43 protein-coding genes (1 of these 43 only partly in view) are annotated in these 46,246 nt (G+C 61.0%); 24 read left to right on the forward strand and 19 right to left on the reverse strand.

Features of this window, described 5'->3' with window-relative positions:
- From GR197_RS26325 to GR197_RS26360, 8 genes are all read right to left on the reverse strand, one after another.
- Nucleotides 1-937, reverse strand: the 5' portion of a protein-coding gene (locus GR197_RS26325; protein ID WP_164014930.1) for an aldehyde dehydrogenase. The gene continues 509 nt to the left of window position 1, outside the view; 937 of the gene's 1,446 nt are visible here — the first part of the coding sequence; its start codon is at nucleotides 935-937; the stop codon falls past the left edge of the window.
- Between the two features lie 22 nt (nucleotides 938-959).
- Nucleotides 960-1,745, reverse strand: a complete 786-nt coding sequence (locus tag GR197_RS26330) for a coniferyl-alcohol dehydrogenase (RefSeq protein ID WP_164014932.1) — start codon at nucleotides 1,743-1,745, stop codon at nucleotides 960-962.
- Between the two features lie 40 nt (nucleotides 1,746-1,785).
- Nucleotides 1,786-2,811 (reverse strand): branched-chain amino acid ABC transporter permease, encoded by a 1,026-nt coding sequence (locus GR197_RS26335; RefSeq protein WP_164014934.1) that lies wholly within the window; start codon nucleotides 2,809-2,811, stop codon nucleotides 1,786-1,788.
- Nucleotides 2,808-3,722: a branched-chain amino acid ABC transporter permease gene (locus GR197_RS26340; protein WP_164014936.1), complete on the reverse strand. Its 915-nt coding sequence runs from the start codon at nucleotides 3,720-3,722 to the stop codon at nucleotides 2,808-2,810. The genes GR197_RS26335 and GR197_RS26340 overlap by 4 nt, the downstream gene beginning before the upstream one ends.
- Nucleotides 3,719-4,447: an ABC transporter ATP-binding protein gene (locus GR197_RS26345; protein WP_164014938.1), complete on the reverse strand. Its 729-nt coding sequence runs from the start codon at nucleotides 4,445-4,447 to the stop codon at nucleotides 3,719-3,721. Before GR197_RS26345 ends, GR197_RS26340 begins: the two co-directional genes overlap by 4 nt.
- Nucleotides 4,444-5,196, reverse strand: coding sequence for an ABC transporter ATP-binding protein (locus GR197_RS26350; protein ID WP_164014940.1), 753 nt, complete (start codon nucleotides 5,194-5,196; stop codon nucleotides 4,444-4,446). Before GR197_RS26350 ends, GR197_RS26345 begins: the two co-directional genes overlap by 4 nt.
- Nucleotides 5,197-5,202: 6 nt before the next feature.
- A complete protein-coding gene (locus GR197_RS26355; RefSeq protein WP_164014942.1) occupies nucleotides 5,203-6,522 on the reverse strand; it encodes an ABC transporter substrate-binding protein in 1,320 nt (439 codons plus the stop codon).
- A gap of 71 nt (nucleotides 6,523-6,593) precedes the next feature.
- Entirely contained in the window at nucleotides 6,594-8,060 is a 1,467-nt protein-coding gene (locus tag GR197_RS26360; protein ID WP_164015014.1) for an aldehyde dehydrogenase, read from the reverse strand.
- Between the two features lie 199 nt (nucleotides 8,061-8,259).
- Here GR197_RS26360 and GR197_RS26365 point away from each other — a divergent pair, with 199 nt between their 5' ends.
- The 3 genes from GR197_RS26365 to GR197_RS26375 all read left to right on the forward strand — a co-directional run bounded on the left by GR197_RS26365 (nucleotide 8,260) and on the right by GR197_RS26375 (nucleotide 11,496).
- Complete coding sequence (locus GR197_RS26365) at nucleotides 8,260-9,156, forward strand: helix-turn-helix transcriptional regulator (RefSeq protein ID WP_164014944.1); 897 nt, start codon at nucleotides 8,260-8,262, stop codon at nucleotides 9,154-9,156.
- Between the two features lie 350 nt (nucleotides 9,157-9,506).
- Nucleotides 9,507-10,178: a DUF938 domain-containing protein gene (locus GR197_RS26370; protein WP_164014946.1), complete on the forward strand. Its 672-nt coding sequence runs from the start codon at nucleotides 9,507-9,509 to the stop codon at nucleotides 10,176-10,178.
- 208 nt (nucleotides 10,179-10,386) lie between these two features.
- Nucleotides 10,387-11,496 (forward strand): sulfite oxidase, encoded by a 1,110-nt coding sequence (locus tag GR197_RS26375; RefSeq protein ID WP_246724698.1) that lies wholly within the window; start codon nucleotides 10,387-10,389, stop codon nucleotides 11,494-11,496.
- 169 nt (nucleotides 11,497-11,665) lie between these two features.
- On the opposite strand, the gene GR197_RS26380 is transcribed toward GR197_RS26375, so the two are convergent.
- Entirely contained in the window at nucleotides 11,666-12,589 is a 924-nt protein-coding gene (locus GR197_RS26380) for a LysR family transcriptional regulator (protein WP_164014950.1), read from the reverse strand.
- Between the two features lie 178 nt (nucleotides 12,590-12,767).
- Here GR197_RS26380 and GR197_RS26385 point away from each other — a divergent pair, with 178 nt between their 5' ends.
- Complete coding sequence (locus GR197_RS26385) at nucleotides 12,768-13,586, forward strand: alpha/beta fold hydrolase (protein ID WP_164014952.1); 819 nt, start codon at nucleotides 12,768-12,770, stop codon at nucleotides 13,584-13,586.
- Between the two features lie 308 nt (nucleotides 13,587-13,894).
- On the opposite strand, the gene GR197_RS26395 is transcribed toward GR197_RS26385, so the two are convergent.
- On the reverse strand, nucleotides 13,895-14,335 hold the full coding sequence (locus GR197_RS26395) for a hypothetical protein (protein WP_164014954.1): 441 nt from the start codon (nucleotides 14,333-14,335) through the stop codon (nucleotides 13,895-13,897).
- A 367-nt stretch (nucleotides 14,336-14,702) separates the two neighbouring features.
- On the opposite strand from GR197_RS26395, the gene GR197_RS26400 reads away from it, so the two are divergent.
- From GR197_RS26400 to GR197_RS26410, 3 genes are all read left to right on the forward strand, one after another.
- Nucleotides 14,703-15,212, forward strand: coding sequence for a nucleoside kinase (locus GR197_RS26400; protein ID WP_164014956.1), 510 nt, complete (start codon nucleotides 14,703-14,705; stop codon nucleotides 15,210-15,212).
- A 303-nt stretch (nucleotides 15,213-15,515) separates the two neighbouring features.
- The gene (locus GR197_RS26405) at nucleotides 15,516-15,863 is read left to right on the forward strand and encodes an ArsR/SmtB family transcription factor (protein WP_164014958.1); all 348 of its coding nucleotides are present in this window, start codon (nucleotides 15,516-15,518) and stop codon (nucleotides 15,861-15,863) included.
- The gene (locus tag GR197_RS26410) at nucleotides 15,856-16,359 is read left to right on the forward strand and encodes an SRPBCC family protein (protein WP_164014960.1); all 504 of its coding nucleotides are present in this window, start codon (nucleotides 15,856-15,858) and stop codon (nucleotides 16,357-16,359) included. Before GR197_RS26405 ends, GR197_RS26410 begins: the two co-directional genes overlap by 8 nt.
- 61 nt (nucleotides 16,360-16,420) lie before the next feature.
- Here GR197_RS26410 and GR197_RS26415 read toward each other — a convergent pair whose 3' ends face one another.
- A complete protein-coding gene (locus GR197_RS26415) occupies nucleotides 16,421-17,827 on the reverse strand; it encodes an adenylate/guanylate cyclase domain-containing protein (RefSeq protein WP_164014962.1) in 1,407 nt (468 codons plus the stop codon).
- Nucleotides 17,828-17,949: 122 nt separating this feature from the next.
- Complete coding sequence (locus GR197_RS26420) at nucleotides 17,950-18,435, reverse strand: MarR family winged helix-turn-helix transcriptional regulator (RefSeq protein WP_164014964.1); 486 nt, start codon at nucleotides 18,433-18,435, stop codon at nucleotides 17,950-17,952.
- Nucleotides 18,436-18,643: 208 nt separating this feature from the next.
- Here GR197_RS26420 and GR197_RS26425 point away from each other — a divergent pair, with 208 nt between their 5' ends.
- Genes GR197_RS26425 through GR197_RS26440 form a run of 4 tightly spaced genes read left to right on the forward strand, consistent with a single transcriptional unit; the run spans nucleotide 18,644 to nucleotide 23,721 of the window.
- Complete coding sequence (locus GR197_RS26425; RefSeq protein WP_164014966.1) at nucleotides 18,644-20,227, forward strand: AMP-binding protein; 1,584 nt, start codon at nucleotides 18,644-18,646, stop codon at nucleotides 20,225-20,227.
- 45 nt (nucleotides 20,228-20,272) lie between these two features.
- Nucleotides 20,273-21,097, forward strand: coding sequence for a p-hydroxycinnamoyl CoA hydratase/lyase (locus tag GR197_RS26430; RefSeq protein WP_164014968.1), 825 nt, complete (start codon nucleotides 20,273-20,275; stop codon nucleotides 21,095-21,097).
- A gap of 56 nt (nucleotides 21,098-21,153) precedes the next feature.
- Complete coding sequence (locus GR197_RS26435) at nucleotides 21,154-22,260, forward strand: NAD(P)-dependent alcohol dehydrogenase (protein ID WP_164014970.1); 1,107 nt, start codon at nucleotides 21,154-21,156, stop codon at nucleotides 22,258-22,260.
- Nucleotides 22,261-22,281: 21 nt separating this feature from the next.
- Entirely contained in the window at nucleotides 22,282-23,721 is a 1,440-nt protein-coding gene (locus GR197_RS26440) for a coniferyl aldehyde dehydrogenase (protein WP_164014972.1), read from the forward strand.
- Nucleotides 23,722-23,822: 101 nt separating this feature from the next.
- Here GR197_RS26440 and GR197_RS26445 read toward each other — a convergent pair whose 3' ends face one another.
- Entirely contained in the window at nucleotides 23,823-24,890 is a 1,068-nt protein-coding gene (locus GR197_RS26445; protein ID WP_164014974.1) for an ABC transporter ATP-binding protein, read from the reverse strand.
- A gap of 337 nt (nucleotides 24,891-25,227) precedes the next feature.
- On the opposite strand from GR197_RS26445, the gene GR197_RS26450 reads away from it, so the two are divergent.
- From GR197_RS26450 to GR197_RS26480, 7 genes are all read left to right on the forward strand, one after another.
- Complete coding sequence (locus GR197_RS26450; RefSeq protein ID WP_164014976.1) at nucleotides 25,228-26,868, forward strand: extracellular solute-binding protein; 1,641 nt, start codon at nucleotides 25,228-25,230, stop codon at nucleotides 26,866-26,868.
- Nucleotides 26,869-27,046: 178 nt separating this feature from the next.
- A complete protein-coding gene (locus GR197_RS26455) occupies nucleotides 27,047-28,165 on the forward strand; it encodes a carbohydrate ABC transporter permease (protein WP_164014978.1) in 1,119 nt (372 codons plus the stop codon).
- Nucleotides 28,165-29,076: a carbohydrate ABC transporter permease gene (locus GR197_RS26460; RefSeq protein WP_164014980.1), complete on the forward strand. Its 912-nt coding sequence runs from the start codon at nucleotides 28,165-28,167 to the stop codon at nucleotides 29,074-29,076. The genes GR197_RS26455 and GR197_RS26460 overlap by 1 nt, the downstream gene beginning before the upstream one ends.
- A gap of 17 nt (nucleotides 29,077-29,093) precedes the next feature.
- Nucleotides 29,094-30,122, forward strand: coding sequence for a LacI family DNA-binding transcriptional regulator (locus GR197_RS26465; protein WP_164014982.1), 1,029 nt, complete (start codon nucleotides 29,094-29,096; stop codon nucleotides 30,120-30,122).
- A gap of 44 nt (nucleotides 30,123-30,166) precedes the next feature.
- Nucleotides 30,167-30,628, forward strand: coding sequence for an RbsD/FucU family protein (locus tag GR197_RS26470; protein ID WP_164014984.1), 462 nt, complete (start codon nucleotides 30,167-30,169; stop codon nucleotides 30,626-30,628).
- Nucleotides 30,625-31,587 (forward strand): ribokinase, encoded by a 963-nt coding sequence (gene rbsK, locus GR197_RS26475; RefSeq protein WP_164014986.1) that lies wholly within the window; start codon nucleotides 30,625-30,627, stop codon nucleotides 31,585-31,587. Before GR197_RS26470 ends, rbsK begins: the two co-directional genes overlap by 4 nt.
- 29 nt (nucleotides 31,588-31,616) lie before the next feature.
- Nucleotides 31,617-33,545 (forward strand): diguanylate cyclase, encoded by a 1,929-nt coding sequence (locus GR197_RS26480; protein ID WP_204330398.1) that lies wholly within the window; start codon nucleotides 31,617-31,619, stop codon nucleotides 33,543-33,545.
- A gap of 106 nt (nucleotides 33,546-33,651) precedes the next feature.
- Here GR197_RS26480 and GR197_RS26485 read toward each other — a convergent pair whose 3' ends face one another.
- From GR197_RS26485 to GR197_RS26510, 6 genes are all read right to left on the reverse strand, one after another.
- Nucleotides 33,652-34,650: an AraC family transcriptional regulator gene (locus GR197_RS26485; protein WP_164014990.1), complete on the reverse strand. Its 999-nt coding sequence runs from the start codon at nucleotides 34,648-34,650 to the stop codon at nucleotides 33,652-33,654.
- Nucleotides 34,651-35,772: 1,122 nt separating this feature from the next.
- On the reverse strand, nucleotides 35,773-36,852 hold the full coding sequence (locus GR197_RS26490; protein ID WP_164014992.1) for a quaternary amine ABC transporter ATP-binding protein: 1,080 nt from the start codon (nucleotides 36,850-36,852) through the stop codon (nucleotides 35,773-35,775).
- Nucleotides 36,845-37,732 carry an ABC transporter permease gene (locus tag GR197_RS26495; protein WP_164014994.1) on the reverse strand — a complete coding sequence of 296 codons (888 nt, stop codon included), beginning with the start codon at nucleotides 37,730-37,732 and terminating at the stop codon, nucleotides 36,845-36,847. The genes GR197_RS26490 and GR197_RS26495 overlap by 8 nt, the downstream gene beginning before the upstream one ends.
- A gap of 97 nt (nucleotides 37,733-37,829) precedes the next feature.
- Complete coding sequence (locus GR197_RS26500) at nucleotides 37,830-38,831, reverse strand: ABC transporter substrate-binding protein (protein ID WP_164014995.1); 1,002 nt, start codon at nucleotides 38,829-38,831, stop codon at nucleotides 37,830-37,832.
- Between the two features lie 67 nt (nucleotides 38,832-38,898).
- Nucleotides 38,899-39,693: a pyrroline-5-carboxylate reductase family protein gene (locus GR197_RS26505; protein WP_164014997.1), complete on the reverse strand. Its 795-nt coding sequence runs from the start codon at nucleotides 39,691-39,693 to the stop codon at nucleotides 38,899-38,901.
- A gap of 13 nt (nucleotides 39,694-39,706) precedes the next feature.
- Nucleotides 39,707-40,336: a TetR/AcrR family transcriptional regulator gene (locus GR197_RS26510; RefSeq protein WP_164014999.1), complete on the reverse strand. Its 630-nt coding sequence runs from the start codon at nucleotides 40,334-40,336 to the stop codon at nucleotides 39,707-39,709.
- Nucleotides 40,337-40,481: 145 nt separating this feature from the next.
- On the opposite strand from GR197_RS26510, the gene GR197_RS26515 reads away from it, so the two are divergent.
- From GR197_RS26515 to GR197_RS26540, 6 genes are all read left to right on the forward strand, one after another.
- The gene (locus tag GR197_RS26515) at nucleotides 40,482-42,518 is read left to right on the forward strand and encodes an NADH:flavin oxidoreductase (RefSeq protein WP_164015001.1); all 2,037 of its coding nucleotides are present in this window, start codon (nucleotides 40,482-40,484) and stop codon (nucleotides 42,516-42,518) included.
- A 44-nt stretch (nucleotides 42,519-42,562) separates the two neighbouring features.
- Nucleotides 42,563-43,165 (forward strand): dimethylsulfoniopropionate lyase, encoded by a 603-nt coding sequence (locus GR197_RS26520; protein WP_164015003.1) that lies wholly within the window; start codon nucleotides 42,563-42,565, stop codon nucleotides 43,163-43,165.
- Nucleotides 43,166-43,200: 35 nt separating this feature from the next.
- Complete coding sequence (locus GR197_RS26525; protein ID WP_164015005.1) at nucleotides 43,201-43,950, forward strand: electron transfer flavoprotein subunit beta/FixA family protein; 750 nt, start codon at nucleotides 43,201-43,203, stop codon at nucleotides 43,948-43,950.
- 23 nt (nucleotides 43,951-43,973) lie between these two features.
- Complete coding sequence (locus GR197_RS26530; protein WP_164015007.1) at nucleotides 43,974-44,903, forward strand: electron transfer flavoprotein subunit alpha/FixB family protein; 930 nt, start codon at nucleotides 43,974-43,976, stop codon at nucleotides 44,901-44,903.
- Between the two features lie 15 nt (nucleotides 44,904-44,918).
- Entirely contained in the window at nucleotides 44,919-45,620 is a 702-nt protein-coding gene (locus GR197_RS26535) for a dimethylsulfonioproprionate lyase family protein (protein WP_164015009.1), read from the forward strand.
- Between the two features lie 97 nt (nucleotides 45,621-45,717).
- The coding region (locus GR197_RS26540; RefSeq protein ID WP_164014639.1) for an alcohol dehydrogenase catalytic domain-containing protein at nucleotides 45,718-46,246 on the forward strand (529 nt) is incomplete at its 3' end.

Here is a 46,246-nt window from a genome sequence, read left to right on the forward strand (position 1 = left end):
CCGGGAGTTGGCTGGCGCGGGCGGCGAGTTTGGCAACGAACTGATCGGCGATGGTCTCGTCGACGATGATCCGCTCCGTCGACATGCATATCTGCCCCTGATGCATGAAGGCGCCGAATGTCGCGGCATTGACCGCGCCGTCGATATCGGCGTCGTCGAGAATCACTAGCGGGGCCTTGCCGCCGAGTTCGAGGAGGGCAGGCTTGAGGTGCTTGCCGCAGGTCTCGGCGATGATCTTGCCGACTTTGGTCGATCCGGTGAAGTTGACGCGCTTGACGGCAGGATGGGCGATCAGCGCGGCGACGATCTCAGGCGCATCCTCAGGCGCGTTGGTGATGACGTTGAGGACGCCGGCCGGCAGGCCGGCTTCGGTCAGTACCGTGGCGATCAGCCGATGCGTGCCCGGGCATTGTTCGGACGCTTTGAGGATGGCGGTGTTGCCGCAGGCAATCGGCATGGCGATGGCGCGGGTCGCGAGGATGACGGGCGCGTTCCAGGGGGCAATCGCCAGGCAGACGCCGGCCGCCTGACGAACGCCCATGGCGAGCGTGCCGGGTTTGTTGGAGGGAATGATTTCGCCTGAGATCTGCGTCGTCATGGCGCCGGCCTCACGCAGGATGTTGGCGGCGAACATGACATTGAAGCCGGCCCAGGGCGCGGTGGCGCCGGTTTCCTCGATCATCAGCCGGGTGAACTCGTCCACCTTGGAATCCATGATGTCTGCGGCCTTCATCAGGATCGCGCGGCGCTGGCCGGGGCCGGTCTTCGACCAGGTGCCGAAGGCGGCGGAGGCGGCATCGACGGCTGCGGCTGCATCCTCCAGGCTTGCCGCGGCGGCGCGGCTGGCGAGCTTTTCGGTGAAGGGGTCGATGCGGTCATAGGTCCGGCCGTCGGAGGCCGGGCGGTCTGCGCCGTTGATCAGCAGGGAAATATTCATCGTGGGTCTCCTTTGAGAACGACTAGAAGCCGAGGACGTCGGCGTTGATGGATGCTTCGAGGCCACCGTCGGCCGCGAGATTGGCGCCGTTGATCCAGCGCCCGCCGTCTGAGCAAAGGAAGAGCACGGCGGGCGCGATATCGGCGGCGGTGCCGGCGCGGCCGACGCGGGTAATGTCGCTGTCGACCCTGGCGTCGCCGAGCACGGCGCGGAACTGCTTGAGGATCGGCGTTTCCACCGGCCCGGGGCTGACCGCATTGACGCGGATGCCGCGTTGCTTGAACAATGGTTGGTGGGCCGCGCGCATGGTCCAGAGCAGGAGCAGTTCCTTGGAGAGCGGGTAGCCTTGCTCGTCCTTGAGACCGTGTTCGCGGGCGATCGCCGCCACATCGGGAAAACCCTCGATTGACGTCAGCGATTTCGCCCGTTCGAGATTGGCGCGCCAGCCGTAACCGGCGATCGAGGCCACGTTGACGATGGCGCCGCCTTCGCGCAGTCGCGGGGCGACGGCTTCCGACAGGGCGCGCAGCCCGTAGAAATTGACGGCGAGCGTCGAGACGACGCCGGTGTTGCCGGAAAGGCCGGCGACATTGGCGAGCGCATCGAGACGCGCCGGGAGCCGTGCAACGATCTCGGCAACGCCCGATGGCGTGGACAGATCGCCCTTGATGAAGGCGGCACTTCCGCTGGCCGGGTCGCGCACATCGACGCCGATGACCTCTGCGCCCATCTGGCCGGCCAGCTCCGCCGTCCGGGCGCCGATGCCGGAGGCCACGCCGGTCACCAGGATTGTTTTACCAAAAAGCATGAGCATCACCTTTCGCTGGAGAGTCCGGAAGCAAGCCGGCTCATTCCTTCCATTTGATCTTGTTCGGACCGGGCAATTTCAGCCGGTAGCCGACGGGCAGAAGTTGCAGGTCGAAGCGGCGCTCGATTTCGCCCCAAAGGCCGCGCGGCAGATAAAGGGAGAAAATCAGGGCGGTGGCGCCGAGGCCGATCAGGTACCAGACGCCGGCTCCGCCGAAGAAGGTCTCGATCATAAAGAACAGAATTGCGCCGAGGATCGCGCCTTCGAACTTGCCGATCCCGCCGACCAGCACCATGAAGATCATGTAGGCCGTCCATTGGACGCTGAAATAGGTCTTCGGCTGGAAGGTGGTGGCAGTCGCAAGCCACAGGCCTCCGGCGACCGCGATGCCGAAAGCGGCGAGCACGAAGAGCAGCCTCTTGGTGGCGATCACGCGCACGCCGACCGAGGTCGCCGCTTCTTCATTGTCGCGGATCGCCTGCATGGCCGCGCCCGCGCGGCTGCGCATCAGCATGAAGAGCGCACCGAGCAGGGCGGTCATGGCTATCAATGCCAGCCAGTAGATTGTCGCCCGCCGTGTGCCGCTGTCATAGACGTTGAGCGAGATCAGCGAGGTTCCGGTTTCCCCCTGGATCAGCCGGTCGAGATTGACGAGCAGGTGAGCGAGTTCGGCGATGACCCACATGCCGATTGCGAATTCGCCGCCCTTCAGCCGCAGCATGAACAGCGAAAGCGGGATCGACAGCACGCCGGTCACGATCGCGGCCGCAAAGAGGGCGATGAAGGGATCGAGCCCGGCATCGGCGAGCCGAATGGTGAAATAGGCGCCTAGGCCGAAGAACACCTGTTGGCCGACCGAAACCAGCCCGCCGAAGCCGGCGAGCGCATTCCACATGGCCGCAAGGATCACATAGATGAACAGGGCCGTCATCCGGTCGATCGCGCCTGCGCCGAGGACGGCGGGTGCGAAGATCAGCAGGACAAGCACCGCGGCCATGGAGCCAAGCGCCACCCGCGACGATTTTGTCCAGCGCTCTATCGATATTCCGTTGGAGACGAATGTCATGTCGGGCTCCGGAGACGTGCGCGAAGGTTGAAAAACACACCAAGCTTGTCGAGTTGAGGCATGCCGAAGCGGGACAGCCTGACGAAAAGCACCAGCAGGAAGACGGCGTGGCCGCCGATCAGGAAGCCTTGCGGATGCAATTGCGCACCGAGCGATTGGGCAAGGCCGAGAGCGATGCCGCCGGCAAGCGTGCCCCACAGCGATCCCGCTCCGCCGATGACTGCCGTCTCGAAAGCAAAGAGAAGCTGCGGGCCGCCGGCATAGGGGCTGAAAGTTGCCCGCATCCCGAGAAAGGCCCCGGCAATCCCGATGGTGACCATGGTGATTGCGGTGGCGACGGCATTGACCCTGCGTGCATCGATGCCGACCAATCCAGCCGTGTCGGGATCTTCCGCCGTGGCGCGGATGGCGCGGCCGAGCGCAAACCGGCCGAGGAAGAACTGCAGTCCCCCGAGAATGAAGACTGCCGTCACCATCATCATCACCGCAAGCTTGCCGACGAAGATATGGCCCGGCAGCTGCCAGGATGCATAGGAAAGGTTGCCGATGAAGGGCGCGAGCGATCGTGTGTCGGCGCCGAACTGCTCGAACAGCAGATTGTCGATGACGATCGACAGGCCGAAGGTCGTCAGGATCGGCAGCAGCGTGCCGCCGCGAGCACTGCGTTCGAGGATGAAGCGCTGCAGCAGCCAGCCGAGGACAGCCATGACGGGCAGCACGATCAGCAGGCCGGCGAAAGGTGGAATGCCGGCTTTGGCGGCGAGCAGCCACAGCCCATAGGCGGCCGCGATCGCCAGGCTGCCATGGGCGAGATTGATGATCCGCATGACGGAGAACATGAAGGACAGGCCGCAGGCGATGACGGCGTAATAGCCGCCGAGCAAGATGCCTTGGATCAGGGTGTTGATCATGATGCACTCCTTTCGCCGGCGGCCCGGTGCAATCCGAAATAGGCCTGGGTGACGTGCTCGCGGGTGACTGAGGCAGCCGGCCTGTCGAGGACGATGCGTCCTTCCAGCATGCAGATGACACGGCTTGCCACGCTCATGGCGCGGGCAAGATCCTGCTCCACGAGCACGATGGTCGTTCCCGACGTTAGCAATGCCTGCAGCTGGGCGTAGACGCGATCGACGACCAGGGGCGAAAGTCCGAGCGAGACTTCGTCCAGCAGAAGAATATCGGGATTGCTCATCAGCGCCCGGCCGATGGCGGTCGCCTGCTGTTCGCCGCCCGAGAGATGCCCGGTCTTGGCGTGGCGGCGGGGTTTGAGGTTCGGGAAGGCGTCGAGGACGCGGTCGACGCTCCACTCGCCCTTGCGACCGCAGCTCTTTCCGAGAAGCAGGTTCTCTTCCACTGTCATCTGCGAGAAAAGGCGCCGGCCCTCCGGCACCAGGGCGATGCCCTTGGCGATCCGTTTGTGGGAGGGGACGGCGGTCAGATCTTTATCGTTGAGAAGAACTTGGCCGGAGAATGGAAGATGGGCGCCGGCGATTGATCTGAGCAGCGTCGTCTTGCCGGCGCCATTGGCGCCGACCAGTGCCAGTACCTCGCCCTTGGCGATATCGAAACTGACGCCGCGCACCGCCTGAAGCAAGCCGTGGCGGACGTCGAGGTCGCGGATGGAGAGGAGGCTCATGCAGGTGTCCCTCCGAGATAGGCCTTGACCACCTCCGCATTGCTCATGACCATTTTCGGCTCACCGTCGGCGATGATCCTGCCGGCGTCCATGCAGATCAGCCTTTCCGCCACCTGCAGGAGGATATGGACGATATGTTCGATCCAGACGATGCCGATGCCGCGGCGGCGCAATTCGAGGATCGTTTCCACCAGCTCGCTCGCCTCGCCATCGGTCAGTCCTCCGCCGATCTCGTCGAGCAGCAGCAGCCTCGGCTGCGTGGCCAGCGCACGGGCAAGCTCCAGGCGTTTGCGATCGAGAAGGCCGAGCGTGTCGGCCGGGCGGTTGGCGACGTCGAGCATGCCGCAGAGCGTCAGCGAATCCACCACCCGCTGATAGGCCTCGTCGCGGCTTGCGGCATTGCCGTGCGATGCGGCGACGAAGACGTTTTCGAAGGTCGTCATGCCGCTGAAGGGTTTGGGAACCTGATGGGTCCGGACGAGCCCGGAGCGGCAGCGCTCCGCCGCCGTCCGGCTGGTGACATCGGCGCCGTCGAAGGTGATGGTTCCCGCACTTGGCGGGAAGGCGCCGGCAAGCACGCTGAGCAGCGTCGTCTTGCCCGCACCATTCGGCCCGACGATGCCGACCGCATCGCCATCGCCCATGGAAAAATCCAGGTTTTCCAGGACGACGAGCGCGCCGAACTGCTTGTGGATTCCCTTGGCCGAGAGAAAGGCTCCCCCCGGCCGATTTTGAGCTAGCTGCTGCACTATCCGTTATCCGTTATAAGCGATCAGCTTGGCGCCGACCGGAACGTTGGGGTCGGTGGCGTTTTCGGTGACGACATAGTCGAGCGCGAATTTCGAGCCCTCGGCCGCCTTCACCCATTGCGTGCCGATGATCGGCCCGGGAGAGACGTTGGCGACCGGGCCGCTGGTGAAGTCGACCTTGCCGGCGATCGTCGTGGTCTTCAGCGTGCTGATCGCTTTGGCCACTGCTTCTTTACTCTTGACGTCGGTGCTGGCCTTCAGCGCATCGAAGCCGGCATCGATAAGTGCAAGGCTGGCGCCGAGCTGCTGCGTCCACTGTTTGCCGCTTGCGGTTTCGTAACCATCGGCGAGCTCGGTTCCGGACACACCGGTCAGCGTGGATTTGTAGGGGAAGGCCTTATGCCAGTAGGCGGCGCTGCCGATGTTCATCCCGAGGTCGCCGAGCGCCTCGATGTCGGAAGGAAACAGGCCTGTCTTGGCGACCTGGCAGATCTTGATCTGCTGGGTCAGACCCTGTTGCGCGGCCTGACGCCAGAAGGCGGCGAAATCTGGCGGTATCGGGAACGAATTGAAGATCTCGACGCCCTCCTGCCGGAAAAGGGCGATCTGAGCTGTAAAATCGGTGGTTCCGGTTTCATAGGCGCCGGGATCGACGATGGTGAAGCCCGCCTTGGCAAGTGCGGGCGCCAGATGGGTGCGGATCGCATTGCCGTCGGCGTCGTTGGGATACATGACGCCGACCTTCTTGTTGGTCTCGATCAGGTTCCATTGCGAAACATAGGCCTTGTGGAACTCTTCGACGCCAAAGCCGAAATGATAGGTCCACTTGAACGGCGAAGGCGCGCCCGGCTTGGCGCCGCGGCCGAAATACCAGGCCTCCCAGGGCATTACCGTCGACAGGCAGGGAACGCCGGCCGCTTCACAGGCGTCGGCCACCGGGTTGATGGTTTCGGGCGTCGAGACGGCGAGCATCAGGTCGATCGCCTGGTTGTTGATCAGGTCCTTCGCCAATTGACCGGCGCGTGAGGGATCGGACTGGGTGTCCTGGTCGAGGATCTCCACCTTCCAGGTCTTGCCGCCAGCCTGCAGGCCGTTCGCCAGCGCCTTGCGCGCGAGGTCGAGCACGTAACCGTCCGTCTCGCCGAAGCCGCCGAGCGGGCCGGTGCGCGGGCTGATGAAGCCGACCTTCAGCGTATCGCCGCTTTGAGCGAAGGCCGTGCGACCGGAGAGCGCCAGTGCTGTTCCCCCGGCTGCGGCCGATGCGATGAAAGAGCGGCGAGTGAGCGATGCCGCGTTAAATTTTCCGCTGCGGAAAATGCCGTTCATGAAATCATTCCTCCCTCTTGATGCAGACCTCTTGAGCCTGCTCCCATTGTTCATCCCGGCCGATCTGGTGATCAGATCGGGTAGTGTCGTTTTCCCGATGCCATGGTGATCCATCTCAGCTCGGTGAATTCGTCGATCGCGGCCTTGCCGCCGAAGCGCCCGTAGCCGCTTGATTTGACGCCGCCGAACGGCATCTGTGGTTCGTCGGAAACTGTGGCCTCATTGATGTGGCAGATGCCGGATTCGAGCCGCATGGCGACGGCAAGCGCGGCATTGACGTCGGCGCTGAAAACGGCGGCCGAAAGGCCATATTCATTGTCATTCGCGACCGTCACGGCCTCGTCAACGCTGCCGACCCGGACGATCGCCGCGACCGGTCCAAAACTCTCTTCGCTGTAGATGCGCATGGCCGGCGTCACGTGATCGATGACGGTCGCGTCCATCAGCGTCCCGTGGGCCTGACCGCCGCAGACGAGGACGGCACCCTTCTGCAGCGCGTCGTCGATCAGCGACCTGACGCGGCGCACAGCCTCCGCGTTGATCAGCGTCCCGAGCGGCGTGTTGCCGTCCGCTGGGTGGCCTGCGACGAGGGTCGCGGCTTTCCTCCCGAACTTGCCGACGAAGTGGTCGGCGATCTCGTCCATCAGGATGATCCGCTCCGTCGACATGCAGATCTGGCCCTGGTTCATGAAGGCGCCGAAGGCGGCGGCGCTGACGGCTTCGTCGATATCGGCGTCGGCAAGCACGATGAACGGCGCCTTGCCGCCGAGTTCGAGCAGGCAGCGCTTCAAATGCCTTGCCGAGGCTTCGGCGATGATCCTGCCGACACGGGTGGAGCCGGTGAAGTTGATGCGGCGCACGGCCGGATGGGCGATCAGGGCGGCGACGACCGCAGCGGCATCGCTCGGCGCGTTAGAGACGACATTAACGACGCCGCGCGGGAAACCGGCATCTCGCATGATGTCGCCGATCAGGCCATGGGTCTTCGGGCAAAGCTCGGAGGCTTTCAGGACAACGGTGTTGCCGCAGGCAAGCGGCATGGCGACGGCGCGGGTGCCGAGAATGATCGGCGCATTCCAGGGGGCGATGCCGACGCAGACGCCGGCCGGCTGGCGCACCGCCATCGCGAGGTTGCCGGGAATGCCCGACGGAATGAGTTCGCCCGATATTTGCGTGGTCATCGCCGCCGCCTCGCGAAGAATTTCGGCGCCGAGCCCGCAATTGATCGCTGCCCATTGTGCGGTGGCGCCGGTTTCGCCGGTCATGGCGGCAATAAGCTCCGGCGCGCGGGCCTCCAGCAGGTCGGCCGCGGCATTCAGCAGCCTGCGCCGTTCGCCGGGGCCGGTCTGTGACCAATCGGGAAAGGCGGCAGCGGCCGCATTGGCTGCCCGCGTCATGTCGGCGACGGATCCTGCCGAAGCGATGGTTGCGACATCCCCGGTCAACGGATCGATGCGTTCGAAGATGGTCCCTTCGGAAGCCTCCAGCGCCTCGTTGTTGATCATCAGCTTTGCCAAAAACACCGTTTCACCCCGCATTGTTGCCATGGGGAGAAGACGAGCGGACGCTGCAGCCCGAAAGCTGTTTAAGCGTTGCCGCGTCTGTCGGAATGCCTCCTCCCAAAGGCTGATGACGACAAGTTACGCCGATCATCTGCGGATGGAATGCGATTTATTGGGTTAATATTGTAATTATCCGGCGATTGTTGCAATGTTTGATGGAAGCGGAGGAGAGGCTTTGGCGACGGACGGGGGCATTCATCACTATGCCAGGGGCGAGTGGCATGCGCCGTCGCTGTCGCATCGGCGCATCCGTCTTCAGAAGGGGCTCTATGCCGATTTCCACCATTTCCTTCTGCTCGGGGAGGGGCGGGCCGAGCTTCACTTCGACAGCGGCGAAGATCGGCCGTTGCACGGACCGTTGCTTGCCTTCCTGCCGCCTCAGGCTCGCTGCGATCTGTCGATTTCTGCCGGAACCGCGGCCCATCTCGTCGGAACCTCGCCGCAGATTATGGTCGATGCGATCGGCGACAAGGTCGAATCCTATTCGCTGCGAATCTTCACCGAGCAGCGCAGGCTGGTCGAGGCATTGGATCCCCTGCTGATAGTCGAAATCAGTCCGCTGATTTTGGGCTTCGTCCGGGAACTCAGTGATCCCTCGCGCTCCTCCTGGATGGTGGCGTCTGCCTATATCAGGTTGATCCTGATGGCGCTGTGGCGCGGGGATGGCGAGAGAAGCGAGCCGCGCGGGCAGGGCGAAACCGGATCGATCCTGCAAAGATATCGGCAACTGGTCGAGGCCGGCTTCCGCCAGCACCGGCCGATCAGCGACTATGCCGCGGAGTTGGGCGTCACCGCCGACCGGCTTCATTCGATCTGCCAAAGGGGGCTCGGCCGTTCGCCGATCCAGCTTTTACACGAGCGCGTGGTGCATGAGGCAAAACTCAGACTGGAACGTTCGGCCCGAAATATCCAGGAAATCTCCGACAGCCTCGGCTTTCGCGACCCGACCTATTTCAGCCATTTCTTCAAACGCAAGACCGGCCTTTCCCCCGCCGGCTACCGCGACATCGCCCGCGCTTCCGCCGGCTCGGAAAACAGCATGCTGTCTTCGGGTTATGCCGATTGGCCTTAGGCTCGAGGCTCGTTGGTCAAAGCTGGAATTTGCCGGTCTTGGATCGCAGATCACATTGATATGGAAGCCCCAACAGATGAAGGACTGCAATGCGCCAATAGTAACCGTTACAACAGATCGGGTGAACGACCGTTTTGAGGCCGAAAGCCGTCGGTCGGCTTCCGGGCTCCGATTTTAGAAAGCAGACCTTGAGCCGAGCGGGCGCGTGATCTGACGCGAAGTGGACGTTCGGTCGCCCTCGGCCGAACGCACCCGCCGACGACCCCCTTCGTAAGTCCGAAATCCTTGGTTTCAGTCCCATCATTTCAGCTATAAGGTGGGAGACATCGCCCAAAGGGGATTCAAGGCCAATGCCCCCAGAGAAGAAGGACCGTTCGCCTGTTGCGCTGGAACAGCGCGACATAAGCGCCGACCAGCGCATGTTCTCACCTTCCGTTGCGCGAAATTCGGCGCCGATCCTCGCGGTCCTAAAACGTGTCCTTCCCACACGTGGCACCGTGCTGGAGATTGGATGCGGGACCGGCGAACACGTCGTGTGTTTTGCGGGAGCAATGCCCAACCTCACCTGGCAGCCGAGCGATCCGGATGCCGACGCCCGCACCAGCACCGCTAGCTGGATCAAATTCGCAGGGCTGAAGAATGTGCTGGCACCGCGGGATATTGATGTGTGCTCAGGACAATGGAGCGTCGAACAAACGGGGCATTTTGACGCCATCGTGTCGATCAATATGATCCATATCGCGCCATGGGGGGCAAGCTTAGGATTGTTCGCAGGAGCTGGCCGTTTGCTTCATGCTGGTGGGTTTCTTCTTCTCTACGGCCCATTCAAGCGCGACGGGGCACACAACTCTCCCTCGAACGCTGCTTTCGACGCGGCTCTAAAGGAGCGCAACCCATCCTGGGGTGTGCGTGATATCGCTGATCTTGAACAAGTGGGTGAGGCCGCTGGACTTAAACTCCGCGAGACGATCGAGATGCCTACCAACAATATGTTGCTGGTCTTCTCCAGCAGTAGTGCCTGAACGACAAGCGGGCGCGAAAGAGACGTGAACCTATAGCAGCATTCTGGCCCTTTGCTGCCGTTCGAGGTCGATCCGAGGACCGTGCGGTATGTGCTAGAATGGGGCCGAAGGCGGAACGCGACAGACGCACTGCGAGGGGCGGTGTGATCGAACGGACTTCGCGTGACTGAGTGCCAACGTTTTGCTCTTGGAAGGGGAGATGAGGACGATGCCGACACCAGAGCAACACAGTCTAATAGTTCGACAGAAATCCCCACCAAACATAGAGTTTCCGTTTGCGTCGCTCTCCGATCGGCTGATCCCAACCGAGCTGTTCTTCGTGCGAAACCATTTCCCGTCGCCGGACCTCGATGCGCGAGACTGGAGATTGCGCGTTGACGGGGCGGTGGAGCGGCCGATCGAACTTGACCTCGACAGCATCAAGGCGATGCGGAGCACGACTTTCACCGCCGTCGTCGAGTGCGCAGGGAACGGCCGCGTCTACTATGTGCCGCCGAAGGAGGGGTTGCAGTGGCAGAATGGAGCCGTTGGCAATGCCGCATGGACAGGTGTTCTTCTGCGCGAGATTTTGGAAATGGCGGGCGTTAAGCGAACCGCATGTGAGGTTCTGCTCGTAGGCGCAGACAGCGGCGTTGTCGACACGAACAAGAAAACGGCTTCTCCCGGCCCCATCGCTTTTGCGCGCAGTTTACCGCTTGAGAAGGCCATCGCTGACAGCACGATCCTCGCCTATTCGATGAACGAGGAGCCGTTGACGCGCGATCACGGCTACCCGCTACGCGCGGTCGTGGGTGGCTGGTTCGGCATGGCTTGGGTCAAGTGGATCACGCATATCACGGTTGTGGAGCAGCCGTTCCTTGGCTACTGGCAGGCGCGCGACTATTTCCGTTGGGAGCGCAGCCTCGGGGAACCCAGGCTGGTCCCCCTTTCGGAGATGGAGGTCAAAGCGCAGATCGCGCGTCCCGTGCAGGGGGCACGTCTCATCGCCGGCCAACCGTATCGGATTTTCGGAGCCGCCTGGAGCGGAGAGGCTGCTGTCCGGCAGGTGCAGGTCTGCACCGGAGATGGCAGGGGCTGGCGCGAGGGAAGGCTCCTCGAAACAGAACGTCCCTTTGCATGGCGCTTGTGGGAGTACATGTGGACCCCTGAAAAAGTGGGGCGATATACACTGCGATGTCGCGCGATCGATGTGGCGGGGTGCGTGCAGCCCGACCTCCCGCGTTCCGACTGTGAGAGCTACGCGGCCAATTGGATCGTTCCGGTGGAGGTTACGGTCGTTCCGGAGCCGCAGACGTACGAGGAGGAATTCGTGATCTAATCACCCGCATGGGGCGGAATGGCGGCTTTTGGCGCAACTGCGACCCGCGTTGTCACTGCGTCATGTCCGCTTTGCAGCAACAGCGACGGGTGGCTCGATGACCATTATGAAGGCGCGACAAAATTCGGGAGCACGCCAACAAGCAGAAATCGCATGAGCTTGATCTCTACTATGGAACTTCAGCATAGCGGATGATGCTCTGATTTTGTACGTTGGCGACTAATTCATCAGAACGAGACAAAAATCGGCGGAGCAAAGGTGAGGAATTTGAATCGTTGTATCCTAAGGTGAGATCAATTGTCGGAGGCACACCCTCAAGTGCTCTAGCAACGACATTTGGCGTCAGCATATTTTGCGCATAAAGCGGAATAAGCGTTATTCCACCTGTGGACACGACGAGCGACATCGCTGATGGCAGGCCGTCACCTTCGTACTCTGCCTTGAGTGTGATCCCAACTTCCGACGCGTAATCTTGGATCACGGATTGCAGTACGGGAGAAATTCTAGCCGAACTGACGTAAGTTTCGCGGGCAAGGTCCTGCGGCCGGATCTTTTTGCGCGACGTCAAGCGATGGTCCGCCGGCAGTACGGCGATCAGTGGCTCCTTGGCTAAAAACTTGAAGGACACACCAACACTCTGCGTCTCGGGGCGAAGGAAAGCGACGTCCAGCTTGCCTCGCATCAGCGCCAGAGCAAGGTCCGGGGAAGACTGACTGGACAGTATGATTTCAACCTCCGGCGCTTCCTCACGAATAATGCGCAATGCATGGGGTAGCCACACGACCTCTTGTCCTGCGAGAAAACCGATAGTGAACGACTGCTTTTGCAGCCGTTCCGCCCGCCGGGCCCCTTCCGCAGCCGCCTCGACTTGCAATAACGCCAGCCGCGCGTGATCAAGAAACACTTTGCCGGCGGCGGTGAGCGTCACGCCGCGCGGCTGCCGTTCCAGCAGTTTTACACCGATTTCGGTTTCCAGATAGCGAATTTGCCTGCTGAGTGAGGGCTGGGAAGTGTGTAGCCGCCGCTCGGCTGCGGTCAGTAAGCTTCCCTCCTCCGCAACAGCAACAAAATAGCGCAAATGCCTGAGTTCCATCGGGTCCTCGCTATACATTCAAGGCATAGCTCGAACGTACAAGGTATTTGTCTTCGATAAAGAGGGGATTTAGTCAACGTCGCAGTTTTGAGATATGATCGAACACGTCTCACCGGAGGTATTTCGCAATCAACTGTATCGAAAAACGAATGTTTAACAGGGCAGATGGAGCGACACGATGCCTACAATTACTACCACGGACGGCGTAAACATCTTCTACAAGGACTGGGGCTCAGGCCAGCCGATCGTTTTCAGCCACGGCTGGCCGCTGTCGGCGGACGACTGGGACGCCCAGATGACCTTCTTCCTTGGCCACGGCTACCGGGTGATCGCCCACGACCGGCGCGGCCACGGCCGGTCCGACCAGCCCGGCACCGGCAACGACATGGACCACTGGGTTGCCGACCTCGCGGCCTTGACCGAGCACCTCAACCTGCGCGACGCGATCCACATCGGCCACTCCACAGGTGGCGGTGAAGTGGCTCGCTATGTCGCCCGCCACCCGGAGCGCGTCGCGAAGGCGGTACTGGTCGCTTCCCTGACGCCGAACATGTACCGGAGCGAGGAAAACCCGTCCGGTCAGCAGCCGGAGTGGTTCGAAGCGATCCGCGCGGGCGTGCTGGGCAACCGGTCGCAGTTCTTTCGGTTCGTCCCTGAGAACCCGTTCTACGGTTACAACCTCGACGGGGCCGAGCCTTCGGAGGCGATCATTGCGAACTGGTGGCGCCAGGGCATGGCCGGTGGTGCCCTGGCTCACTACGCGACTGTCGACTCTTGGCTGGAAGACTATACCGAAGACCTCAAGAAGATCACCGTGCCGGTGCTGGTGATGCATGGCGAGGCCGATCAAGTCGTCCCCTTTGCAAGTTCCGTTCCGCGTGCGGTCGACCTGCTCAAAAACGGGTCGCTGAAGACCTATCCGGGCTACCCCCATGGCATGCTGACCACACATGCAGATGTCCTTAACCCCGACCTGCTCTCGTTCATCAGGTCTTGACGACATCGACCGGACCGCGGCCTTCATCCAACGTCGGCCGGACGATCTGTCACCCGGCAGTGCCGGGTGACACCTGTTGGTGCTGGTACGTGGAGCGTTCCCGGAGGGTGCTTCCGACAGTGGCAATTTGCTTGGTGCGTAGTGAAAGATGCAACTTGTCGCGCTTAAATTTTTCGTTCCGGCCGATCACTCCACCGGCCGAAATGGCCCGGCGTAACAGCGCACGATCTCTCATCCGCCCTTCGCGGTCTAGGAAGAGGCGGATCGCCCAAATCTGGCGCTGCTTCAGCGGCTTCTTGACGCCAACTTTACTTTACCGTGATGGCAATACCGCTGAGATCAGCGTTGACTTGCAGTCCTACCTGCTTGCCTGAGAGTTCGAGTTGAGCGCCCTTCTCATTGGTCATGACGATCATCTGGGCCCCTTTGCCGAGCGCGCCGCCACCGCCCGCCGCACCGTAGACCCCTGTCACATCTCGGGCGCGGCGAATATGGCGAACGGTACCATGAAAATAGGTCTTGGAAGCCCCGAAGGCGAGGCCGCCAGAGATGCCGCCGACAGAGACGGGATAGCGGTGACCATGGAAGGTCAGCGTGCCCTCGCCTCCAGAGCCGCCCACAAAGAAGGCAGCCTTGTAGACTGAGAAGCTGATCGTACCGCCGTCGGCATACGCGGAGCCGGCAAAGCTCACTCCTGCTGCAGCGATAACAGCAGCGGCGACTGAACGAAATCTGGACGAATTCTTCATGATGCGAGTCTCCTCAAAATCGAGGCTTACCCGGCCAGGAGGGCACGTCTGCGTTACTCCAAAGTCACAGTCTGAAACAGTCTCGCCCGCCATTGGTTCCAAGCACGCGGCCAGAACCCGGCTGGGAGAAGGCCGCCACGAAACGAGGCTGGTGGTAAACATAGCCTCGGTGGCAGGGCCGGTGGCCACGCTCGGCTGACTCATCTAGAGCACGAAAGCGAGGGATGCGCAAAGCTGTAAACATTTCACAACCCACAACCTTTGACGGCGGTGCTAAGATGTGCTCGGGGGCTCGTTGCGACGCCACGTACAGCGCGGTCACAGCAGATGTCTTCTTACCGTATTGAAGGCCGTGATAAATGGGCCCATGGGCATCAAGAACTATCTAATCGAAGGCGGCTCGGGTACTGGGAAGACGTCTGTCGCTACCGAACTGGAGCGGCGGGGCTACCATGTCGTCCATGGTGACCGCGTTTTGGCCTATGTCGGCGACCCCGAGACAGGCCAGTCGCTCGCAGGACCACCCGAAGGGACGGACCGCATCGCTTGGGGATACTCTCACTGGATCTGGCCTGTCGACAAGGTCCGAACGATGGCTGCCGACACCACCCATCCTGCGACGTTCTTTTGTGGCGGTTCGCGCAATTTCCACAAATTCCTGGACCTGTTCGATAAGGTGTTCGTGCTCGACATCGACGTTGAGACGTTGAACCGACGGCTGGATGGGCGGCCGAATGAGCCGGGCTTCGAGCCGGCCGAGCGGGCCCTTGTCCTAAGCTACCATCGTAGCCGGGAGTATCTTCCTGCCGGCAATAATATCGACACGGCGAATAGCGTCCCAAGTGTCGTCGACGATATCCTCGCTCAACTCACCTGAAGCCCGGCAGGCTTGTGATCGGGAAGGAAGCAACTGATTAGTGCGAGAAAGACGCTGGCTGCCTTACGGTTCACTGGCGGCGTTGTCGGTTTCATAGCCGACCGGCCGTTCTAAGAATGACAAACCGGGCGTCCTGACGGCCGTCTTGAGGGCGCGAAGCTGCCGAAGCACTTCTGCAGTTGTCGGCCTGCGCCAGACGATTTTTGCCGCCGCCGCAGTGCATGACCTCGGATGACCGGTCTACGGCATGGAATATGAGAGACGCTTGCGCTTCCTGCGCGAGCAGGTTATCCACTGAACTGGATGGTTCAGTATTTAAGTTCTCCCCTCGATCTCTCGTTTGCGGCGCTGTCCGATGCGACCCGCCGCGGGATCGTTGATCAGCTTGGGCGAGGGGACGCGTCGATCACCAGTCTCGCGGAGAAGTTCCAGATGACGCTGACCGGCATTAAGAAGCACGTCCAGGTTCTTGAGCGGGCGGGGCTCGTCGTCACGCAGAAGGTCGGACGGGTGAGGACCTGCAAGCTTGGGAAACGTGGCCTCGAGGCGGAGGCCGCGTGGATCGAGGCGCATCGCAAGCTCTTCGAGGCCCGCTTCGAAGCATTGGACGAGATCATCAGCGAAATGAAACAGGAGGGAAGCGATGACTGAGCAAGTTAACAGTGCAGCCGGTGCACAGAACCGCACGTCAGTCGAGCGCAGAGGGGATCGCGAACTCTTGGTAACGCGGATATTCGATGCGCCGCCGAGCACGGTTTACAAGGCGTGGAGCCAGCCCGAGCTGTTCCAGCGCTGGTGGGTACCAAAATCGGTGTCCGGCATTTCGCTCGTATCGTGCGATATGGACGTCCGTACCGGCGGCAAATATCGGCTGGAATTCGGCGCCGGCGGTTCGGACACCATGGCTTTCTATGGCAAGTATCTCGAGGTTGTGCCGAATGAGCGCATCGTCTGGACCAACGACGAGGGCGAAGAGGGCGCGATCACGACCGTGACCTTCGAGGACCAAGGCGGGAAGACGCTCCTGATTTTCCGCGAAGTCTATCCGTCCAAGGAGGCGCTTGAGGAAGCACTGCAGGGCTCGGCTGCCGCATTTCCGGAGCAGTTGGAGCAGCTCGACGAATTGCTTTCCAGCCCAGGCGAGTAGCGCGGGTCGGGAAACTCGCCTCAGGGGAACGTCTCTCTTGACGTCGAAGAGCAGACCGACCTTACGATAGCGCGAAAATTCTAACTTCCCGCCCGATGCCCTGAAGTTCCGCCATCCGCGAGGCGGAGCTGATGCCGCTGTCACGCAGGATTTCCGAAACCTTGATATCCCAGACGATCGCCTCCGTCGTCATGATCACATTGGGATCGGCAAGGCCCTGGACGCGGGAGGCGATATTGACGGTCTGGCCGAAATAGTCCTGCCGGTCGTTCAGGTTGACTGCGAGGCATGGTCCTTCATGGATGCCGATCTTCAGCAGGAGATCGTCGCTGCCGTGTTCGGCATTCAGACGAAGCATCGCCTCCCGCATCCGAAGTGCGGCCGCCACGGCGCGGTCCGGGCTCGGAAAGGTCGCCATCACGGCATCGCCGATGGTTTTGACGACCGCGCCGGCCTCTGTTGCGACGATCTCGTGCAGAACCCTGAAATGCGCCCGCACCAGATCGAAAGCGGCAAGATCCCCGACGCGCTCGTAAAGCGCGGTCGAGCCTCTCAGGTCGGTGAAGAGGAAGGTCAGGCTGGTGATTTTGAGGCGCTGGTCGACGTCGAGCGTGTCGGTCCGATAGATGTCGCGGAAACTCTGGTTGGTCAGCAGGCGTTTGGCTGTCAGAAAAGCCCGCCTGCTACCCAGCAGATCGTGCAGGTCATCTCCTGCGATGCAAACGTTTGGTACGACCCTGCTATCGGTGTGGTTTTCGAGGGTCAGCCGCAGCAAGCCGGGACGCAGCGTGACCGTTTCGTTCAGCGCATGCCCCCGACTGATGACCATTGAGAGGTTTTGACGTTCGTCGGTAGGCTCGCCCTTCACGTCGATGAACTGTGCCGAGTGTGTGACCGCATCGAAGATGATGACGAATTGCGCCGGCAGTTGCAGTGAGACGAAAGCTTTCTCGCCCGGAGCCAGCTCGATCATCTCCAACATGATGCGCGCGAACCGCGCTTCCAGATCCTCCGGCAAGTCGACGCCGGAGCTGAAGAAGATTTGGCGGTAGTATTCAAGCGGCGGCAGCCGATCGGGGTCGTGGGCAGCGATCCTGCGAACGCGCGGACTGACTGTGAACGTTACCTCGACCATCTCGTCGAGGGTGGGTTCGTATCCGGCGGCGCAGAGCGCACAATGATACGTCTCATGGACGACCCCTTTGAGAGTTGCGCCGCTGTCGAGAACACCGCCGCATCCCGGGCAAAGGACATTCCAGGTCATCTCGAACGCGCCTATGCGGGCTGCATGCAGAAACGCTGCGATCGTTTTCTCTTCATCGAGATGATGCGTCTTGGCGAAGGCGAGCGCATTGATGCGGTTGAGATCGCCATCGGAGCCGTGCGTGACGACGTTTTCGATGCACTCGACCGTCTTCGGGTCAGCCGCCTGCCGCAGGGTGGCAAAAAGCACGTCCATTTCACTCATGAGACAAGTCTCCGTGTGCAGAACCCACGGCGGACGACGCCTGGACCGGGATCATAACACGGGACTTTACCAATAGAAATCTACAGGCTTGGATGCCGCGTGCCTCCGAAGCGGATGCGAGGTCAGTGCCCGTTATAGATCCGCTTCAGCGCCGCCAGCAGCGCCTCCATTTCGTCGCGCGAAAACAGGTCGATGAAACGCCGTTCATGCGTATCGATCAGTTTACGCGCCCGCGTAAGCATTGCCTGTCCGGCTTTGGTCAGATGCAGTTCCTGGCGCCGGCGGTCGGCCGCGGAAGGATGGCGCTCGATGAAGTCGCGGGCTGCCAGCCGGTTGACGAGGGCCATCATCGTCGCACGGTCGGTGCCGAGCGTATTGGCAAGGTCGATCTGCGAAGCCCCCGGATTGCCGGCGACGAGTTCCATCACCGCGAGCTGCTTCTGAGTCAGCCCAAGCTCCTCCATGGTTTCGGCGAAATCGCGATAGATCGCCACATGCGCCATGCGCAGGTGAAAGCCCAGGAGATCGCCGAGCCTGCCGACGTCGAGCGGCGGTATAACGGAGGCCTCTTCGGCTTCGATTTCGTCCAGCGGTGGTTTTATGGCCATCGTTCGTCTCGCTTCGTTCAGGCGCCATAACCGTCAAAATCAGCGGGTTAGTCAATATCCCTGTTGCTATGGTCGGGATATTTCCGGTGCCTCTTCGGACGCAGCGATTTGTCGAAAACAGCCTCTTGCATCTCGCCGGGAAAAGATATTAGTATGTGTTGCATACAAATTGCCTGCGGCGGAGGAGCGGCGGGCATGGGAGGAGAAAATGGTGCGTTCCTTTTCCGGGATGGCTTCGTCGGCGGATTGCGGATTGGTGAAAGATGATCCGATCCTCTACCGAGCTCGCGTCGCGCCAGACCGGAGAGCTCTGTTCGAGGTCGCCACCGGCCGGCAGCTGACCTATACAGAACTCGATGTGCGGATCGCCCGCTGTGCCGGTTTTCTGCGCGCTATGCTGGGAGCGCAGTGGGACGGGGCGCGGGTCGCCATGCTGGCGCGCAATTCGATGGATTCGCTCGTGCTTGCCTTCGCCTGCCAGCGCGCCGGCGCCATCTACGTGCCGCTCAACTGGCGCCTCAATGCCGCCGAGCTTCGGCCGATCCTTGCCGATTGCACGCCGGCCCTCCTGGTCCACGACGAAGAGTTTTCTGCAGTCGTGGCAAGCCTTGCGGACGCCGATCCCGAAATGGCGGTGATCGCGACGGCCGATGGCCCCGGCGGGTTTGCCGCGCGGATCGAGGCGAACCTCCCGGGGGAGCCCGTGCCCGTCGATGCGGATCAACCTTGCGTCCTGCTCTATACGTCGGGCACGACGGGCCAGCCGAAGGGCGTCATCATCACCCGCAGCAACGCCTTCTTTGCTGCCGTCAATTTTTCCTTCGTTGGCGAGATCGGGCCCGGATCGGTCGCTCTTTGCGACCTGCCGTTCTTCCACACGATCGGCCTGATCGCCGTGGCGCGCACGACATTGATGCTGGGCGGTACGCTTGTCGTCTCCGACCGGTTCACGCCGGCGCGCACGCTTGCAGCCCTTGCCGATCGGCAACGCGCCATCACCCATTATTTTGCCGTGCCGCAGATAGCGCTCGCCCTGCGCGGCGATCCCGCCTATAGCGCTGCGGCTCTTTCCGGCCTGCACGCGCTCTTCGTTGGTGGCGCGCCGCTGACGCAGGCGCTGATCGAAAGCTATCTCGGCGATGGTGTTGCGCTGGTCAACGGTTACGGCATGAGCGAGGCGGGCACGGTGTTGCACGTGCCGATCGACCGGCGTGCCGTCCAGGACAATCCCGGCAGCGTCGGTCTTCCTGCACCGCTTCTCGACATCCGCATCGTCGGCGAAGAGGGCAGCGATGTCGGGGAAGGCGAGATCGGCGAATTATGGCTGCGCGGGCCGGCGGTGGCGCCGGGCTATTGGAACAAGCCCGAGGAGACCGCTGCCGCCTTCACCGAGGGCTGGTACCGCACCGGCGATCTCGGCCGCCGCGAAGCCAACGGCTTCTATCGGATCGTCGACCGGCTGAAGGACATGTATATCAGCGGCGGCGAAAATGTTTATCCCGCCGAGGTCGAAGCAGCGCTCGCAAGCCACCCCGATATTCTCGACGTCGCGGTCGTCGGTATTCCCGATACCAGGTGGGGCGAATGCGGCGTCGCCTATGTCGTGCAGCGGCCGGGTGCCGCGGCAACCGGCGAGGAGATTGCCGGCCATTGCGCGGCAAGGCTCGCCGCCTTCAAGCGTCCGGCCCGCATCCTCTTCATCGAGAGTATTCCCCGCACCGCCTCCGGCAAGGTGCAGAAACATGTCCTGCGCCGGTTGCATTCCGACGAAACCCTTCAACGACAGGCCTGATGAAGCGGCCCCGGCATTCAATGCCGAAACCAATGGAGTAGACCCATGACTGAAAATCAATCGCCGGTTCTGGTCGAATTCGATAACGGCATCGCTTTCGTGACCCTCAACCGCCCTGAAAAGCGCAATGCGATGAATCCGGCTTTGAACGCCCGGATGATGGAGGTGCTCGATGAACTCGAGGGCGACGAGCGCTGCGGCGTTCTCGTGTTGCGCGGCGCCGGCGAGTCCTGGTCTGCCGGCATGGATCTGAAGGAATATTTCCGCGACAATGACGACAAGCCGCGCGATGCCACGCTGAAGGCGCGGCGCCAATCCGGCGGCTGGTGGGGCCGGCTGATGTATTTCGAAAAGCCGACGATCGCCATGGTCAATGGCTGGTGCTTCGGCGGCGCTTTCACGCCGCTGGTTTCCTGCGATCTCGCCATCGCCGCCGAGGAAGCGAATTTCGGCCTTTCCGAGATCAATTGGGGCATCCTGCCGGGCGGCAACGTCACCCGCGCCGTCGCCGAAGTGATGCGCCATCGCGACGCGCTCTACTTTATCATGACCGGCGAATTGTTCGGCGGGCGCAAGGCCGCCGAAATGGGGCTGGTCAACGAGGCCGTGCCGCTGGCCGAGCTTGAAACCCGGGTTCGCAAGATCTGCGCCAGCCTGCTCGAAAAGAACCCGGTGACGCTGAAGGCCGCCAAGGACACGTATAAGCGCGTGCGCAACCTGCCCTGGGATCTGGCCGACGATTACATCTACGCCAAGCTGGAGCAGATGCTGTTTCTCGACAAGACCAAAGGGCGCGACGAGGGGCTGAAGCAGTTCCTCGACGACAAGACCTATCAGCCGGGGCTCGGCGCCTACAAGCGCGGCCGCTGAGGTCAGGCCCGGCATGGCCGGGCCATTCGCAGGCAAATCATAGGGAGGAGGGTAGAATGAAAATCCATGCCGCGGTGGCGCGTGCGCCGCATATGCCGTTTTCGCTGGAAAGCCTCGATCTGGAGGAGCCGCGCGAGGGAGAGATCCTGGTTCGCGTGGTGGCAACCGGGGTTTGCCACACCGATATTGTCATGCGCGACCAGCACCTGCCGGTGCCGCAGCCGGTGGTACTCGGCCATGAAGGTGCTGGGATTGTCGAGCGTGTCGGGCCAGGCGTTGCCAAGGTGAAGCCGGGCGATCACGTGGTCATGACCTTCAATTCCTGCGGTCATTGCCCGAGCTGCAACGATCACGAAGAGACCTATTGCCACGAATTTTTCCCGCGCAATTTCTTCGGTTCGCGCGCCGATGGTTCGAGCGGGCTCTCCTACAGAGGGGAGCGGGTGAACGGTAATATTTTCGGGCAATCCTCCTTTGCCAGCCACGCGCTCTGCCATGAGCGCAATATCGTCAAAGTGCCTGAAGATGCCGATTTGGCGCTGCTTGGGCCGCTTGCCTGCGGCATCCAGACCGGCGCCGGTGCGGTGATGAACGCGCTGAAAGTCGAACCGGGAAAAGCGCTTGCTGTGTTCGGCATGGGGTCGGTCGGCCTCGCCGCCGTCATGGCGGCGCGGATTGTCGGCGCTTCCAGGATCATCGCCGTCGACGTCATCGAGACGCGGCTGGCGCTTGCCGCTGAACTCGGCGCGACCGATATCGTCAATGGCAAAGCAAGCGACGCCGTCGCCGCGATCATGGCGCTGACGGGTGCGGGCGTCGATTATGCGATCGATGCCTCCGGCGTGCCCGCCGTCATCGACCAGTGCGTGCGGGTGCTGGCGCCGCGTGGCACCTGCGGCATTGTCGGCGCTTCGCCCCATGGCGCAACGCTGACGCTCGATCTCACTCATATCCTCTCCGGCGGGCGCCGGGTGCGCGGCATCGTCGAGGGCGACTCCAATCCCGACGTGCTGATCCCGCTGCTGATTGATCTTCACAGACAGGGCCGCTTCCCCTTCGACAGGCTCGTCACCTTCTATGATTTCGCCGACATCAACCGGGCGGTGGAGGATGCCGAAAAGGGCATCGTGCTGAAACCGGTCGTGCGCCAGCCGGCCGCCTGACACCGTTCCAGGGAGGAAAAAATGAACACCGTCGCCCCAATCGCCACCGATACCAGTCCCGATGCCATGAAGGCGCTGCTTGCCCGGCAAAGGGCGTCCTTCCTGAGGGAAGGGCCGCCAAGCATCGAAACCCGCATCGATCGCATCGATCGCGTCATCGCTCTTCTCGTCGACCATAAGGACGCGATCGCCGCGGCGCTGTCGGAGGATTTCGGCAGCCGCAGCGTCGAGGCGAGCCTGCTTCTCGATGTTTTCACCTGCGTCGGTTCGCTCAAATATGCCAAGGGCCATCTCGCCGAATGGCTGAAGCCCGAGCAGCACGAGGCATTATTTCCCGACGCGGTCGCCGAAGTGTTCTATCAGCCGAAGGGGGTGGTCGGGATCCTCAGTCCCTGGAATTTTCCGTATCAACTGGCCCTTGCGCCGCTTGCCGGCATTCTCGCCGCCGGCAACCGTGCCATGATCAAACCGTCAGAGGTGACGCCGGTTTCCTCCGCCTTGATGGCGCAACTCATTGCCGGCGCCTTCGACGAAACGGAAATCGCCGTCGTGCAGGGCGGACCGGCGACGGGCACGGCCTTTACGTCACTTGCCTTCGACCATCTGATCTTCACCGGCGGCACCGCGATCGCCCATCACGTCATGCGCGCGGCGGCAGAAAACCTGACGCCGCTGACGCTTGAGCTCGGCGGCAAGTCTCCCGTCGTCATCGGTCGCTCGGCCGATCTCGCAGGCGCTGCGCGCCGTGTCATGACCATCAAGACGCTGAACGCCGGCCAGATCTGCCTGGCGCCGGACTATGTCTATGTTCCGGAGGAAAGTGTCGAGGCCTTCGCCGAACATGCGGTCGCGGCGGTCGGCGCGATGTATCCGGGGCTGAAGGAAAATCCCGATTACACCTCGATCGTCAATGCCCGCCATCATGCCCGCGTCCAGGGCCTGATCGACGATGCCAGGGCCAAGGGCGCCCGCATCGTCGAGATCAACCCGGCGGCGGAGAATTTCTCCCAGCAATCAGCCCATCGCATTCCGCCGACGCTGATCCTCGATCCCACCGAAGACATGCGCGTGCTGCAGGAGGAAATCTTCGGGCCGGTGCTGCCGGTCATGGCCTATCGCGATATCGCCGACGTCATCGACCGCATCAATGCCAAGCCGCGCCCGCTCGCTCTCTATTATTTCAGCCAGGATGGCGACGAGGAGCGCCGGGTTCTTGACAATACGACCTCCGGCGGCGTGACGGTCAACGATTGCATGAGCCATGTCACGGCGGAAGGTCTGCCCTTCGGCGGCGTCGGCCATTCCGGCATGGGCGCCTATCACGGTAAGTTCGGCTTCCTCGCCTTCTCGCATCCGCGCGCCGTCTACCATCAGAGCAAGATGGTGGAAGCGGAATATATGATGCGCCCGCCTTTCGGCGAGGCGATGCGCGGTTTCCTGGCCGCGGCGATCTGCAAGTAACGACAGAACAGCGAAGCGATGGCACCGCATAGTTGCGAGGCCATCGATCCCTGTTCGTTCGATGCACCGTCAAGCGTCGCTTATCCGGAAGGCGTGGCGGCTTAGTCGAGCCGCAGCGTCTTGCCCGACCCGGCATCGAATAGATGGAGCTTTTCCGTACGGGGAGCCACCGTCACGACTTGCCCCGGCTCGAACTCATGGCGCTCCGAAAATACCGCGACAAGTTCGCCCGGCCCGTAGCGCAGGAACACCATCGTTTCATGGCCGGTAGGTTCGGTGACGCTGACCGTTGCCTTCAGGCCGCGTTCGGCGAGCGACAGATGTTCGGGGCGAACGCCGAGGAGCACGGACTGCCCGTCTGTTGCTGCGGGTGTGAAACCAAGTCCGATCTCGTCGCCGGTCTCCGTGACGAAGATAGCGCCATCGGCCTTGTACTGGCCTTTCAGGAGGTTCATTGACGGTGAGCCGATGAAGGTTGCGACGAACGTGTTGTTCGGACGGTCGTAGAGTTTCAGCGGCGTGCCGATTTGTTCGACCTTGCCTCCCTGCATCACCACGATCTTGTCGGCCATGGTCATCGCTTCGACCTGGTCATGCGTGACGTAGATGGTCGTGGTTTTCAGCCGCTGGTGCAGTTCCTTGATCTCCTTGCGCATCTGAACGCGCAGCTTGGCATCGAGGTTCGACAAAGGTTCGTCGAACAGAAATACCTGGGGCGATCTGACGATGGCCCGCCCCATCGCCACACGCTGTCGCTGGCCACCCGAAAGCTGGCGCGGATAACGGTCGAGATAAGGCACGAGATCGAGTGTTTCGGCCGCCGCCTGCAGGCGCTGTTTGATGACGTCGGCTGGCTGCTTCTGTAGGCGAAGCGCAAAAACCATATTTTCGGCAACGGTCTTGTGCGGATAAAGCGCATAGCTCTGGAAGACCATTGCGATATCGCGGTCCTTCGGGGGGAGATTGTTGACGACGTTTTTGCCGATTGAGATGGTGCCGCCGGTGATGCTTTCGAGCCCTGCGACCATGCGCAACAGAGTTGACTTGCCACAACCGGAAGGGCCGACGAGCACCACAAACTCGCCGTCGCGGATTTCTATATCGACGCCATGCAGGACATTTAACGTGCCGTAGGCTTTGCGTGCCCCCGAAATATTGACCTCAGCCATGTGCCTCCCACTCGCTTTCTGCCGGCCACCGGGCGCTCCCCAAGGGCCGTGCATCTCATGACAGGGGCTTCCTGCAAGAGGGCCGGCGAACCGCCTTTTGCCGATTTGAAACGACTGTCAGGCCTCCTCCATGAAACGTTTCATTTCCTGTTGACATTTCCCGCCTGCCGTCTAATTCTCGAAATCGAGACCGGGAGGAGTGGTTTCAGGCAAGATATGAAACGTTTCATTTTCTTGTTAACAGATAGTTCCGCAGGAGGCCAGTTTAAAAATCGCACTGGAGCCAGCCCGGCAAAGCCAGGTGGCGGCAGCACAACGAAACGTGGAGGAGGAAAATATGAGAGTTGAAATATATGATGCATTGTTGCGCCGTCAGGCAAGTCGCCGCGACGTCTTGCGCGGAACGGCAAGTGCTGCAGCTCTGCTCGGGCTGTCCGGCGCGATGGGCGGCATTGCCGGCACGGCGTTTGCCGCCGACGATCTGCGCGCTCAGATCCTGAAAATTCCAGGTGTCGGCAAGGGCTCGCCGACGGATGCGGACTGGCAGAAGGTCGGCGAGCTTTGCCTCGGTCCGACCAAGGCCAATGTCAAGCAGGGCGAGTTCGCCGGTGTCGAGCTGACCTTCATGGGGCTCAACAACCAGAACCTCCACAACTTCCTGTTCCGCGGTTTCCTGAAGCCGTGGGAAGCCTATACGGGCGCCAAGATCAACTGGATCGACCTTGCTCAGGCTGATTACAACGCTCGCCTTCAGCAATCGATCGCAACCGGCACTGTTGATTTCGACCTCCTGGAGATGGGTGCACCCTTCGAGGGCGACACCGCCGGACGCGGGCTTCTGGACGAGATGCCTGACTGGGTTGCAAAGCAGATCGAGACCGACGACATGGTCAGCTACCTGAAGCCACCGGTGGGCACCTGGGGCGGCAAGACCTATCGCGTGACGATCGACGGCGACTGCCACACCTTCGCCTACCGCAAGGATTACTTCGGCGAAGGCTCGATCAGCGGCATGGCCGAGCCGCCGAAGACCTGGCAGGAAGTGAACGCGGCTTCCAAGGCGCTGATCGGCAAGACCGATCCGCTGACCAGTCAGCCGGCCTACGGCTATCTCGATCCCCTCAAGGGATGGGGCGGATTCGGCTTCTATTTCATCGAGAACCGCGCAACGGCCTATGCTAAATATCCGGGCGACCCGGCCTGGCTGTTCGATCCTGAAAACATGAAGCCGCTGGTCAACAACCCGGCATGGGTTCAGGCGATCCAGGACGTTTTGGATCTGATTGCGGCGAAGGCCTATCCGGCCGACCAGATCAATGCCGATCCCGGCACCACGGCCTTCTCGCAGTTCCTGGCCGGCACCGGCGCAATGCTGATGTGGTGGGGCGATGTCGGCTCCAGCGCACGCACCTCCGACACCTCGGTCGTCGGCGACGTGGTCGGCTTCGGCATCAACCGCGGCTCCGACCGTGTCTACAACCGCAGGACCGGGCAGTGGGAAGACAAGTATAACGAAGCGCCCAACATGGCCTATCTGGGCTGGGGCATTTACGTTACCAAGCAGGTCTCCAGCGACGAGAAGAAGCGCAAGGCGGCCTGGTCTGCTGCTGCCCATCTCGGCGGCAAGGATCTGTCTCTGTGGACGTCGGCCTATCCCTCCGGCTTCCAACCCTATCGTCAGTCCAACTTCAACTATGACGAATGGGAAAAGGCAGGTTACGACCGCGCCTATATCGAGGACTATCTGGGTTCGAACGCCGATAGCTACAACCACCCGAACGCCGCCATCGAACCGCGTATTCCCGGCATCTTCCAATATTACTCCGTCGCCGAAGACGAACTGGCAAAGGGTTTTGCCGGACAGTACAAGTCGGCACAGGAGACCGCGGATGCGATTGCGGTCGCCTGGGAAAAGATCACCGACCAGATCGGCCGCGATAGCCAGCTGAAACTTTACCGGACGAGCCTCGGGCTCTGATCGGTGACTGCTGCATAATTGCTTAAATCGGAATCGATTTAAGGATAAAATTAGGCAGCAATTCAAAGTGTGCAGCGTTCTTTGCGCGTCTTTCAGACGTGCGGCGCTGTAAGCGCGCTGGCGGATCGGCAACGATTTCGCCGGCGCCCATTCTGTTCGGGCGAGGAATAAGAATAATATGTCGACAGTCGAAGGCGACCTGCTGCACACGGTCGAAGCCGGTTCCATTTCCGCGAGCCGTCGTTTCTGGGGCCAAGCGGTTCTGTGGCTGAGCGCCATATGGTTCGTAACATCATTTGCATTGCAGGGTGCCCATGCGCTGGGCTGGACCGATTGGGGTTTTTCGAACTGGCGCCCGGTACTTTACGCCTATTTTCTCTGGGCCGCAGTTCTCTGCATCACCCGCGTCGTCATTTACGGCGAGTCGGGCAAGAAGGCGCTGTTTGTTCTGCCGGCTGCGCTCTTCGTCGTGTCGATGGTGGTCTTTCCGCTGGTCTTTGCGCTCTGGATCGGCTTTTCTGATTGGAACCTCGCCTCTTCAACAGGGCGGCGCTTCAACGGGCTCGACAATGTGCGCCGGATGATCACCGATCCGTTCTTTGGCAATGCCCTGCTCAACATGATCCTTTATTGCCTGGCGATCGTCGTCGAATACGCAATCGCGTTCGGCCTGGCGTTGCTCCTCAATCAGGAAATCCTTGCCCGCAAGTTCTGGCGCGTCACCTTTCTGGTGCCCTTGATGCTGTCGCCGGTCGCGGTGAGCTGGATGGTCGGCAAGTCGATGATGGAAACCCGCTTCGGCCCGGTCGCGCGGTTTGCCCGCTGGCTCGGCTGGGAAAATCCCTCTTTCTTCGGCGATCCGCTCGTGGCGCGGCTCTCGATCATGATTATGGATGCGTGGACCTTCATTCCGTTCATGATGATCATGCTGCTCGCCGGACTGCAGGGCCTGTCGCGGGAGGTGCTGGAGGCGGCCGAAGTCGATGGTGCCACCAAGTGGCAACGTTTTTGGAAGGTCATTTTCCCGCTCATGCTGCCGGTTTCGGTAACGGCGGTGATGATCCGCATCATCTTCAAGCTCAAGCTCGCCGACATCATCATAACGGTGACATCGGGAGGTCCCGGCGGGGCGACCGATTCCGTCACCAGTTTCATCTATCGCGAATATCGCGACCGTTCGAATGTTGGATACGGCACCCTTCTCGCGCTCGTCTATCTGGTGATCATCGTTTTCGGCATGACCGGGCTGATGAAGATTTCCGACCGTATCGTGAAGCGCATGACAGGAAGGCTCTGATGGTTCGGATCGATTTCGAAAAATACGCGCGCGGCCAGCGCATTCGTTGGTGGGCCATGCGTTTCGCCATTTACGGCCTGCTGGTCACCTCGGCATTTGTCTGCGTCTTCCCGCTGTTCTGGACCGTCTCGACTTCGTTCAAGACAGCGGCTGACGTCATGCGCGGCAATCTGGTTCCCTGGTTCAACTTTGCCCCCAACTGGCTCGGCTGGCGCTCGCTCGGGCTTTCCCCGGATACGATTTTCGAGATCTCGACGGTGCGCGACGAGTTCATGCGCAGGCTCTGGAACAGCGTCATCATTTCGGTTTCGGCATCCGCTCTTGCGGTCGTGCTCGGATCGCTGGCGGCCTACGGCCTCAGCCGCTTTTCGTACAAGTTCGGCCATATGCGCAACTCCGACATTTCGTTCTTCTTCTTGTCGCAGCTCATAATGCCGCCCGTCGTTCTCGCCCTGCCGTTCCTCGTTCTTTACAAGGAACTGGCGCTGCTGGACACTTATGTGGGAATGATCGCCGTCTATACGTTGATGGTCCTGCCGATTGTCGTCTGGATCATGCGCGACCAGTTCGCCACGGTGCCTGTTGAGCTCGAGGAGGCAGCGCTTGTCGATGGACTGTCGATCTGGGGCGCGTTTGCCCGCATCATCGTGCCGCTCGTTCTGCCGGGCATGGTGGCCGCCTTTCTGCTGGCGCTGATCCTGTGCTGGAACGAATATTTCTTTGCGGCGCTGCTGACCTCCACCAATACCAATACGTTACCGGTGATGATTGCCAGCCAGACGGGCAGCCAGGGCATCAATTGGTGGTCGATGGCCGCTCTCTCCACCGCCGGCATCCTTCCTCTGGTTGTTGTCGGTGTCATGCTGGAAAAGCACATCATCGCCGGAATGACCGCGGGAGCGGTAAAGTAGCTGCGGGACGTTTGAAAATGTCAAAGATGCCGACAGTCAAGGATGTCGCCGAGTATGCGGGCGTATCCGTAGGCACCGTTTCGCGCGTGCTGTCGGGCGAAGCCGCCGTCAAACCTGTGCTGCGCGAAAAAGTCAGTGCCGCCATTTCTGCGCTCGGTTACCGGCCGAATGTGACCGCCAGAGCGTTGCGCACCAGCAAAACCGACGTCATTGGTCTCGTCGTTCCCGACATCACCAACCCGTTCTTCGCGCAACTTGCTGCAAGCGTCGAGCGCGCCGCGCTCGAATGCGGGCATAGCCTCATGCTGGCCAGTTCGCATGACGATCGCGAGGCGGAGCAGAGCCACGTTTTCGCGTTCCTCGACCGCTCGGTGCGCGGCATCATCGTGGTGGCTTCAAGCGACGGTTCGGGCCTCCCCTTGGAGGGAGCAGTTCCGATAATATCGCTGGACCGGCGCTTCGGGACCTTTCCCTTGGTGTCGACAAATCATGCGCAAGCTGCCGCGCTGATTGCGGACCATCTTTATGGGCTGGGCCATCGCCACATCGCCTACATCGCTGGGCCACCCGACACGGAGGCGGGGCGCATGCGTAAAGAGGGCTTCGTTAGCCGCATTGACCTGTTTGGAAAGACCGGCGAGGCTGTTGAACTGGAAATCGCGTACGGCAAATTCGACTATGAGTCCGGTGAGAAAGTCGCCCGCGATCTGCTGTCGCGCCCATCACAGGATCGACCCACGGCAATCGCAGCCGCCAGCGACCAGCAGGCCATCGGCGCGCTACGCGCTGCACGCGACCTCAAGATCGACGTGCCGCGCAAGCTGTCCGTGACGGGGTTCGACGACATATCGCTCGCCAACCTCGTCGTTCCCAGGCTGACAACCATACGCCAGCCGGCCGACACGCTGGCACGGCGCGCGGTCAGCCGTCTCCTTGAGGAACCGCCGGGCATGGAGGACGAGATGATCGACGGATCGCTGATCGTGCGCGGCTCGAGCGGCCCGTGCGCGCAGCCCAAGGCAGATGTTGCCGGGCATAAAAATTGAAGCAAGGCCGGTACTGCGGCCATTATAAGGGATGGAGAGATCGAATGCTCAAGGGAATCAGGGCCGAACTCAACGGCGATATTCTTCAAGCACTTTGCAACATGGGACACGGCGACTATCTCGTCATCTCCGACACGAATTTTCCGTCGGATTCGATCGCCCGCCAAACGCGGCTGGGTAGGCTTCTGACGATGGAAAACATTTCCGCGCCGCAGGCGATCGATGCGGTCCTCTCCGTCTTTCCGCTGGACACCCCGATCCAGCCTTCGGCAGGGCGCATGGAAGTCATTGGCAAGCCTGACGAAATTCCGCCGATTCAACAGGAAGTCCAGGCCACTATCGATCGCGCCGAAGGCAAGTCATCGCCCATGTATCCGGTCGAGAGGATGGCGTTCTACGACATCGCCAAAAAAGCCTATTGTGTGATCGCAACGGGCGAACTGCGATTTTATGGATGCTTCCTTCTGACCAAGGGCGTCATTCCGGCGGCGGAGGCGGTCAGATGAGCGGGAAAAGCGGAATCGTCATTCTGGGTATTTTTGCCGCCGACACCGCCTATAAGGCCAAGCGCCTGCCCCATATTGCCGAGACGCTGATGGGGTCGGGTTTCACGCTTGGGCCGGGAGGCAAGGGCTCCAACCAGGCAATAGCCGCGGCAAAGGCCGGCGGCACGGTAACCTTCATCTCTCGGGTCGGCAACGACCCGTTCGGCGAGATGGCTCTTGCGGCCTATGCCGCGGCCGGCGTCAAAGCCAATGTGATGAAGATGGACGGCGTCTCCAGCGGTGCGGCCTTCATCTTCGTCGACGAAATGAGCGGCGACAATGCCATCATCGTTGCGCCGGGTGCTGCTGGTCTGATCGGCATAGAAGATGTCGATGCGAACCGGGTGGAGATCGAAAGTGCTGCCATTTTTATGACGCAGCTTGAACAACCGCTCGAGGCGGCCATCCATGGCCTGACGGTGGCGAAAAGGGCAGGGGTCACCACGATTTTCAATCCGGCGCCTGCCCGCGCGCTACCGGACAGCATCTATGGCCTGTGCGACTTCATCGTTCCAAACGAGGTGGAAGCGGCCGAATTGGCGGGGCATGCGATCGAAACGGATGACCAGGCACGAGCCGCGGCCCGTACCTTGCTGGATCGCGGAGCGAAAGCGGTCATCATCACCCTAGGCGCACGCGGCGCTTTCTATCACACGACCGGTCAGAGCGAATTTGTACCGGCCTTCTCCGCGGGCAACGTCGTTGACACCACGGGCGCTGGCGATGCCTTCCTGGGCGGTTTCGCGACAGCGATCTCCGAAGGATGTCCGCCGGTCGAGGCCATCCGCTTCGGTTGTGCGACGGCGGCAATCGCCGTGACCCGGCCGGGCACGGCACCCGCCATGCCTTCGCGCGCCGAGATCGACGCCTTGCTGCGCTGGGGGGTGGTGCCGCAAACGAATGAGGCCGACAAGCTTTAGTTTAACGAAGCTCAAACTAGTGTTGTCGTATGACAGCTTCGTTACATGGCTTGGAAGATGGATCCAGCGCGGTGAATGGCAATTGGACGCAATTCGGTGGCAACCTTTCATTCGTGTGCCTGGCAATTTCGCTGTGGGCGCTTTTTTCCATCCAGTTTCAGCGCCGCGCCTTCGGGCAGGAAAAAATCGCCTTCGGAATCGTAGCCGGCGGCGCCTCCATCGGATCCATATTGCTGGCCGTTGAATTCCATCCCGGCATCTATATCGACCTGCGCTTTTCGCCACTTGTATTGGCCGGCATGTTCGGCGGGCCGATCGCGGCGGCTTTTGCCGCAGCGATGGCGATCGTTTTTCGTTTTGCCGTCGGCGGTACGGCGATGGTCGACGGGATCATCACAATGGCCGTCGCCACCGGTGTCGGTTTGGCCGGTCATGCCTGGACCCGTAAGAGATCTCCGGGGCTCAAAGACGTTGCGCTGCTGAGCCTGGCACTCGGCTTTGCATTGGTCCTGTCGATGACTATGCTTCCCACCTTGGTGAATGCCCATGTGCTGGCCGGCGTCGGTTTTCCCCTGATCGCATTGAATTGCCTGGCCACTGTTCTCGGCGGTTTCGTTCTCCTGAAGACGCAGCAATGGGAGCTGGAACGAAGCATATTGGTGACCGCATTTTCGCAGTCACCCGACTATCTCTATGTCAAGGACCGAAACAGCCGGTTCATCACCGTCAATGAGAACATGACCCGCCTCTTCCGTTTCAGGACGACGGCGGAGATGATCGGATTGTCGGATTTCAATCTGATGTCGCGACCACTCGCCGAGGAATTATATCACCTCGAGCAGCAGGTCATCGACACCGGGGTGCCGCTGATCGATTCCACCGAGTGTATCGAAGGTAGATTTCTGCTCGCCTCCAAGGTTCCGCTGCGGGACAAGCAGGGGCGTGTGATCGGCCTCGCAGGTGTAACGCGAGATGTTACGGAGCGCACTGCCCTGGAGCGGGAATTGCGCGAGAGCAAGAACCTGCTCTCGCATGCGATGGCCGGCATGTCCGATGGCATCGCCATGTACGACAGCAGAGGGTTTATCCTCTTTTGCAACGATCAGTATCGTACTGCGTTCCCGCTCTCCGGAGAGGCCCGCGTGGTCGGCGCCCATATCAGCGACATCCTGCGCCGCGTCGCCGAAACCGGTGAGCGGTCCGGTGTTCCGGAGGATGTGGAGGAGTGGATCAAGGCCGCCACTGCTTCACTGCACTGCAACAAGGACGAAGAGATTCAGCTTTATAACGGCGACTGGCGCAGCATCCGGACAAGGCTTGCGGAAGACGGTGCGGCAATGGCTGTGGTCTCCGACATCACGGCAACGAAGCAGGCAGAAATTGCGCTCAGGCTATCGGCGGAGCAGCTGAAAAATCTTGCCGAGACCGATGGGTTGACCGGCATGGTCAACCGCCGGGCCTTCGACGAGGCTTTCGCACGTGAGACCGCAGGCAGCGCCCGGAAGAACACGCCGTTCAGCCTTCTTATGGTCGATATCGACCGCTTCAAGGCCTATAATGACACCTATGGCCATCCCGCCGGCGACCAATGCCTGCGTGTCGTCAGCATGTGTCTGCGCCAGTCGGTCAGCCGCCCAGCGGATATCGTTGCCCGCTACGGTGGAGAGGAATTCGTGGTGTTCCTCCCCGACACCAGCGCCAGAGGAGCGATGATCGTTGCCGAGCAGTTCGCTCGTCGCCTTGCCCAAGAGAGTATCGTTCATTCCGGTAGCGAATTCGGAAGGGTGACGGCCAGCATCGGCGTATCCTGCGCGACGGGCGCGGTCCTGCGGGCCAATCCGAACCGTCTCCTCACCGAGGCGGACGCCGCCCTCTACGACGCCAAAACGCAAGGCCGCAATCGCATTATGGCCCATTCGCCCAGCGGCGAACGGCCCGCGATGAAGGAAGCCGGCTAGGCTGTGATCAGCGGGCGCGGCGCAATCCGCTCACCTGATCGGTTGTTTTCATCGAACCAGCGCGTCGGTCGCCCGGATGTTTTTTTGCTTCGGCAATACACGGCCACTATCGCCGCATCGCGCGCTTCCTGGTGTCGGACGGATATTCCCCGTATGTCGTCTTATAAACTGCGGAAAACCGGCCGAAATGAAAGAAGCCCCATTTGAGGCAGACGGCCTTCATGGTGTCCTTGCTCTCTGGGTCGAGCAGATCCTGGCGCGCTGCGCGCAGACGGAGCGTCAGCAGGTAGGCGGCGGGAGAAGTATCCCTGAAGGCACGAAAACCGGTTTCCAGCGCGCGACTGGATACGCCGGCCGCTTCGGCCACCTTTGACATGGTGATCGGCTGATCGATATTGGCGTGCATGAATTCGATCGCCTTGCGGACATGCCGGGGTGCAATCAGCGCAGGCCCGTTTTCCAGGAAATGCGACAGCCGGTGAGGCACCAGACGTACGACCAGATCGGCCAGCGCCTGCGTCAGATGCGCCATGGCAATTGGCGACTGCAGCAAGGGGCCGTCGTCGCGCATGCCCAGGATGATCGTTTCCGTGAGGTTGCCGATCATCCGGCCGGCCGGCTTGGATAGGTCCAGTTCGGGCAGCAGGTCGAGAGAGCCGTTGAACGGCATCTCGAAGGTCTGCCCGATCGTCTGCAGGATGACGGGCCAGTTGATCAGCAGCTCGTCGATGACGTTCGCTTGCCCGTGCATGATGACGCTGTTGGGTTCGAAATTATTGTAAAGAAGCAGTTTTCCTTGCCCGGCCTCGGCGACGCGGGGCCCATAGGTGACCCCCATGCCGCCGCTGCGTGGCACAACGATCGACAGATACTCTGCCGTATCGACGGTCGGCTCGATATTGAACTGAAACTCGGCCTCATGAAAACCGGTGAGCAGTACCGCATTGTCAGTCGCGGCAAAATCCAATCCCCAGTGGAACTCCTGAGCCCGGCCGACAGGCTCGGCATCGAATGCGCCAAAAGCGCCTCCGAGGGTTTCGACCATGTTGTCGAAGGACGAACCGCGAAATCGAAATGAGAATTGCGGCGTGCTATTTTCCGACATGCTGCACCCATTGTTCAACGTGGCTGCGTTGACTTGTCCTTTTCAACCGCTCGCAGATTTCGACGCGACACGCGATCCATGCCGACGGATTGATGTGCGTACCTCTTTTAGCTCCGCCGGTCGCCATCGATTGGTGTCCTCCGCTTTGTCAGCGCCTGCGGGCGGGAATGATGGGCGATGCTTGGCTATATCTTAGCCGAACGGGGCCTGGAACGCAGCAGCCCTCGGCGGAGCATATGGATCTCCGAGTGGTATCGGCAGAGGGATCAGCACCATGTGCAAGCCGACACAGGTCGAGTTCGGGCGTAGCGGGCGTCAAAAAACCAACCCGTTAAATGCATTGTCGACAGTTCCAATTCAGTCAGTTCTCCGCAGCCTGAAGCCAGGAACTGGCAGACCTCGGAACAATAGGCAAGCCTTCGCGCCACCTGCTACAATGATAAGCGGGTGATAAAACGATTACGCAGAGGGGCAAATTTATAGGGTGTATCCGTGAGGCCACGAAAGGTTCAAACGCGACCGTCTGGCCTTGATGCGCATCATCATCTGAAGTTATGGAAAACGCCCAGTCAGGGATCTGCGCAGTCGCCTGCCGAAGGTTCTATAGTGGACCGCTTATAGCCTTCGGCAGGCAGACAGGCATGCAAGCATACGCACGGGATGGGGTGCGTATGTAGATCCCTTCCATCCTTTTGGGGGGTGATGGATGAACGGGCTTGGCTTTCGGACCACGAACCATCATGGTTTGGTCGAAAATCATCTTATTACTCCGTGGCCATGGAGCAATTGTCAGCCCCCGATAAAGTCGGCTTGGCGGCTTTTCGCGACGCAGTCTGGACTGGCCTTGCGCAAAATGTATACGCAAGCGCTGGCGGGAGGTTGTTCGCGCCGCGGGTGCGCACGCAGGACGGGTTCGCTCAAGATGGCTCAGGATGACGATATCTGCGCCGACGGCTTCGACATCCGGTGCCTCGTCATAGGATTATGATCGTCGGACCGCCGGCCCCAGCACATCTGGTTGCATATGAGGGCGTTAGGCGGCCGACTTTCCAGTTCACGAAATGGCGGCGTGCCAGATATCGGTGTCGCCAAGCAAACAGAAAGACGGCCGCATCTGGAGCGTCAGAGGGCGACCGACAGGGCACTATCGTGTCGGGGGGCCACCTCCTGCGAATTCACCATCGCGCCCGCGAGCTGGCGGAAAGTGACGAGCCCCAATGTTTCCCCGGAGGCCGATACGACCCTGGCATCGCCCTCTGGCGCCGATGCCAGCATCCGGACGGCCTCTTCGACGGTCGTGCCTGCCGCAATCGCCAGTCCAACCGGCGCCACACCGGAATGCAGCGGCGTCATGACGGCTTCGACATGGATGACCCGGCCTCGATTGACCTCCTTGACGAAGTTGGCGATGTATTCGTCGGCCGGACGCAGAACGATGTCCTGGCTGGTGCCCTGCTGGATGACTTCGCCGTCGCGCAGGATGGCAATCTGGTCGCCCAGGCGAAGCGCTTCATCGAGATCGTGGGTGATGAAGACGATGGTTTTCTTGATCTCCTTTTGAATGTCGAGAAGCACCGTCTGCATATCCGTGCGAATCAAAGGATCGAGCGCCGAATAGGCTTCATCCATGAGAAGGACCGGGGCGTCGTTGGAAAGAGCCCGCGCCAGGCCGACGCGCTGCTGCATGCCGCCGGAAAGCTGATTGGGATATCTCTGTTCGAAGCCCTTCAGACCGACTCGCTCCAGCCAGCGCATGGCGACGTCGGTCGCTTTCGCGCGCTCCATGCCCTGCACTTCGAGGCCGAAGATGGTGTTGTCGAGAACATTCCGGTGCGGCAGAAGTGCGAACTTCTGAAACACCATCGCCGTCTGGTGCCGGCGAAACGCCCGCAATTCGGTCTCGTTCATCTTCACGACATCGACGCCGTCGACCAGCACTTCGCCGGCGGTCGGATCGATCAGCCGATTGATGTGGCGGATCAGCGTCGATTTCCCCGAACCCGAAAGGCCCATGACGACCTGGATGCGGCCGGAGGGAATCTCGACATTGATATCCCTCAGGCCGAGCACGTGACCGTGCTTTTCGTTGAGCTCGGTCTTTGACAATCCTTTCTGGACGGCATCGACATGCGCGGTGGGGTTGGGACCGAAGATCTTGTAGAGATGGCGGATCTTGATGCCGCCGAAACGCTGATCAGCCATGGACGATCTCCCGGTGCTTCTGGAGCCTCTTGCCATACGCCTGGCTGACTCGGTCGAAGATGATGGCGATGCCGACGATGGCAAGGCCGTTGAAAATACCCAGGGTGAAATATTGGTTGGCAATCGCCTTCAGCACCGGCTGGCCGAGGCCTTGGACGCCGATCATCGACGCGATGACCACCATGGCAAGCGCCATCATGATCGTCTGGTTGATGCCGGCCATGATGGTGGGAAGGGCCAGCGGCAGCTGCACCTTGAAGAGCTTCTGCGACTTTGATGTTCCGAAGGCGTCGGCTGCTTCGAGCACATCCTTGTCGACGAGCCGGATACCGAGATCGGTCAAACGGATCATCGGCGGAATGGCGTAGATGACGACGGCGATCAGGCCAGGCACCTTGCCGATGCCGAGCAGCATGACGACCGGGATGAGGTAGACGAAACTCGGCATGGTCTGCATGACGTCGAGGATCGGATTGACGACGCGCTGCAACCGGTCGGAGCGTGCCATCAGGATGCCCATCGGAATGCCGATGGCGATGGAAAGAACCGTGCAGACGAAGATCATCGAGACCGTCCGCATCGTATCGTCCCACATGTCGAAATAGCCGATCAGCAGCAGCGTCACCAGACAGCCGAAGACAACCTTCACGCTGCGGCTGCCAAGCCATGCGATGGCTAGGATGATCGCGGTAATGATCGGCCACGGCGTCTGCGTCATGAAGCGTTCGGCGGCGATGAGGAAATGCTGCAACGGAACGAAGAGGGTTTCGATGCCGTCGCCGTAGGCGCGGGTAAATCCGCGAAAGCCGTCATCGATCGCCTTCTTCAGATTGCGAAGCGCGTCGTCATCCATATGCGGGAATTTATAAAACCATTCCATTTGGATCCCCTTTTTCTTCAAAGAGCCGCTGCAGTCTTTTTTGATTTTTATCGGCTGTGAGAAGCGGTGCGCTTTTCGCGCACCGCGATAGTCAGTGTTAAAGCGCAGCTTCGATCTTCGTGGCTGCCTCAGGCGAGACCCACTTGCTCCAGATGTCCTTGTTTTCTTTCAGGAAGTGCTTGGCGCCATCTTCACCAGTTGCCTGGTTGTCGGTCATCCACGACATCAGCTTGTTGACTGTGTCGTTGCTCCAGGAGCGCTTCGCCAGGTAGTCCATGACTTCAGGCCCGACCTTTTCCGAGAAGGGCTTGGCAACCAGGGTGACGACGTGATCGACCGGCCAGGCGTTGGGCTTGGGGTCGGGGCAATCGGCAACGGTGTTGCAACGCTTCCATTCGGCGGCATCGCTCGGCACGCCGGCTTCCAGCTTGACCATCTGATATTTGCCGAGCAGCGCGGTCGGCGCCCAGTAATAGCCGGCCCAGCCTTCCTTGCGCTCGTAAGCCTTGGCGATCGAACCGTCGAGGCCAGCGGCCGAGCCGGTATCGACTAGGGTGAAGCCAGCCTTCTCGGCCTCAAAGGCCTTGTAGAGCTGCGAGGTGACGACAGTGCCGCCCCAGCCTTGCGGGCCGTTGACGATGGCACCCTTTTTCGGATCCTCAGGATCGGGGAAGAGTTCCGGATGCTTCAGCACATCGCCGATCGTCTTGATATCGGGATGTGCATCGGCGAGATATTTCGGAATCCACCAGCCCTGCACGCCGCCGTCGGGCAGCGGCGAGCCGACCTGAACGATGCGGCCTTCTTCCGTGCCCTTCTTGACGACGTCGGGGAGAAGATCGATCCAGGCTTCGGGCGCGATATCCGGCTGGCCTTTTTCGGCCATGGAGGTGATCGTCGGGACGGTGTCGCCAACGGTAATGTCAGCGCTGCAGCCATAACCTTCGTTCAGGATGAACTTGTCCAGGTTGGAGAGAACTTCGGCGCTCTGCCAGTTCATGCTGGCGATGGTCACGCTGCCGCATTCGGCGGCGCTGGCGAAAGACGCTCCGCCCATCAGGCCGAGTGTCAGACATGTCGATGCGAGTAGTTTTTTCATTGTCGTTCCCTCTATTTAGCGGCTGGTCTTGCCGAGCGGGGTGCCGCAGTGCCCGCCCCAACGGTCGTCAGGAAGCCTTTCCCATACTCACCGATTTCTCAAATGCGGCCGACAATCCCTTGGCGACCGATGCGTCAAATCCCGCGCCGCGCATGCCTTCGATGGCTGCCGCCGTCGTGCCGCGATAATCGAGAAAGGTCTGAACGACGTCCCCGGGATTTTGGTCGCGTCGCTCCAAAAGGCGACCGGCTCCCGTCATCACCGTATTGACGGCGCGGCGCGCAATCTCCGCCGGCAGGCCGTGGGCGACGGCATCATCCATCATGGCGGCTGCAAGCAGCGCCGGGAACGCCGGTCCGGAGCCCGAAAGGCCGGTGAGGTAATCGATGTCGCTTTCCCTCGCGACCTCGTCCTCCGACCCGCAGGCCTCGAAAATGGCGCGGACGACGGCCCGGTCATTTTCCGTGACCTCGCTTGTGCCGATCCAGGGCGTATAGGACTTAGCCACCTCCGCGGCCGCATTCGCCAGGGCGCGGACGACACGGCCGGTCTTGTGGTGTTGGGAAAGGGCGGCGAGACCAATACCCGCCATAACCGAAATGACGAGCTTGCCGCCGGCGTCGACATCAAGGGGATACCAGTCATCAGGACGGACGGAGAGGAAGATCACGTCCGAGCGGTCGGCAAGCGCCTGATTGTCGGTGGTCCAGAAAGAATTCAGGAAACGATCCGGCTGTTTACCGCGATAGGAAAGAGAGAGATTTCGAGGCTCTAGCAAACCCGCGCCGATGATCGAGGCGGCGATGGCTCCGCCCAGCCAGCCGCTGCCGCCAATAATACCGATCTTCAAGGAAGTGCTCATCTCGGGCTTTCCTCTAATCGGGCTTGTGGCCGTGCCGGGAGAAGAAGCGGTCGAGCTCCCTCTGCTGCGGCACTTCGCCCGTGTAGATCGCGATATATTCGGGAATCCGTTTCATGCGGACGGCGAGTTCCTCCCTCGATTGCATGGAGATGTATCCGATCTGGACGAGGTAAGTTGTACGCGCTCTGACATCCGATGTCGTTTCTGGTAACCCGAACCGCATGAACATGCGCTTGAGCGCCTCCAGGCGAATCTGATCGGCCTGCTGGACCTCTGCGAGAAGTTCGTCGGACTGCAGCGCCCAACTGCGCACGGCAAATTCGAACTTCGCGTCGAACAGATCGTTGTCGAGCCAGCAATCGAAGACGTTGAGCATCGCTTCGGCGAGCGATTCCGCATAGGCCTCAGATCGCTTGACGATGTTGCCGGTGTTTTTGTCGCGCCATAGCGCCACGAGTGCACTCAACAGCTCCTCCCGATCCTTGAAGAACCAGTAGAAGCTCGTGCGCGAGAGATTGAGCTTTTTCGCCAGCGGCAGAATTTTCACCGAATCCACGCCGGACTCCAGCAGTGCGTGGTAAGCTGCTTCCAGCCATCCCTCCTGTGATCCGCGCCAACCGGTGTCGTTCAAAGCCTGATCCATAGGTTATCTCCTATCAAAATCCGAGGCCGCGTACAAGAAAAATGTACAGAAGTGTCTAAAATGGCGACCCGAATGTTTTAAATATTGACACATATGTACATTGCACCTAGCGTCCCTCTGGTATTTTTAATCGGAACCACGGCCCATGTCGAACGATCCTCTCCTTCAGCCCTATCAGCTCAAGCACTTGACGTTGCGTAACCGTATCATCGTCACCTCGCACGAGCCGGCCTATCCCGAGGACGGCATGCCGAAAGAGAAGTATCGCGCCTACACGGTGGAGCGGGCAAAGGGCGGCGTGGCGCTGACGATGACGGCGGGCTCAGCTGCGGTGTCCAGGGATAGTCCGCCGGTTTTCAACAATCTGCTGGCTTACAAGGACGAAATCGTTCCGTGGATCAGGGAAATGACTGATGCAGTGCACGAAGATGGGGCGGCGATCATGATCCAGCTCACCCATCTCGGCCGGCGCACACGCTGGGACAAGGGCGACTGGCTGCCCGTCGTTGCCCCATCGCATCACCGTGAGGCTTCGCACCGCGCCTTTCCGAAGAAGTTGGAAGATTGGGACATCGAGCGCATCATCAAGGATTTCGCCGACGCAGCCGAACGCATGAAGGCGGGCGGTATGGATGGCGTCGAACTTGAGGCTTACGGCCACTTGATCGACCAGTTCACGTCGCCGCTCACCAACGAGCTCGAAGGTCCCTATGGCGGTTCGCTCGATAACCGGCTGCGTTTCTGTTTCGATGTGTTCAAGGCGATCCGGCAGAGGGTCGGGAACGACTTCATCCTGGGCGTGCGCTATACCGCCGACGAATGTCTTCCCGGCGGCACCGGCAAGGCCGAAGGCATCGAAATCTCCAAGCGCCTGAGGGACAGCGGCCTTATCGATTACCTGAACGTGATCCGCGGTCACATCGATACCGACGCCGGCCTGACCGATGTGATCCCGATCCAGGGCATGGCGAATTCGCCGCATCTCGATTTCGCCGGCGAGATCCGCGCCGCGACCAACTTTCCGACCTTCCATGCGGCGAAGATCCCTGATGTCGCCACCGCGCGCCACGCGATCGCCTCCGGCAAGGTCGACATGATCGGCATGACCCGCGCCCACATGACCGACCCGCACATCGTTCGCAAGATCATCGAAAAGCGGGAAGAGGACATTCGTCCCTGCGTCGGCGCCAATTACTGTCTCGACCGCATTTACCAGGGCGGGGCGGCCTACTGCATCCACAATCCCGCCACCGGCCGCGAGCAGACCATGCCGCATATCGTGGCGAAGGCTGACGCCAGGAAGAAGGTCGTCATCGTCGGCGCCGGCCCGGCCGGTCTGGAAGCGGCGCGCGTTGCCGGAGAACGCGGTCACCAGGTGGTCGTTTTCGAAGCGGCGAACAATCCCGGCGGCCAGATCCGCCTCACCGCCCGGAGCGAGCGCCGAAAGGAAATGATCAGCATCATCGACTGGCGCATAAGCCAGTGCGAGAAATACGACGTCACCTTCCGCTTCAACACCTGGGCGGAAGCCGACACGATCGAAGCCGAGAATCCCGATGTCGTCATCATCGCGACCGGCGGCTTGCCGCATACCGAGGTTCTCGCGCGCGGCAACGAGCTGGTGATCTCGTCATGGGACATCATCTCCGGTGATGTGAAGCCCGGAACCAACGTGCTGATCTTCGACGATGCCGGCGACCATGCCGGTCTTCAGGCGGCGGAGTTTCTGGCCAAGGCGGGCGCTAAGGTCGAGATTATGACGCCGGATCGGTCCTTCGCGCCCGAGGTCATGGCCATGAACCTAGTTCCCTATATGCGCTCTTTGCAGAAGCATGACGTGACCTTCACCGTGACCTATCGCCTGGAGGCCGTTGAGAAGAGCGGCAACCAACTCGTCGCGCATGTCGGCAGCGATTACGGCGGGATTGCCAAGCAAAGCAGCTTCGACCAGATCGTCGTCAACCATGGGACCATCCCGCTCGACGAACTCTATTTCGAGCTGAAACCCAACTCGAGCAATCTCGGTGAGGTGTCGCACGACCAGCTTCTCCAGGGAGAACCTCAGTCGGTCATTCGTAATCCCGAGGGCAAGTTTCAGCTCTTCCGGATCGGTGATGCTGTCGCTGCGCGCAACACACATGCCGCCATTTATGACGGCTTGCGCATCGCCAAGGATGTATGATCGCAAGAGAGGCCGCTCGCCGGCCGCTCATTTCGAGGGATGGCATGAATTTACGTGAGGAAAGCCTCCAGCTTTTCGTGGATGCGGCGTCTGCGGCTTTCGACCGATTCGCCAACGCCCCGGAAGCACGCCGCTCGATCGGTCAGTTTTTTGCGGCGTTGGAGCGGGCGGGAGCCGCGCGCGCGGGAGAGGGGAGCCGGTTGCCCGTGTGTCATCACCTCGATCTGGCGCTCGCGATCGATACGTCTTATCCTTCGCTGACGGGATTGATCGAGGCGTTCAAAGGCATCGAGCCGATGCTTGAATGGCGTCGGCGCACCAAGTATGACCACACGGCGGGCGACAATTTCGTCGATGGGCATGCCAATGCCATGATCATCGGCCCGGGAGGAGTGGAGGAGCGGAACGACCTGTGGCTCGGGGTGACGTTGATGGCGCCTCACATGCGCTATCCGGACCATGAGCATGAGCCCGAGGAAGTCTATCTGGTGCTTTCCGAGGGAGAGTTTCAGCAAGGGGAGGGGGACTGGTTTTCGCCTGGTCTCGGCGGATCGTTCTATAATATCCCTGGAATCAAACATGCCATGAGGTCGGTGGACACGCCGCTCTTCGCCTTCTGGGCGCTGCTTACCGAACAGCCGCACTGACGGCCCGAAGTCTGGAAAATATAGGGGTTTTGCAAATGAAGATTCTCGTGCCCGTGAAGCGGGTCGTCGACTACAACGTGAAGATCCGGGTGAAGCCGGATGGCACGGGTGTCGAGCTTGCCAATGTGAAGATGTCGATGAACCCGTTCGACGAGATCTCGGTGGAAGAGGCCTTGCGGCTGAAGGAAGCCGGCAAGTGCGAGGAAGTGATCGTCGTTTCGATCGGTCCGGCCAAGGCCGAGGAGACGTTGAGGACCGCCCTTGCCATGGGCGCCGACCGGGCGATCCTGGTCGAGACCGACGATGCCGTCGAGCCGCTGACGGTCGCCAAGATCCTCAAGGGCATCGTTGATGCCGAGCAGCCGGGTCTTGTCATCGTCGGCAAGCAGGCGATCGATGACGATTCGAACCAGACCGGCCAGATGCTGGCAGCCCTGCTGGGGTCCGCCCAGGCGACCTTCGCCTCGAAGATCGAGATCGGGGATGGCAGGGCTGAGGTCACCCGCGAGGTCGATGGCGGCCTGCAGACGATCGAGATCACGCTGCCAGCGGTGATCACCTCGGATCTGCGGCTGAACGAACCGCGTTACGCCTCGCTGCCGAACATCATGAAGGCGAAGAAGAAGCCGCTCGACAAGAAGGCTCCTTCCGATTTCGGTGTTTCCACGACGCCACGGCTGAAGGTGTTGAAGACCGAAGAGCCGTCGGGCCGCAAGGCCGGCGTCAAGGTCAAGTCGGTCGCCGAACTGGTCGACAAGCTCAAGAACGAAGCCGGCGTGCTTTAAGCCAGGAAAGAGAGAACACCATCATGACCATTCTTCTTCTGGCCGACCACGACAATGTCAGCCTCTCCGACCAGACCGCCAAGGCGCTGACGGCAGCAAGCCAAATCGGCTCCGATATTCATGTGCTGGTTGCCGGCAAGGGCGCCAAGGCTGCGGCCGATGCGGCTGCCAAACTCTCCGGTGTGGCGAAGGTGCTGCTCGCCGAAAGCGACGAGCTTGCCAACAATCTCGCCGAACCGCTTGCCGACCTGATCGTTTCGCTGGCCGGTTCCTATGACACGATCATCTCGGCTGCCACCTCGACCGGCAAGAACGTGCTGCCGCGCGTTGCTGCCCTGCTCGATGTCGCCCAGGTCTCGGAGATCATCGAAGTGATCTCATCCGACACCTTCAAGCGGCCGATCTATGCCGGCAATGCCATTCAGACGGTGCAGGCAAGCGATGCCAAGAAGGTCATCACCGTGCGCACCGCCTCCTTCGCTTCGGCAGCCGAAGGCGGTTCGGCCAGCGTCGAGGCGGTCCCGGCGGTCTCGAATCCCGACCTGTCGCGTTTCGTCAAGGATGCACTGTCGGCCTCCGATCGTCCGGAGCTGACCTCGGCGAAGATCATCATCTCCGGCGGCCGGGCGCTCGGCTCTGCCGAGAAATTCCGGGAGGTCATCCTTCCGGTTGCCGACAAGCTCGGGGCCGCCGTCGGGGCTTCCCGTGCTGCCGTCGATGCCGGTTATGCGCCGAACGACTGGCAGGTCGGCCAGACCGGCAAGGTGGTCGCCCCTGATCTCTATATCGCCGCCGGCATCTCGGGGGCCATCCAGCATCTGGCCGGCATGAAGGACAGTAAGGTGATCGTCGCCATCAACAAGGACGAGGAGGCGCCGATCTTCCAGGTCGCCGACTACGGCTTGGTCGCCGATCTGTTCGAGGTGCTGCCGGAATTGGAAAAGGCGCTCTAAACGAGGGGACTGAACGTGGCGCGCGCGGTGGGACGTCCAATCAAACGTGGGGCCGATCTTCTTCTGAACGATGAGGAAAAGCCGGCATATATACGGCTGCACGACATCGGGAGGGAAAGGCGTCCTCGGTCGCTGCAGGAATTCCTCAACGACGTCGGCGGCCTGATGTTGTCGGCCGACGCCCCTGCCGTCGCCAGTTTCGTCGCGGGCAAGGTTCTCCAGAAGCTTCTGAAGACCGGTAAGGTGCGCGCCCCGGAGGGCGGGCCTGCTCTCCCCGGCGCGCCCGAAGGGCTAGATGACGCCATTGGCAATCTCGCTCAATCAGGACGGAAATACGAGGCGATCGCCGGCCAATTCAGAAGTCTTGCTGACAGCCTGCTCTGGCGACGCGGCCGCTCCGGTCCGTTTGCAAGCCTGAATTTCGGCAACACGCATTCGCATGCGGTGGTGATCGGCCCCGGCGGCATGGAGGAACGCGCCGATCTCAGAGTCGGCGTGATCTATATGGACCGCTATACCCGATTTCCGGATCATGTTCAGACGCAACCGCGCGCCTTCATCCTGCTGTCGCCCGGAGAAATCTGCCTTGGAAATTCCCAGTGGTTCTCTGGCGAGATTGGCACGGTCTTCGCGAACGATGCAGGACAATCCTTCGCGATAAGATGCACGGCAAGGCCGCTCCTCGCAGTCTGGTGCCAGGTTGAGCGGGAGAGATGATGGGATTTTGGCAGCGGTCGGCAAAACAGGCCGGTGAGAAGCCAGCCTATCCAAATATATAGCAGTCAGCATTCAATTTAAGAGGAAGGATATCAAGATGGACGTTCGCGCTGCCGTTGCCGTTGCTGCCGGAAAACCGCTCGAAGTGATGACCGTGCAACTGGACGGCCCGAAGGCCGGCGAAGTGCTGGTCGAGGTCAAGGCGACCGGCATCTGCCACACCGACGATTTCACCCTGTCGGGCGCCGATCCGGAAGGCCTGTTCCCGGCGATCCTCGGCCATGAAGGCGCCGGCATCGTCGTCGACGTCGGCCCCGGCGTCACCTCGGTCAAGAAGGGCGACCATGTCATTCCGCTCTACACGCCGGAATGCCGCGAGTGTTATTCCTGCCTGTCGCGCAAGACCAATCTCTGCACGGCGATCCGCTCGACCCAGGGCCAGGGTGTGATGCCTGACGGCACCTCACGCTTTTCGATCGGTAAGGACAAGATCCACCATTATATGGGCTGCTCGACCTTCGCCAATTTCACCGTGCTGCCGGAGATCGCCCTTGCCAAGGTCAATCCCGACGCCCCCTTCGACAAGATCTGCTACATCGGCTGCGGGGTGACCACCGGCATCGGCG

The sequence above is a fragment of the Rhizobium phaseoli genome (assembly GCF_010668805.1).
GTDB lineage: Bacteria > Pseudomonadota > Alphaproteobacteria > Rhizobiales > Rhizobiaceae > Rhizobium > Rhizobium phaseoli_A.

Bases quoted from the DNA above. Each gene is read 5' to 3' on its own strand.
- GR197_RS26330 (WP_164014932.1), bottom strand. From the start codon at position 1,745: ATGCTTTTTGGTAAAACAATCCTGGTGACCGGCGTGGCCTCCGGCATC.
- GR197_RS26335 (WP_164014934.1), bottom strand. From the start codon at position 2,811: ATGACATTCGTCTCCAACGGAATATCGATAGAGCGCTGGACAAAATCG.
- GR197_RS26340 (WP_164014936.1), bottom strand. From the start codon at position 3,722: ATGATCAACACCCTGATCCAAGGCATCTTGCTCGGCGGCTATTACGCC.
- GR197_RS26345 (WP_164014938.1), bottom strand. From the start codon at position 4,447: ATGAGCCTCCTCTCCATCCGCGACCTCGACGTCCGCCACGGCTTGCTT.
- GR197_RS26355 (WP_164014942.1), bottom strand. From the start codon at position 6,522: ATGAACGGCATTTTCCGCAGCGGAAAATTTAACGCGGCATCGCTCACT.
- GR197_RS26360 (WP_164015014.1), bottom strand. From the start codon at position 8,060: ATGCGGGGTGAAACGGTGTTTTTGGCAAAGCTGATGATCAACAACGAG.
- GR197_RS26370 (WP_164014946.1), top strand. From the start codon at position 9,507: ATGCCCCCAGAGAAGAAGGACCGTTCGCCTGTTGCGCTGGAACAGCGC.
- GR197_RS26375 (WP_246724698.1), top strand. From the start codon at position 10,387: ATGCCGACACCAGAGCAACACAGTCTAATAGTTCGACAGAAATCCCCA.
- GR197_RS26380 (WP_164014950.1), bottom strand. From the start codon at position 12,589: ATGGAACTCAGGCATTTGCGCTATTTTGTTGCTGTTGCGGAGGAGGGA.
- GR197_RS26385 (WP_164014952.1), top strand. From the start codon at position 12,768: ATGCCTACAATTACTACCACGGACGGCGTAAACATCTTCTACAAGGAC.
- GR197_RS26395 (WP_164014954.1), bottom strand. From the start codon at position 14,335: ATGAAGAATTCGTCCAGATTTCGTTCAGTCGCCGCTGCTGTTATCGCT.
- GR197_RS26400 (WP_164014956.1), top strand. From the start codon at position 14,703: ATGGGCATCAAGAACTATCTAATCGAAGGCGGCTCGGGTACTGGGAAG.
- GR197_RS26405 (WP_164014958.1), top strand. From the start codon at position 15,516: ATGGTTCAGTATTTAAGTTCTCCCCTCGATCTCTCGTTTGCGGCGCTG.
- GR197_RS26410 (WP_164014960.1), top strand. From the start codon at position 15,856: ATGACTGAGCAAGTTAACAGTGCAGCCGGTGCACAGAACCGCACGTCA.
- GR197_RS26415 (WP_164014962.1), bottom strand. From the start codon at position 17,827: ATGAGTGAAATGGACGTGCTTTTTGCCACCCTGCGGCAGGCGGCTGAC.
- GR197_RS26420 (WP_164014964.1), bottom strand. From the start codon at position 18,435: ATGGCCATAAAACCACCGCTGGACGAAATCGAAGCCGAAGAGGCCTCC.
- GR197_RS26425 (WP_164014966.1), top strand. From the start codon at position 18,644: ATGGTGCGTTCCTTTTCCGGGATGGCTTCGTCGGCGGATTGCGGATTG.
- GR197_RS26430 (WP_164014968.1), top strand. From the start codon at position 20,273: ATGACTGAAAATCAATCGCCGGTTCTGGTCGAATTCGATAACGGCATC.
- GR197_RS26435 (WP_164014970.1), top strand. From the start codon at position 21,154: ATGAAAATCCATGCCGCGGTGGCGCGTGCGCCGCATATGCCGTTTTCG.
- GR197_RS26440 (WP_164014972.1), top strand. From the start codon at position 22,282: ATGAACACCGTCGCCCCAATCGCCACCGATACCAGTCCCGATGCCATG.
- GR197_RS26445 (WP_164014974.1), bottom strand. From the start codon at position 24,890: ATGGCTGAGGTCAATATTTCGGGGGCACGCAAAGCCTACGGCACGTTA.
- GR197_RS26450 (WP_164014976.1), top strand. From the start codon at position 25,228: ATGAGAGTTGAAATATATGATGCATTGTTGCGCCGTCAGGCAAGTCGC.
- GR197_RS26455 (WP_164014978.1), top strand. From the start codon at position 27,047: ATGTCGACAGTCGAAGGCGACCTGCTGCACACGGTCGAAGCCGGTTCC.
- GR197_RS26460 (WP_164014980.1), top strand. From the start codon at position 28,165: ATGGTTCGGATCGATTTCGAAAAATACGCGCGCGGCCAGCGCATTCGT.
- GR197_RS26465 (WP_164014982.1), top strand. From the start codon at position 29,094: ATGTCAAAGATGCCGACAGTCAAGGATGTCGCCGAGTATGCGGGCGTA.
- GR197_RS26470 (WP_164014984.1), top strand. From the start codon at position 30,167: ATGCTCAAGGGAATCAGGGCCGAACTCAACGGCGATATTCTTCAAGCA.
- rbsK (WP_164014986.1), top strand. From the start codon at position 30,625: ATGAGCGGGAAAAGCGGAATCGTCATTCTGGGTATTTTTGCCGCCGAC.
- GR197_RS26480 (WP_204330398.1), top strand. From the start codon at position 31,617: ATGACAGCTTCGTTACATGGCTTGGAAGATGGATCCAGCGCGGTGAAT.
- GR197_RS26485 (WP_164014990.1), bottom strand. From the start codon at position 34,650: ATGTCGGAAAATAGCACGCCGCAATTCTCATTTCGATTTCGCGGTTCG.
- GR197_RS26490 (WP_164014992.1), bottom strand. From the start codon at position 36,852: ATGGCTGATCAGCGTTTCGGCGGCATCAAGATCCGCCATCTCTACAAG.
- GR197_RS26495 (WP_164014994.1), bottom strand. From the start codon at position 37,732: ATGGAATGGTTTTATAAATTCCCGCATATGGATGACGACGCGCTTCGC.
- GR197_RS26500 (WP_164014995.1), bottom strand. From the start codon at position 38,831: ATGAAAAAACTACTCGCATCGACATGTCTGACACTCGGCCTGATGGGC.
- GR197_RS26505 (WP_164014997.1), bottom strand. From the start codon at position 39,693: ATGAGCACTTCCTTGAAGATCGGTATTATTGGCGGCAGCGGCTGGCTG.
- GR197_RS26510 (WP_164014999.1), bottom strand. From the start codon at position 40,336: ATGGATCAGGCTTTGAACGACACCGGTTGGCGCGGATCACAGGAGGGA.
- GR197_RS26515 (WP_164015001.1), top strand. From the start codon at position 40,482: ATGTCGAACGATCCTCTCCTTCAGCCCTATCAGCTCAAGCACTTGACG.
- GR197_RS26520 (WP_164015003.1), top strand. From the start codon at position 42,563: ATGAATTTACGTGAGGAAAGCCTCCAGCTTTTCGTGGATGCGGCGTCT.
- GR197_RS26525 (WP_164015005.1), top strand. From the start codon at position 43,201: ATGAAGATTCTCGTGCCCGTGAAGCGGGTCGTCGACTACAACGTGAAG.
- GR197_RS26530 (WP_164015007.1), top strand. From the start codon at position 43,974: ATGACCATTCTTCTTCTGGCCGACCACGACAATGTCAGCCTCTCCGAC.